49 protein-coding genes and 2 pseudogenes (2 of these 51 running past the window's edge) are annotated in these 56686 nt (G+C 72.1%); 24 read left to right on the top strand and 27 right to left on the bottom strand.

Annotation, left to right across the window (positions count from 1 at the left end):
• The 3 genes from purB to ACFPA8_RS23650 form a co-directional block, all read left to right on the top strand.
• Positions 1–617, top strand: partial view of an adenylosuccinate lyase gene (gene purB, locus ACFPA8_RS23640; RefSeq protein ID WP_386451623.1) — the 3' portion only. 814 nt of this gene lie to the left of the window's left edge; only the last 617 of its 1431 coding nucleotides appear in the window; its start codon lies off the left edge, out of view; the stop codon is at positions 615–617.
• Complete coding sequence (gene mug / locus ACFPA8_RS23645; protein ID WP_386451757.1) at positions 614–1210, top strand: G/U mismatch-specific DNA glycosylase; 597 nt, start codon at positions 614–616, stop codon at positions 1208–1210. Before purB ends, mug begins: the two co-directional genes overlap by 4 nt.
• 108 nt (positions 1211–1318) lie before the next feature.
• Positions 1319–1720, top strand: a complete 402-nt coding sequence (locus ACFPA8_RS23650) for a YybH family protein (protein WP_386451624.1) — start codon at positions 1319–1321, stop codon at positions 1718–1720.
• On the opposite strand, the gene ACFPA8_RS23655 is transcribed toward ACFPA8_RS23650, so the two are convergent.
• On the bottom strand, positions 1704–2150 hold the full coding sequence (locus ACFPA8_RS23655; protein ID WP_386451625.1) for a hypothetical protein: 447 nt from the start codon (positions 2148–2150) through the stop codon (positions 1704–1706). The two genes, ACFPA8_RS23650 and ACFPA8_RS23655, sit on opposite strands and share 17 nt — an antisense overlap.
• Before the next feature lie 69 nt (positions 2151–2219).
• On the opposite strand from ACFPA8_RS23655, the pseudogene ACFPA8_RS23660 reads away from it, so the two are divergent.
• Positions 2220–2357 (top strand): annotated as a pseudogene (locus ACFPA8_RS23660) (response regulator transcription factor); the annotation flags it as partial.
• 74 nt (positions 2358–2431) lie between these two features.
• Positions 2432–3592: an ROK family protein gene (locus tag ACFPA8_RS23665; RefSeq protein WP_386451627.1), complete on the top strand. Its 1161-nt coding sequence runs from the start codon at positions 2432–2434 to the stop codon at positions 3590–3592.
• Positions 3593–3691: 99 nt separating this feature from the next.
• On the opposite strand, the gene ACFPA8_RS23670 is transcribed toward ACFPA8_RS23665, so the two are convergent.
• Complete coding sequence (locus ACFPA8_RS23670; protein WP_386451629.1) at positions 3692–4435, bottom strand: GntR family transcriptional regulator; 744 nt, start codon at positions 4433–4435, stop codon at positions 3692–3694.
• A gap of 206 nt (positions 4436–4641) precedes the next feature.
• Between ACFPA8_RS23670 and ACFPA8_RS23675 the strand changes: the two genes are divergently transcribed.
• The gene (locus tag ACFPA8_RS23675; RefSeq protein ID WP_386451630.1) at positions 4642–5397 is read left to right on the top strand and encodes an SDR family oxidoreductase; all 756 of its coding nucleotides are present in this window, start codon (positions 4642–4644) and stop codon (positions 5395–5397) included.
• Between the two features lie 69 nt (positions 5398–5466).
• On the opposite strand, the gene ACFPA8_RS23680 is transcribed toward ACFPA8_RS23675, so the two are convergent.
• A complete protein-coding gene (locus ACFPA8_RS23680) occupies positions 5467–6357 on the bottom strand; it encodes an RNA polymerase sigma-70 factor (protein ID WP_386451759.1) in 891 nt (296 codons plus the stop codon).
• Positions 6358–6598: 241 nt separating this feature from the next.
• On the opposite strand from ACFPA8_RS23680, the gene ACFPA8_RS23685 reads away from it, so the two are divergent.
• Positions 6599–7471, top strand: coding sequence for an alpha/beta fold hydrolase (locus ACFPA8_RS23685; RefSeq protein WP_386451631.1), 873 nt, complete (start codon positions 6599–6601; stop codon positions 7469–7471).
• A 45-nt stretch (positions 7472–7516) separates the two neighbouring features.
• Here ACFPA8_RS23685 and ACFPA8_RS23690 read toward each other — a convergent pair whose 3' ends face one another.
• The 4 genes and pseudogenes from ACFPA8_RS23690 to ACFPA8_RS23705 form a co-directional block, all read right to left on the bottom strand.
• Positions 7517–8548, bottom strand: coding sequence for a glutathione S-transferase family protein (locus ACFPA8_RS23690; protein ID WP_386451633.1), 1032 nt, complete (start codon positions 8546–8548; stop codon positions 7517–7519).
• A gap of 119 nt (positions 8549–8667) precedes the next feature.
• Positions 8668–9075: pseudogene (locus ACFPA8_RS23695) on the bottom strand (VOC family protein); the annotation flags it as partial.
• A 158-nt stretch (positions 9076–9233) separates the two neighbouring features.
• Positions 9234–10760: an amino acid permease gene (locus ACFPA8_RS23700; protein WP_386451635.1), complete on the bottom strand. Its 1527-nt coding sequence runs from the start codon at positions 10758–10760 to the stop codon at positions 9234–9236.
• 61 nt (positions 10761–10821) lie between these two features.
• A complete protein-coding gene (locus tag ACFPA8_RS23705; RefSeq protein WP_386451637.1) occupies positions 10822–11853 on the bottom strand; it encodes a hypothetical protein in 1032 nt (343 codons plus the stop codon).
• 786 nt (positions 11854–12639) lie between these two features.
• On the opposite strand from ACFPA8_RS23705, the gene ACFPA8_RS23710 reads away from it, so the two are divergent.
• The 3 genes from ACFPA8_RS23710 (at position 12640) to ACFPA8_RS23720 (ending at position 16268) form a co-directional block, all read left to right on the top strand.
• Entirely contained in the window at positions 12640–14229 is a 1590-nt protein-coding gene (locus tag ACFPA8_RS23710; RefSeq protein WP_386451639.1) for an alkaline phosphatase D family protein, read from the top strand.
• 4 nt (positions 14230–14233) lie between these two features.
• Positions 14234–14800 (top strand): DUF1990 family protein, encoded by a 567-nt coding sequence (locus tag ACFPA8_RS23715; protein WP_386451641.1) that lies wholly within the window; start codon positions 14234–14236, stop codon positions 14798–14800.
• A gap of 100 nt (positions 14801–14900) precedes the next feature.
• Positions 14901–16268 (top strand): GNAT family N-acetyltransferase, encoded by a 1368-nt coding sequence (locus tag ACFPA8_RS23720; protein ID WP_386451643.1) that lies wholly within the window; start codon positions 14901–14903, stop codon positions 16266–16268.
• On the opposite strand, the gene ACFPA8_RS23725 is transcribed toward ACFPA8_RS23720, so the two are convergent.
• Positions 16198–17433: a trans-sulfuration enzyme family protein gene (locus ACFPA8_RS23725; RefSeq protein ID WP_386451761.1), complete on the bottom strand. Its 1236-nt coding sequence runs from the start codon at positions 17431–17433 to the stop codon at positions 16198–16200. The two genes, ACFPA8_RS23720 and ACFPA8_RS23725, sit on opposite strands and share 71 nt — an antisense overlap.
• Before the next feature lie 68 nt (positions 17434–17501).
• On the opposite strand from ACFPA8_RS23725, the gene ACFPA8_RS23730 reads away from it, so the two are divergent.
• Complete coding sequence (locus tag ACFPA8_RS23730; protein ID WP_386451644.1) at positions 17502–17975, top strand: Lrp/AsnC family transcriptional regulator; 474 nt, start codon at positions 17502–17504, stop codon at positions 17973–17975.
• 41 nt (positions 17976–18016) lie between these two features.
• Positions 18017–19720, top strand: a complete 1704-nt coding sequence (locus tag ACFPA8_RS23735) for a DUF885 domain-containing protein (RefSeq protein ID WP_386451646.1) — start codon at positions 18017–18019, stop codon at positions 19718–19720.
• Between the two features lie 161 nt (positions 19721–19881).
• On the opposite strand, the gene ACFPA8_RS23740 is transcribed toward ACFPA8_RS23735, so the two are convergent.
• The 6 genes from ACFPA8_RS23740 to ACFPA8_RS23765 all read right to left on the bottom strand — a co-directional run bounded on the left by ACFPA8_RS23740 (position 19882) and on the right by ACFPA8_RS23765 (position 28912).
• Positions 19882–20751: an SDR family oxidoreductase gene (locus ACFPA8_RS23740; RefSeq protein ID WP_386451648.1), complete on the bottom strand. Its 870-nt coding sequence runs from the start codon at positions 20749–20751 to the stop codon at positions 19882–19884.
• A gap of 95 nt (positions 20752–20846) precedes the next feature.
• Positions 20847–23990 (bottom strand): AAA family ATPase, encoded by a 3144-nt coding sequence (locus tag ACFPA8_RS23745; protein WP_386451650.1) that lies wholly within the window; start codon positions 23988–23990, stop codon positions 20847–20849.
• The gene (locus tag ACFPA8_RS23750; protein WP_386451652.1) at positions 23987–25222 is read right to left on the bottom strand and encodes an exonuclease SbcCD subunit D; all 1236 of its coding nucleotides are present in this window, start codon (positions 25220–25222) and stop codon (positions 23987–23989) included. The genes ACFPA8_RS23745 and ACFPA8_RS23750 overlap by 4 nt, the downstream gene beginning before the upstream one ends.
• Positions 25223–25564: 342 nt before the next feature.
• On the bottom strand, positions 25565–26371 hold the full coding sequence (locus ACFPA8_RS23755) for an SDR family NAD(P)-dependent oxidoreductase (RefSeq protein ID WP_386451653.1): 807 nt from the start codon (positions 26369–26371) through the stop codon (positions 25565–25567).
• 226 nt (positions 26372–26597) lie between these two features.
• Positions 26598–28118 (bottom strand): MFS transporter, encoded by a 1521-nt coding sequence (locus ACFPA8_RS23760; protein ID WP_386451655.1) that lies wholly within the window; start codon positions 28116–28118, stop codon positions 26598–26600.
• Positions 28119–28285: 167 nt separating this feature from the next.
• Positions 28286–28912 carry a YigZ family protein gene (locus ACFPA8_RS23765; RefSeq protein WP_386451657.1) on the bottom strand — a complete coding sequence of 209 codons (627 nt, stop codon included), beginning with the start codon at positions 28910–28912 and terminating at the stop codon, positions 28286–28288.
• Between the two features lie 77 nt (positions 28913–28989).
• Between ACFPA8_RS23765 and ACFPA8_RS23770 the strand changes: the two genes are divergently transcribed.
• The gene (locus tag ACFPA8_RS23770) at positions 28990–29397 is read left to right on the top strand and encodes a CoA-binding protein (protein ID WP_386451659.1); all 408 of its coding nucleotides are present in this window, start codon (positions 28990–28992) and stop codon (positions 29395–29397) included.
• A gap of 143 nt (positions 29398–29540) precedes the next feature.
• On the opposite strand, the gene ACFPA8_RS23775 is transcribed toward ACFPA8_RS23770, so the two are convergent.
• Both ACFPA8_RS23775 and ACFPA8_RS23780 read right to left on the bottom strand, forming a co-directional pair.
• Positions 29541–30113: a YbaK/EbsC family protein gene (locus tag ACFPA8_RS23775; RefSeq protein ID WP_386451660.1), complete on the bottom strand. Its 573-nt coding sequence runs from the start codon at positions 30111–30113 to the stop codon at positions 29541–29543.
• Positions 30114–30208: 95 nt separating this feature from the next.
• Complete coding sequence (locus tag ACFPA8_RS23780; protein ID WP_386451662.1) at positions 30209–30781, bottom strand: helix-turn-helix domain-containing protein; 573 nt, start codon at positions 30779–30781, stop codon at positions 30209–30211.
• A gap of 103 nt (positions 30782–30884) precedes the next feature.
• On the opposite strand from ACFPA8_RS23780, the gene ACFPA8_RS23785 reads away from it, so the two are divergent.
• Positions 30885–31760, top strand: coding sequence for an EamA family transporter (locus ACFPA8_RS23785; protein ID WP_386451763.1), 876 nt, complete (start codon positions 30885–30887; stop codon positions 31758–31760).
• An 89-nt stretch (positions 31761–31849) separates the two neighbouring features.
• On the opposite strand, the gene ACFPA8_RS23790 is transcribed toward ACFPA8_RS23785, so the two are convergent.
• A complete protein-coding gene (locus tag ACFPA8_RS23790; protein ID WP_386451664.1) occupies positions 31850–32578 on the bottom strand; it encodes an acyltransferase in 729 nt (242 codons plus the stop codon).
• A gap of 130 nt (positions 32579–32708) precedes the next feature.
• On the opposite strand from ACFPA8_RS23790, the gene ACFPA8_RS23795 reads away from it, so the two are divergent.
• Entirely contained in the window at positions 32709–33254 is a 546-nt protein-coding gene (locus tag ACFPA8_RS23795) for a gamma carbonic anhydrase family protein (RefSeq protein ID WP_386451665.1), read from the top strand.
• A 3-nt stretch (positions 33255–33257) separates the two neighbouring features.
• Here ACFPA8_RS23795 and ACFPA8_RS23800 read toward each other — a convergent pair whose 3' ends face one another.
• The 4 genes from ACFPA8_RS23800 to tuf all read right to left on the bottom strand — a co-directional run bounded on the left by ACFPA8_RS23800 (position 33258) and on the right by tuf (position 37030).
• Entirely contained in the window at positions 33258–34043 is a 786-nt protein-coding gene (locus tag ACFPA8_RS23800; protein ID WP_386451666.1) for a DedA family protein, read from the bottom strand.
• 176 nt (positions 34044–34219) lie between these two features.
• Positions 34220–34678, bottom strand: a complete 459-nt coding sequence (locus tag ACFPA8_RS23805; RefSeq protein WP_386451668.1) for a DUF4442 domain-containing protein — start codon at positions 34676–34678, stop codon at positions 34220–34222.
• Between the two features lie 98 nt (positions 34679–34776).
• Positions 34777–35601 (bottom strand): spermidine synthase, encoded by an 825-nt coding sequence (locus ACFPA8_RS23810; protein WP_386451670.1) that lies wholly within the window; start codon positions 35599–35601, stop codon positions 34777–34779.
• 253 nt (positions 35602–35854) lie between these two features.
• The gene (gene tuf, locus ACFPA8_RS23815) at positions 35855–37030 is read right to left on the bottom strand and encodes an elongation factor Tu (protein ID WP_386451672.1); all 1176 of its coding nucleotides are present in this window, start codon (positions 37028–37030) and stop codon (positions 35855–35857) included.
• Between the two features lie 539 nt (positions 37031–37569).
• On the opposite strand from tuf, the gene ACFPA8_RS23820 reads away from it, so the two are divergent.
• The 3 genes from ACFPA8_RS23820 to ACFPA8_RS23830 all read left to right on the top strand — a co-directional run bounded on the left by ACFPA8_RS23820 (position 37570) and on the right by ACFPA8_RS23830 (position 40490).
• On the top strand, positions 37570–38283 hold the full coding sequence (locus ACFPA8_RS23820) for a TVP38/TMEM64 family protein (protein ID WP_386451673.1): 714 nt from the start codon (positions 37570–37572) through the stop codon (positions 38281–38283).
• A 119-nt stretch (positions 38284–38402) separates the two neighbouring features.
• Positions 38403–39290, top strand: a complete 888-nt coding sequence (locus tag ACFPA8_RS23825) for an undecaprenyl-diphosphate phosphatase (protein ID WP_386451675.1) — start codon at positions 38403–38405, stop codon at positions 39288–39290.
• A 177-nt stretch (positions 39291–39467) separates the two neighbouring features.
• Positions 39468–40490, top strand: coding sequence for a DMT family transporter (locus tag ACFPA8_RS23830; protein ID WP_386451677.1), 1023 nt, complete (start codon positions 39468–39470; stop codon positions 40488–40490).
• 32 nt (positions 40491–40522) lie between these two features.
• Here ACFPA8_RS23830 and ACFPA8_RS23835 read toward each other — a convergent pair whose 3' ends face one another.
• Positions 40523–41134 (bottom strand): flavin reductase family protein, encoded by a 612-nt coding sequence (locus tag ACFPA8_RS23835; RefSeq protein WP_386451679.1) that lies wholly within the window; start codon positions 41132–41134, stop codon positions 40523–40525.
• A 69-nt stretch (positions 41135–41203) separates the two neighbouring features.
• Complete coding sequence (locus tag ACFPA8_RS23840; protein ID WP_386451681.1) at positions 41204–41731, bottom strand: GNAT family N-acetyltransferase; 528 nt, start codon at positions 41729–41731, stop codon at positions 41204–41206.
• A gap of 1079 nt (positions 41732–42810) precedes the next feature.
• Between ACFPA8_RS23840 and ACFPA8_RS23845 the strand changes: the two genes are divergently transcribed.
• From ACFPA8_RS23845 to ACFPA8_RS23860, 4 genes are all read left to right on the top strand, one after another.
• Positions 42811–43113, top strand: a complete 303-nt coding sequence (locus tag ACFPA8_RS23845; protein WP_386451682.1) for a hypothetical protein — start codon at positions 42811–42813, stop codon at positions 43111–43113.
• A complete protein-coding gene (locus ACFPA8_RS23850) occupies positions 43110–45191 on the top strand; it encodes a bifunctional polysaccharide deacetylase/glycosyltransferase family 2 protein (RefSeq protein WP_386451684.1) in 2082 nt (693 codons plus the stop codon). The genes ACFPA8_RS23845 and ACFPA8_RS23850 overlap by 4 nt, the downstream gene beginning before the upstream one ends.
• A 59-nt stretch (positions 45192–45250) precedes the next feature.
• Entirely contained in the window at positions 45251–46750 is a 1500-nt protein-coding gene (locus ACFPA8_RS23855; RefSeq protein ID WP_386451686.1) for an LCP family protein, read from the top strand.
• Between the two features lie 120 nt (positions 46751–46870).
• Positions 46871–48130, top strand: a complete 1260-nt coding sequence (locus tag ACFPA8_RS23860) for a hypothetical protein (RefSeq protein WP_386451688.1) — start codon at positions 46871–46873, stop codon at positions 48128–48130.
• A gap of 50 nt (positions 48131–48180) precedes the next feature.
• On the opposite strand, the gene ACFPA8_RS23865 is transcribed toward ACFPA8_RS23860, so the two are convergent.
• Both ACFPA8_RS23865 and ACFPA8_RS23870 read right to left on the bottom strand, forming a co-directional pair.
• The gene (locus ACFPA8_RS23865; RefSeq protein ID WP_386451690.1) at positions 48181–49926 is read right to left on the bottom strand and encodes an IlvD/Edd family dehydratase; all 1746 of its coding nucleotides are present in this window, start codon (positions 49924–49926) and stop codon (positions 48181–48183) included.
• 100 nt (positions 49927–50026) lie between these two features.
• Positions 50027–52411 (bottom strand): GH92 family glycosyl hydrolase, encoded by a 2385-nt coding sequence (locus ACFPA8_RS23870; protein ID WP_386451692.1) that lies wholly within the window; start codon positions 52409–52411, stop codon positions 50027–50029.
• A gap of 206 nt (positions 52412–52617) precedes the next feature.
• Here ACFPA8_RS23870 and lnt point away from each other — a divergent pair, with 206 nt between their 5' ends.
• Positions 52618–54282: an apolipoprotein N-acyltransferase gene (gene lnt / locus ACFPA8_RS23875; RefSeq protein ID WP_386451693.1), complete on the top strand. Its 1665-nt coding sequence runs from the start codon at positions 52618–52620 to the stop codon at positions 54280–54282.
• Here lnt and ACFPA8_RS23880 read toward each other — a convergent pair.
• The gene (locus ACFPA8_RS23880) at positions 54266–55159 is read right to left on the bottom strand and encodes a Gfo/Idh/MocA family protein (RefSeq protein ID WP_386451695.1); all 894 of its coding nucleotides are present in this window, start codon (positions 55157–55159) and stop codon (positions 54266–54268) included. The genes lnt and ACFPA8_RS23880 overlap by 17 nt on opposite strands.
• 50 nt (positions 55160–55209) lie before the next feature.
• The gene (locus ACFPA8_RS23885; protein WP_386451696.1) at positions 55210–56406 is read right to left on the bottom strand and encodes an FAD-dependent monooxygenase; all 1197 of its coding nucleotides are present in this window, start codon (positions 56404–56406) and stop codon (positions 55210–55212) included.
• A 133-nt stretch (positions 56407–56539) separates the two neighbouring features.
• On the opposite strand from ACFPA8_RS23885, the gene ACFPA8_RS23890 reads away from it, so the two are divergent.
• A protein-coding gene (locus ACFPA8_RS23890) for a TetR/AcrR family transcriptional regulator (protein WP_386451698.1) crosses the window boundary here: on the top strand, positions 56540–56686 show its start. Its footprint extends 489 nt past the window's final position; only the first 147 of its 636 coding nucleotides appear in the window; it begins with the start codon at positions 56540–56542; the stop codon falls past the right edge of the window.

The raw sequence follows: 56686 nt of genomic DNA on the forward strand, positions 1-56686 counted from the left end.
AGGGGTTCAAGGAGGGCCAGGTCGGCTCCTCGGCCATGCCGCACAAGATGAACACCCGCTCGTGCGAGCGTGTGAACGGCCTGATGGTGATCCTCCGCGGCTACGCCTCGATGGCGGGTGAGCTGACGGGCGACCAGTGGAACGAGGGCGACGTGTCGTGTTCGGTGGTGCGGCGTGTGGCGCTGCCCGACGCGTTCTTCGCCTTCGACGGTCTGGTGGAGACGTTCCTGACCGTGCTGGAGGAGTTCGGTGCCTTCCCGGCCGTCGTGGAACGCGAACTCGACCGCTATCTCCCGTTCCTGGCCACCACGAAGGTGCTGATGGCGTCCGTACGTGCCGGAGTCGGCCGGGAGACCGCACACGAGGTGATCAAGGAGCACGCGGTCGCCTCCGCGCTGGCACTGCGCGCGGGAGCCGACCGCAACGAGCTCCTGGAGCGCCTGGCGGCCGACGAGCGGATTCCGCTGGGACGAGCGGAACTCGACGGGCTGATGGCCGACCGGCTGGCGTTCACCGGCGCGGCGGCGGGTCAGGTCGGTGCGGTGGTCGCCCGTATCGAGGAGCTCACCAAGCGGCATCCGGAGGCGGCTGCCTACTCGCCGGGGGCGATCCTCTGACACCGCGTGAGCGTGCACCGCGCTTCACCCGGGAGCAGCTGGAGGCAGCGCGCGACCGGGTCGTTCCGGACGTGGTGGCGGACGGTCTCCGCGTGCTGTTCTGCGGCATCAACCCGGGTCTGATGTCCGCCGCCACCGGGCACCACTTCGCCCGGCCCGGCAACCGCTTCTGGCCGGTGCTGCACACCTCGGGTTTCACGCCGCGGCAGTTGCGGCCGGACGAGGAGCGCGAGCTGCTCACGTACGGGCTGGGCATCACCAACGTCGTCCAGCGTGCCTCGGCGCGGGCCGACGAGCTCGGCGCGGAGGAGTACCGGGCGGGCGGAAGGCTGCTGGCCGGGAAGGTGCGCAAGCTGCGTCCGCGGTGGCTGGCAGTGGTGGGGGTGACCGCCTACCGGGTGGCGTTCGAGGACAAGAAGGCCCAAGTCGGGCCGCAGGAGTGGCGGATAGGGGATACGCGGGTGTGGGTGCTCCCCAACCCCTCCGGCCTCAACGCGCACTGGACTCCGCAGATGATGGCGGAGGAGTTCGGACGGCTGCGGGAAGCTGCCGGGACGGACGCGGGAGAGGCAGGAGCCACCGGCCGCGGGTGAGGCGGTCGCACCCGTGCCTCCGCTGCCGTGTCGGAGGCCGCTGCGAGGATCGGCGGGGCAGGCGGGACGCTCCCCGCACGCGCACCGCAGTCGGCAGAGAGGCGCACCATGAGCACAGCAGGCAGCGGCCAGGACGAGCGGGCCGCCCGGCCGGAGGACCTCGGCCGGCTCGTCGTGGAACGGCTCAACGCCGGGGATGTGGAAGGGCTCGTGTCGCTGTACGAACCCGGGGCCGTCCTCGCGCTGCCGGGCGGAGGCCAGGCCGCCGGACGCGCTGAGATCCGCCGCGCCTACGAGCAACTCCTGGCGGACAGGCCGCAGTTCACGCCCGGAGAGCAGCAGCCCGTGCTGCGCAGCGGAGATCTCGCGCTCACTGCGGTTCTGCTCCCGGACGGCGGTGCCACCGTCGAGGTGGCCCGACGGCAGCCGGACGGTACGTGGCTGTGGGTCATCGACCAGCCGGCCTTTCCCGCACGGCCACCTTCGCCGAAGGTCACGGAGGGTCGTTGACGGTGACGGCCGCCACGAGCTGGAAGGGCAGTTCGGCGTCCTGCTGGCAGACTGCCAGCGCTATCCACCGCCCGTCGGCCCGCCACAGCTCCAAGCAGGGTGCGCTGGCGCTGAGTTCGAGCCAGGGCTGCTGCGTGTGAGCACCCTCGGTGCTGAGCACCAGGGTGCTCCACAGGCTCACCTCCCGGGGTTCGCCCCAGCGCGCGGACAGCACGGCGCTCAACGCCCGGCACTCCGCCTCGTACTGCTCATGTGCTTCGAGTCTGGCCGTACCGTCGTCCTCCCAGAACCCCTCGCTCGTGGCCAGCTCCGCGAGGTGGTACCCGGGGCCGCTGACCACGCAGCCCGACCTGCCGCGCTGCGCCGGGAAGGGGCGAGCACGTAACAGGTCGATCGTCGCGAGGTGTTGCTTCCGGCTGGTGGCGGCCATGGGGCCAGTAAACCGTCCGGCACTGACACCGGGTTTCTGACTCTGCCTCAGCGATTCCCGCGAGGAGGTGCGGAGGTCGCCCGGCAACTGGTGGTCGGCACCGAGACGGTGAAGACTCACGTCAGCTCGCTGCTGGCGAAGCTCGGGGCGCGGGACCGCACGCAGGCGGTGATCGTCGCGTACGAGTCCGGTTTCGTCGCCCCGGGCCGACTGCCCCCTACTCGTGGTAACGGGAGGCCGGACGGTACGATCCGCCTCACGGGACAGGCAGGGAGGCGGACTTGGCGCGGCTCTCCGGCAGGGACCCTTCTCTGCTGCGACGGATCAACTCGACTGCCGTACTGCGCGTGCTGCGCTCCCAGTTCGGCCGGCCCCCGCTGACCCTGACGGACCTGGCCCACGCCACGGAGCTCTCCCGGCCGACCGTCGAAGGTGTCGTCGAGGGCCTCGTCGACGCAGGACTCGCGGCAGAGGCCGAGGAGGAGCCGGACACCGTCGCCCAGGCCGCGCGCCGGGGCCGGCCCGCCCGGCGCTTCCGCTTCCGCGCCGAGGCGGGCTACGCACTCGGGGTGGAGGTCGGGTCGCACCGCGTCGCGGCCGTACTCGCCGATCTGACCGGCCGGTTCACGGGCACGGTCGCGCACGAGGTGGGCGAGGACGTTCCGGAGGACCGGCGCCTGGCCGAGGCCCACGACGCCGTCGACGCACTGCTGGAGAGCAGCGGCGTGCGGCGCGAGTCGCTGCGGGCGGTCGGTGTCGGGACGCCGGGCATCGTGGAGGCGGACGGGACCGTGCGGCTCGGGACCGCCCTGCCCGGCTGGACGGGCCTGCCGCTCGGCGAGCGGCTGAGAGAGCGGTTCCGCTGCCCCGTGCTCGTCGAGAACGACGCCAACGCCGGTGTCGTCGCCGAGCGCTGGAAGGGCGCGGCAGTCGGCGCCGAGGACGTCGTGATGGTGCTGGTGGGCCTCAGCCCCGGTGCCGGGTCGCTGATCGGCGGGCGGCTGCACCGCGGATTCGGCGGTGCGGCAGGAGAGATCGGCGCACTGCACCTGCTGGGGCGCGAGGCGACCCCCGAGCGGCTGCTGTCGACGACGGACGAGCCGCTTCACCCTCTCGACGAGGTGGCCGTCGCGCGGGTCTTCGCCCTGGCACGCGCCGGTGACGTACAGGCGCGGAGGGCGGTGGAGCGCTTCGTGCAGCGGCTCGTCCACGATGTGGCCGCGCTGGTGCTCGCGCTGGACCCGGAGCTGGTCGTGGTCGGTGGCTGGGCGTCGGGGCTGGACGACGTACTGGAGCCGCTGCGCCGCGAGTTGGAGCGCTACTGCCTGCGGCCCCCGCGCGTCGCGCTGTCGGTGCTGGGCGAGGCGGCGGTGGCCACGGGAGCGCTGCGGCTCGCCCTCGACGAGGTCGAGAGCGAGCTGTTCAGCGTGGACGCCGGCTGACCGCGACAGCAGCAAGGACAGCCGTACGGTCATGCGGGGGACACGCGGTGGGCGGAAGGCGCGCAACCGCCCACCGGGGTCCGGGACCCGGGACCGGCCTCAGCCGGCCATCAGGGCGCCGGGCTGGGCGTCGCCGAAGGTGAGCCGGCAGGTGTCGGCCCGGTAGGTGGAGACAGCGACGGCGGCGGTGGTTCCGCGGGCGAGGTAGCGGGTGGTGACGACGAGCACCGGCGCCCCCGGGAGCCTGTCCAGCTGACGGGCGTCGTCGGCGCGGGCCGAGCCGAGCTCCACCGTGCGTTCCTGGCCCTCGAGTTCGAGGCGGTGCAGTTCACGCAGTACCGCGCGCCCTCGCGCGGAACCGCCCGCCGCCTCTATGGCGGGCAGGCCGGGAACGGACGCGTGCGGCACGTAGAGGAGTTCGGTGGCGACGGGCTGTCCGTGCGTCATGCGCGTACGGCGAACCGAGTGCACCGGCGAGCCGGCGTCCTCGCCCAGCAGCCGGGCCACCGGGGCGGGCGGTTCGACGTCTTCGCAGTCGCCGGTCTGCCACGCGTCGTCCGGCGCGCCGGGCCAACTGTCCTCGGCGGGACCGACGTCGACCCCGAAGCGGGGCGGCGCGACCGTGGTGCCCACGCCGCGCCTGCGCTGCAGACGGCCTTCCAGCTCCAGTTGCTCCAGGGCCTGGCGCAGGGTCGCCCGGGCGACGCCGAAGCGGGCGGCGAGTTCGCGCTCGTTGGGCAGGATCTCCCCCACTTCGAACTCGGAGTCCAGCGCGTCGGACAGCACGGTCTTCAAGTGCCAGTACTTCGGCTCCGGCACAGCATCCACCTGTGTGGTCCCCACAGTGGCCTCCGCTTTCCCCGCGTCCAGCCCGGCTTGCAGCGGCCGGACTTTATACGTGCTTGTTTTTTAAAGGTTGTTGCGTATGGCCGACCATAGGGCGGGTCCCCAGCTTGGTCAAGACCAATCCGGTGACCGGAAACTGTTCCCCGATGCCCGCTTCACCTGGGATGATCGATCATCGTTCGCCGCGGCGTGGAGGTATCGGGATGGCAGGACAGCAGCGGGTCACCGTCGTCACGGGCGGCAGCAGAGGCATCGGTGCGGCCGTCGCCGTGCGGCTCGCGCGTGCCGGTCACCACATCGGTATCGGCTACGAGCGCTCCCGCCGGGACGCACAGGAGACGGCGCGCGCCGTTCGGGCCGAGGGGGTGCACGCGGTGCCCGTACAGGTGGACACCAGCGCGGAAGAACAGGTGGAGCGGCTCTTCGACACGGTGCGCGACGAGCTGGGTCCCGTGACAGGGCTGGTCAACAACGCTGCCGTGACCGGCCCGTTGGGCGGCTTCACCCGGACTCCGTCCTCCGTGATCCGCCGGGTCCTCGACGTGAACGTCCTCGGCGCACTGCTGTGTGCACGGCGCGCGTTGCTGGAGATGTCGACGGCCCACGGCGGCGAGGGAGGCAGCATGGTCAACATCTCCTCCTGTGCGGCCACCCTCGGAGCTCCGGGCGAGTACGTGCACTACGCGGCGTCCAAAGCGGCGGTGGACGCGATGACTGTGGGCCTGGCCAAAGAGTTCGGGCCACAGGGCGTCCGCGTCAACTCCGTACAGCCCGGGGCGGTGCTGACCGGGATGCACGCGGCGATGGGCGATCCGGACAGGGCGTGGAGGAAGGCGGAGGCGACACCGCTGCGCCGCCCCGGCGAACCGCGGGAGATCGCGGACGCGGTGGCCTGGCTGATGTCGGACGAGGCGTCGTTCACGACAGGTGCCGTGCTGCGCGTCTCCGGCGGAGTGTGAACGGGCCCCTCCCGACCGGGAGTCGGGAGGGGCAGGGGAAGCGCCGGGACGCGTCGCGGAGCGGACGGGCTACGGCCTGAGACGGGCCAGCTTGTCGGGATTGGCGACGATGTAGACGCTCTGGATGCGGCCGTCGGCCACGTCCAGCTGCAGGACGGCGGAGGGGACGCCCTGTTCCGTCGCGAGCAGGGCGGGAGCGGCGTTGACCTCGATGAGGCTGAAGTCCATGGTGGCGAGGCCCTGTTGGGCGATCGCCCCGAGGAACCGGCCGACCTTGTCCGCGGTGGTGATGGTGCGCAGCGGCGCCTTGGCCTTGCCTCCGCCGTCGCCGAGGAGACGGGCGTCCGGGGCGAGCATCTCCATCAGTGCGGCGAGGTCGCCCCGGGTGGCGGCGGCCAGGAACCTTTCGGTCAGGTCGCGTTGGGCTTCGGGGTCGACGTCGAAGCGGGGGCGGCGCTCGGCCACGTGTGTGCGGGCACGGCCGGCCAGCTGGCGTACGGCCGGCTCGCTGCGGTCGAGGACGGCTGCGATCTCCGCGTACGGAAAGCCGAAGGCCTCGCGCAGCACGAAGACCGCACGTTCCAGGGGCGAGAGGGACTCCATGACGACGAGCACGGCGAGGGAGACGGACTCGGCCGTCAGCACGCTCTCCGCGACGTCCGGTTCGGCGGTGTCCCGCCCGGGCCGGGCGCGCACGTGGGTGACGAGCGGCTCCGGCAGCCACGGGCCGACGTAGGTCTCACGGCGCGTCTGCGCCGCCCGCAGCCTGTCGATGGCGAGCCGGGTGGTGACACGTACGAGGTACGCGCGCGGCTCCCGCACGGCATCCGTGCCGGCGGACGCCCAGCGCAGCCAGGCGTCCTGCACGATGTCCTCGGCGTCGGCGACGCTGCCCAGCATGCGGTACGCGACGCCCATGAGGACCCCGCGGTGCTGCTCGAAGACGGCCGTGGCGTCCAGGGCTGCGTCCGGGCCAGCGCCGTCCGGACCGCCGCCGTCCGGGCGCCCGTTCGCCGGGCGGCCTCCGGCGTCGCGGTCGACTGCGCTCTGTTCGGCGTCCACCCGTCCATCATCTCAGTCCGCCTGCGGGCGCCTGCAGGGGACCTTCCACGCGGGTCGACTTGCTGACATCGTGTCTACGAACTGCCGTGCCCGACCCGCCCGTCCGGCGTCCGTGGCCCGAACCCTGACAGGAGTGCCCATGACCGCTGTCGCCTCCCCTCACGCACCCGTGCCCGAGACCGAGTCGTTCGTGCGCGTCTCCCCGGCCGGGAAGCCCTCCTTCGACCTCGCCTACGAGCGGCGCGGCAGCGGCGAACCGGTCGTGCTGCTGCACGGCATCGGCCACCACTGGCAGGCGTGGGAACCGGTGCTGAGCATCCTGGCCGCGTCGCACGAAGTGACCGCCGTCGACCTGCCGGGGTTCGGCGCCTCGCCGCCACTGCCCGAGGGCGTCTCCTACGAACTGGACAGCGTCATCCCGCTGCTGGCCGAGGGCTTCCGTGCGCTCGGTCTCGAACGGCCCCACGTGGTCGGCAACTCCCTGGGCGGGCTGCTCGCCTTGGAGCTGGCGCGGCACGGCCACGCGCGTTCGGTCACGGCCCTCTCCCCCGCCGGTTTCTGGACGCAGGCGGAGCGCCGCTACGCCTACGCCGTTCTGACGGGCATGCGGGCAGGCGCGAAGGCCATACCGGAAGGGATGCTGCGGCGGCTGGCCCGCAGCGCCGCCGGACGCGCCGCGCTGACCGGCACCATCTACGCCCGGCCCGGCCGCCGTTCGCCCGAAGCCGTCGTCGCCGAGACGCGCTCCATGCGCGAGGCCACCGGCTTCGCCCCGACGCTCGCTGTCGGCAGGCGCCCCGACGTGGTCTTCGACCAGGACCTTCCCCACGTGCCCGTGACCATCGGCTGGGGAGCCAAGGACCGCCTGCTGCTGCCCCGTCAGGGGGTGCGCGCGAAGAAGACCATCCCCGGCGCCCGGCTGGTCCGCCTTCCCGGATGCGGCCATGTGCCGATGAACGACGACCCGGCGCTCGTCGCGCGTCTCGTGCTGGAGACGGCACGGGCCGTGTGACCGCGCCGGGCCGGCGCCGCCCGGGGCCGGGGACGGCGGAGGAGCTCAGGGCCGGTGGCCTGCCGGTACCTCCTCCCCCGCGGGTACCGGTCCGGGCGGAGTGCCGTCGCCGAAGGGACGTCCTCCGAGCTGCTCGCGGTGGTGCGGGGAGGTCCAGGCGGACAGGTCCGGACCGCACGGCACGATGCCCGTCGGGTTCACCCCGGTGTGTACCTCGTAGTAGTGCCGCTTGATGTGGTCGAAGTCGACGGTGTCACCGAAGCCGGGCGTCTGGTAGAGGTCGCGGGCGTAGGCCCACAGGACCGGGTCCTCCACGAGCTTGTGGCGGTTGCACTTGAAGTGGCCGTGGTAGACGGCGTCGAAGCGCACCAGTGTGGTGAAGAGGCGGATGTCGGCCTCGGTGATGCTCTCGCCCACCAGGTAGCGGCGGTCGGCCAGCCGCTCGGAGAGCAGGCCGAGGCGGCGGAAGACGTCGCTGTACGCGGCCTCGTACTCCTTCTGTCCGGTGGCGAAGCCCGCGCGGTAGACGCCGTTGTTGAGGTCCCGGTAGACCCCTTCCATCACCTCGTGCATCTCCTCGCGCAGCGCTTCCGGATACAGGTCGGGGGCGCCCGGCCTGTGCAGGCCGCTCCACTCGGTGGCGAGGTCCAGGGTCATCTGCTGGAAGTCGTTGGTGACCAGCCGGCCGCTCGGCACGTCCACCACCGCCGGGACGCTCACACCGCCCGGATAGTCCTTCTCGCGCGCGTCGTAGGCCTCGTGGAGGTAGCGGATGCCCAGGACCGGGTCCTTGCCGCCCGGGTCGAGCGTGAAGCGCCAGCTGCGTGCGTCCTGCAGGGGGTCGGTGACGGCGAGCGACAGCGCGTCCTCCAGGCCCAGCAGGCGCCTGGAGATCGCTGCCCGGCTCGCCCAGGGGCAGGCTCGGCTGATCACGAGCCGGTAGCGGCCCGCCTCGACGGGCCAGCCGTCCGCGCCGTCCGCCGTGATCCGGTCCGCGAAGTGGCTCTTCGACCTTTTGAAGGGCTTCCTGCCGTATTTCTCGTTGCCGTCCGTGGTGCCGTCGCCCTCGCGGCTCATCGTGCACGTTCCTTTCGCTGTCGGGTCCCCGTGCGGAGACCTGCCCTCGTCGAGGAGCCTGTCACGGGCTCCTCCTCCGGACCGCCGCCGCGGCGGTACTCGGGCACCTCGTCGTCTACCCACTCCCGCGTGCACAGCACCAGCCGGTAACCGTCCGGATCCTGGACGGTCACGCCCCAGGTGTCCCAGTACGGGTTGCGTGCCGGTACGCGAGTCCCGCCGTGCTCCTCCAGCCTCGCCACGAGATCCGCCGGCACGGGACCGTCCAGGTAGATCACGAGCAGGTCCTCCTCCCCCGGTGCCGGCTCCAGGGGACGCTCCTCGTCCCGGGCCAGTTCCAGGTGCCAGCCCGCACCGCGCCGTCCCGCCATCAGCAGGGCGTACTCCTCGCCGCCGCCCCGGGCGGGGCCGGGCTCGCTGCGGTGGAGCACGTCGAGGCCGAGGCCCCGGACCCAGAAGCGTTCGGCGGCTGCCAGATCACGCGAGGGACGGGCGATACGGATGTGGTTGCGGACGCTGATCGTCATGGGCTCCGGCTCCCTGTCTGCGCCCGCGGGCGCGGCCTGCCGACTCGGTGCGCGGCGGCGGACCGCCGCACCGGAACCGTAGACGGGACGCCGTCCGGTCTCCTCGGGCTCAGGACCCGAGCGGCATCCGCCCGGAGACCTGGACCCGGCGGCCGGGGTCAGACGATCTCCTCGCTCATCTCGGCCAGTTCACGGTCGTCGCCGCCGGAGCGGTAGCCGGGCGTGGTGTAGGAACCGCGCCCCGCGACGATCCACCACACGGTGGCCAGGCCGAGGACGCCGATGAGTGCGAGTGGCGCGTAGTTGAAGGACTCCACGTCGACGGGGGTCTTCTGCGGGAGGCAGAAGAGCACGGTCACGAAGACCACCCACGTCACGGCCGTCCAGCCGATCGGCACTCCCCAGCGTCCGAGGTTCCACTTGCCCTGCCGGAAACGGTCCTTGTTGCGCAGCCGCAGGTAGATGGGGATGGCGTAGGCCGGTGTGACGCCGATGACGGCTATCGCGGTGACCGCGCCGTACGCGGCTTCGCTGTAGAGCGCCGGCAGCGTGAGCAGGGCCGCGACGGTGACCGTCAGCACCACCGCGCGTGCCGGCGTACCGGTGCGCGGGTGGACGCGCCGCCAGTGCGCGGAGAGGGGCAGCGCACCGTCGCGGGAGAAGGCGAAGACCATGCGGCTGGCAGCGGCGACCTCCGCGTTGCCGCAGAAGAGCTGCGCGACGATCACGACGAGCAGCAGCAGCTTGGCCCCGGTGAGGCCCAGGGCGTCGAGGAAGATCTGCGCGGGCGGCACTCCGGTCGCGCTGGCCTGTGTTCCGGCGTAGTCCTGGATGGCGAAGGTCAGCCCGACCAGCAGCACGAAGCCCGCCAGCCAGGACCAGCCGACGGCTCGCACGATGCCCCGTGCCGCGCTGACCTCGGCGTTCTTCGTCTCCTCCGAGAGGTGGGCGCTGGCGTCGTAGCCGGTGAAGGTGTACTGGGCCAGCAGCAGCCCGATCATGACGACGTACACCGGACTCGACCAGTTGGTGCCGTTGACGAACTCCCCGAACACGAAGGACGCGGGACGGTGTTCGGACGGTACGAGCGTCAGCGCGGCAACGATCACGGCGACGCCCGCGAAGTGCCACCACACGCTGATCGAGTTGAGCACGCTGACGAGCCGCACACCGAAGAGGTTGAGCGTCGCGTGCAGCACGAGGATGCACAGGAAGATCAGCATCACGTTCTCCGGCGTGGGCTCGATCCCCCACTGGAGGTGGAAGAGCGCTCCGGTGAACATCGCGGCGCCGTAGTCGATCCCGGCCAGGGTTCCCAGCAGTCCCAGCAGGTTGAGCCACCCGGTGTACCAGCCCCAGCGGCGCCCGCCGAGCTGGTCGGCCATGTAGTACAGGGCGCCCGATGTGGGATACGCGCTGGTGACCTCCGCCAGCCCGGCGCCGACGAACATCACCATCAGGCCCACCAGGACCCAGCCCCAGATCATCACCGCGGGCCCGCCCGTGACCAGGCCGAAGCCGTACAGCGTCATGCACCCGGAGAGGACGGAGATGACGGAGAAGCTGATCGCGAAGTTGCCGAACGAGCCCATGCGCCTGATCAGCACCGGGTGGTAGCCGAGATCGCGGAGCTTGGCGTCGTCGTCTATGCGGCCGGGGCGACGCGACCTGCCGGTGGGGAACACGGAACCTCCTGAGGGACTTCGGAGTGCGGAACGGCGAGGGGGGTGGCGGAGCGGGTGGGAGTCAGTCGTCCGCGGCCAGGCAGTGGTCGCGCGCTCGGAGGAACTCCGTCTTCGCCGCCTCGGGCTGTTCGGGATCCTCGGCGACCTGCAGCCAGGGCTGCGGAGTGAAGTACGGGCCGAGGGCGGCGAAGACCCGGGCGGCGTCCGACGTGCGCTGCCCCGCCCACAGGGCGTGGGCCAGGTGGTTCAGGTCCAGTACGGACTGGGTGGTGGGGTCCGTCAGGTCGAACCACCCCTGCAGCGCGGAACGGGCGTCGAGGGCGACCGGGTCGTGCGACCACTGCCGGCTCAGCAGCAGATGACTCCTCGGCTGCTGGGCGCGCTGGCGCCGGTACTGCTCCACGTAGGCGTACAGCGGCAGGGCCAGCAGCTCCGAACCGGCGGGCGCCCACGAGGAGACCCAGCGGACGAAGTCGATCGCCGAGGCACGCGAGCCTGCGTTCCCCGCGTCCTGCTCGGCACGCGCATGCAGGAAGTGGAGCATGCGGTGGTGCGCCTCGCGGTTGTACCGGTCACGCTCGTAGACGCGGTAGAGCAGACCCCAGGGGCCGGGCGGAAGCATCGGCTCGGCAGCGCGTTCGCGGTGCTCGGCACGTTCCTGGCGGTGGTCGAGCCTCGCGAGGGCGAGCAGAGCGACCCACGGCACCGGGTCGGCGGGCTGCAACTCGGCCGCGGCGTAGCACTCCTGACGGGCTTCGTTCTCCAACTCCGCCGCGGTGTGGTGGTGTTCGCGGCGCGCCCGGACGGCGCGCTCCACCGCCACCCGTGCGTGCATCATGCGCGCGTCGGGGTCCTTCGGTGACTCCTGCAGCCAGGTCTCCACCACGTGTGAGCCCGCTGCGACCACGCCGAGCACCTGGGAACGCGTCGTCCGCAGGCCCCACGACGTGCCCGTACGGGCCAGGAGCGTACGCATAGCCATCCAGCGGCCGGCCCTCAACTCCTCGACCGCGCCGCGCAGTTCGAAGTCGAACCCGGCAGGGCTGTAGACGATGCGGACGCCGCGGCCGTGACTGCCGGCCGTCCCCCTCACCGGCGCTTCTCCGCAGCCGCGTGGCCTGCGCACCCCGGCGGCGGGCACGACTCGGGGGCGGGCGGGCTGTGCGGCATCACAAGCGGTCCTCAACAACAGGGGCAGGGACCGCTCCGGCATTCGTGCATCGCTGGTCAGGCGAGCAGGGATGCGCGACGACGGGTCCCGGATTCGCCACCGAACCTAACCTTTCCCCGTCGCCTGTCGGCGGTCGGAAAGTGTGACGGTTCTGCGCCGAAAGCCCGCAAGCGCAGACAGCTTTGGAGTCATTGTCGTTTCAGTCCGTTCTCTGTACGTGCCCTGCCCGTTTCGCGCCCGTTTCCAGTCCGCCGTCCCCGTTCTCCGCCGCCCGCGGGCAGCACCTCCGTGAGTGGGGTGACGTCACTCTTCCCTCCCGGCGAGCCGCGAGGGAAGAGTCCTGCGTCAATCGAGACCCGACCGCGTCATATGAGCCCCGGCCGCCTCGTCCGGCAAAGGTGCAGCGCAGGGCCGCCCCAACGCCCCGGACACCCCGCACGCCCCGGAAGCCCCGGACACCCCGCACGCCCCGGAAGCCCCGGACGCCCCGCACGCCCTGGACGCCCCGGACGCCCCGGACGGCGGGAGATGCACCACGCCGATCATCCGGAACCCTTTCAGCCGTTGCGGCGTCGGTGTTCACTGAGTCCAGTCCCGATGCTGCGCTCCAAGAGGCGCCGCGTGCACCGCTCCCCGCGGTGCCACGTGTCGCCGTGTTCGGCCCGTACCTGCCTGCTCCGTACCGACCGCGATCCAGGAGGCTCGTCCATGGCGCACGAGGAACCCACCACCCCGCTCACCCCCGGCCTGGTCCCGGGACGCCGCACGCTGCTGCGCGGCTCCCTGGCGGCGTCCGCCGCGCTGTCCCTGTCGGGGGCGGCTCCGGCCCAGGCGCTGAAGGGCCGGCCCGCGGCGAAGTGGGGTGTGCAGGCGGGTGACGTGACCTCGTCGTCCGGGCTGATCTGGGTGCGTTCGGACCGCCGCGCCCGGATGATCGTCGAGACCTCGGCGACCGGGTCCTTCCGCAACGCGCGCCGCTGGACGGGACCCGTCGTGGGCCCCGACACCGACTTCACCGGCATGACGCCGGTGCACGGACTGCCCGCCGGGGAGCAGGTGCACTACCGGGTCACCCTGGCCGACGCGGACGATCCGCGGCGCACGGGCAGGCCCGTCCACGGCACGTTCCGCACCGCACCCGACAGGCGCCGCCAGAAGGTGCGTTTCCTGTGGTCGGGGGACCTGGCCGGGCAGGGCTGGGGCATCAACCCGGACCGGGGCGGCTTCCCGATCTTCGAGGAGATGCGCCGTCTCGACCCGGACTTCTTCCTCAACAGCGGCGACACCATCTACGCCGACGGGCCCCTCACCGAGAAGGTCGCCCTGCCGGACGGGGGCGTGTGGCGCAACGTCGTCACCGAGGAGAAGTCCAAGGTCGCCGAGACGCTCGCGGAGTTCCGCGGGAACTTCCGCTACAACCTCCTCGACGAGAAGCTGCGGCGCTTCCAGGCCCAGGTGCCCTCCATCGCCCAGTGGGACGACCACGAGGTCCTCAACAACTGGTACCCGGGCGAGATCCTCGACGACGACCGCTACAAGGTAAAAGACGTCAGCACCCTCGCCGCCCGCTCCCTGCGTGCCTTCAGCGAATACCACCCCCTGACCACGCTGCCGCCCAAGGACGAGGACGGCCGTGTCTACCGGGTGGTGCGCCACGGCCCGCTGCTGGACGTCTTCGTGCTCGACATGCGCACCTACCGCGGCGCCAACTCGCCCGGCGAGCAGGAGCAGGACGCCCGCGGAATCCTCGGACCGGTGCAACTGAAGTGGCTCAAGCGCGAGTTGTCGCGCTCCCGGGCGGTGTGGAAGGTGATCGCCTCCGACATGCCGATCGGCCTGGTCGTCCCCGACGGGAAGACCGACTTCGAAGGCGTGGCACAGGGCGATCCGGGTGCCCCGCTGGGCCGTGAACTCCAGCTGGCCGAACTCCTGCGGCACATCAAGACGGAACGCATCACGGGCACCGTGTGGTTCACCACGGATGTGCACTACACCTGCGCCCAGCACTACGAACCGGAGAACGCCGCCTTCAAGGACTTCGCACCGTTCTGGGAGTTCGTCTCCGGCCCGCTCAACGCCGGAGGCTTCCCCGCCCTGAAACTCGACGGCACTTTCGGCCCCACGCAGTCGTTCGTCAAGGCACCGGAGAAGGCCAACGTGCCGCCGACGGAAGGCGGTCAGTACTTCGGCCAGGTCGACATCGACGGCGAGAGCGGCGAGATGACCGTGCGGCTGCGGGAGGAGGGCGGCGCTGTGCTGTTCACGAAGGTGCTCCAGCCCGGCCGGGTCGGTCAGTGAACCGATGACCGGTGCTCGGTTGAACTACCCGGCTGCGGGGGCGACCCGGCACGGCCCGGAACGCTGGCCGGACGGCTACCGCAGGCTGCGGGTGCGGACGCAACTGGGGCACGGGCGGGCCGACTTCGAGACCGCAGCCGACGCTTTGTCGACATGGCGCCTGCACCGGGAAGCGGGGGTCCGCTTCGACACGGACGCACTCCGCGCGTCCCCCGGCACCGAGGTCGTCGTCGGCCTGGGCTTCGGGGCGCTGCGCCTGCACGCGCCGTGCAGGGTGGTGTGGACCGTCGCAGAGGATCGCCGCGCCGGATGGGCGTACGGGACGCTGCCGGGCCATCCGGTGCGCGGCGAGGAGGCGTTCGTCGTCAGCAGGGACGCCGACGGCACCGTCTGGCTCGAAGTGCTCGCCTTCAGCAGACCCGTGTCGTGGTTCACGGTCGCCGCCGGACCCCTGCTGCCCGTCTTCCAGCGCTGGTACGCACGCCGGTGCGGCGCCGTCCTGCGGCGGCTGGTGACCCGGGCGCGGGACACGGCGCACAGACCCGGGGCCGGGCGGGCGGAACAGGGGTGACGGCGGCGCGGGAGCGGGTGCAGATCCGCCGGAAGCATCCTTAATGCGCCGGTCACAAAACGTTCTTGATCGGGCAATGCCAGTGGGTGAGAGTGGTCGCATGACTGACATGTCGCAGAACGAGCAGCCATCCCGTCACGGCTTCCTGCGTCTGGTCGGGGGAAGCGTGCAGGACAGCTGGGGCCGGCTGCGGCGGCGCTGCGCCTCCGCGGCGGAGCCGCAGCAGAGCGGCGCGGGGGACGTGGAGTCCCCGGTGGGCGCCGGGGCCACGTCACTGTGGCTGATGCGCACCACCGTGCGGGAGGAGCCGGGGGCCCTCGCGGAACTGTGCACCGCACTGGCGCGTGAACGCATCGACATCGTCTCGCTGCAGACCTTCCCGCTGGGCCCCCGGGAAGGAGACCCGGCGGGCGCACCCGCGGGAGCGGGTTCCGATCACCGAGAGGACGAACCGGCCCTCGGCGCGGCGCACTTGCCCGAGCAGTGCATCGACGAGTTCGTGCTGCGCGCGCCCCGTGAGATCGAGGCCGCCGAGCTGCACCGGCTGGTCGCGGCGGCGGGCGGACGCCACACGTGGGCGGAACGCGCGGATGAGGACTCCCTTGTCGACATCCCGACCCGGGTCCTGCAGCTCGCCACCCGCACCGCACTCGACACGGCCGAACTGCCGCTGGTGCTGCGTCAGTTGCTGGGCCGATGCACCATCCGTTCGGTGCCTCCCGTCTCGGCGTCCGGCCGCAGGCCCGACCCCGGAGTGCTGGACGTGCCCCCGGAGGGCCGGTGGGAGGGGACCGTGCTGCGGCTGCCGGACCCGGCAGGCGGCGTCCTCATCATCGAGCGCCCCCAACTGCCTTTCGCGCCGAGTGAGTTCGCCCGCGCCCGCGCGCTCGTCGAACTGGACCGGCAGCTGGGCGCCGGGACGAGGGTCCCGCACTCCCCGGACAGCCTCACTCTTCCCGAGGGCCCGTCCGTCACCGTACGCAGGGCCGACACCAGGGACGCCCGGGCAGCGCTGGCGATGCACGAGCGCTGCTCCAGGGAGACCCTCTCGAAGCGTTACCACGGCCCGGTCTCCGACGCCGACGCCTACCTCGCGCACCTGCTCTCGCCCCGGTTCGGGCGGTCGCTGGCCGTGGAGACCGCCTCGGGGAAGCTCGTCGCACTCGGCCACCTGCTGTGGGACGGCGACGAGACCGAGGTCGCCCTCCTCGTCGAGGACGCCTGGCAGCACCGCGGCATCGGCGGCGAACTGCTGCGCCGCCTCGTCGCGTCGGCCGTCGAGGCCGGTGCCGGCAGCGTGTACGCCGTCACGCAGGCGTCCAACACGGCCATGGTCGCGGCGATGCGCGGCCTCGGCCTGCCGCTGGACTACCAGATCGAGGAGGGCACGCTCGTCGTCACCGCACAGCTGACGGGCGCAGCTCCTGCCGTACTGGCCGCGGCGTGTGCCCCGTCGGTGCGGGACTGACGCCCAGCGCCTGGTCCAGGTCCTGCCACAGGTCTTCGGCGTCCTCCAGGCCGACCGACATGCGCAGCAGGTTCTCGCTGATCCCGGCGCTCCGCCGGTCGTCCTCGGCCACGATGCGGTGGCTGATCGACGCGGGGTGCTGGATGAGGGTGTCGACGGAGCCGAGACTGACCGCCGGGGTGATCAGCCGCACCCCCGCGGTGACCGCGTGGGGATCGCCCTCCACCTCGAAGGCGACCATCGCCCCGCCCAGCCGCGGATAGTGCACGCGGGCGATCCGGGGGTCCGCCGCCAGCCTCCCGGCGAGTTCGGCTGCTGTGCGGGACTGTGCCCGTACGCGCACCGGCAGGGTGGACAGTCCGCGCAGCAGCAGATACCCGGCGAGCGGATGCAGCACACCGCCGGTCGCGAAGCGCACCTGCCGCAGGCGGCGGGCGAACTCCTCGTCGCAGGCGACGATTCCGCCCAGCACGTCCCCGTGTCCCCCCAGGTACTTGGTGGCGCTGTGCAGGACCAGACGCGCACCCGCCTCGCGCGGGCGCTGCAGCACGGGAGTGGCGAAAGTGTTGTCCGCGAGCAGCGGCACCGAACCGCAGGCGCGGGCGAGCGCGGCCAGGTCGACCTCCGCGAGCGTCGGATTCGCGGGACTCTCGACCATGACGAGCCCGGTGTCGGGGCGGACGGCCGCCGCGACGCCGTCCGGATCCGTCCAGGTGACCTCGGTTCCCAGCAGCCCGCTCTCCAGCAGGTGGTCGCTGCACCCGTACAGCGGCCGTACGGCGACGACATGGCGGAGTCCCTCGGCGGCCCGCACCAGCAGCGTGGCGGTGAGCGCGGCCATCCCGCTCGCGAACGCCACCGCGGACTGCGTCCCTTCGAGCCGGGCGAGCGCGTCCTCGAAGCGCGCGACCGTCGGGTTGTCCAGGCGGGCGTAGACCGGCGGACCGTCGAGCCGTGCGCCGCCCGCCGCGAACTCGTCGATACGGGCAGCCTCGGCGCGGGTGTCACGGGCCGGGTAGGTCGTGGACAGGTCCAGCGGAACGGCGTGCAGACCGAGGGCCGCGAGATCGTCCCGTCCCGCGTGCACGGCCTCGGTGGCCTGCGAGCGCGGCGGGGGGCCGGCGGCCGGCGCACTCGGACGTTCCGGCTCGGTGCTGGTCTGCATGTTCTCCATGCCCGCATTCTGAACAACCGCCGGACATCTGGCTGCATCGACCGTGCTACGTTCGCCGAATGACCGATTCTGTCGCACTCGATCCGGTCGACCTGGAGATTCTCCGTCTTCTGCAGAACGACGCCCGGATGACGTACCGCGATCTGTCCGCCGCCGTGGGCGTCGCCCCGTCGACCTGCCTGGACCGGGTGGCACGGCTGCGCCGCAGCGGCGTCATCCTGGGCCAGGAACTGCGCCTGGACGCGGCACAGCTGGGCCGTCCCCTTCAGGCATTGCTCTCCGTGCAGGTGCGGCCGCACCGCCGGGAACTGGTCGGGCCCTTCGTGGAGCGGATCCGGGCCCTACCGGAATCGCGGGCTCTGTTCCATCTGGCGGGCCCCGAGGACTACTTGGTGCACGTCGCGGTCACGGGCACGGCCGATCTGCAGCGCCTCGTACTGGACGAGTTCACCTCGCGCAAGGAAGTCGCCCGGGTGGAGACCAGGTTGATCTTCCAGCGCTGGGAGTGCGGTCCGCTGCTGCCGCCGGGCTGATGATGATGACGGCGGGGGCCTGCACGTACGAGGATGGCCCCATGTCCGATCCCAAGAACTCCACCCCCCTCCCGCGACAGGTCGCCGACGCCTACGTCGACGCTCTCGTCGAACTCGACCCGATCACCGGCAGCTACCTCGGCGTGCCCGAAAGCCACAGCAGGCTGCCCGATTTCTCCCCCGCCGGGCAGGAGGCCCTCGCCGAACTGAGCCGCATCACCCTGCGCAAGCTCGCCGAGGCGGAGGAGCAGCCCGGCGCGGACGACGACGCGGAGCGCCGCTGCGCGCGTCTGCTCCGCGAGAGGCTCACGGCCGAACTGGCCGTGCACGACGCCCGGGAGGGTCTCCGCGCGGTCAGCAACCTCCACTCTCCGGTGCATTCGGTGCGCGGCATCTTCACGGTGATGCCCTCCGAGACCCTCGAGGACTGGACGGCCGTGGCGCAGCGGCTGCGCGCCGTCCCCGAGGCGCTGGAGGGCTACCGCGAGTCGCTGGCCGCCGGCCTGGAGAGCGGACTGCATGCCGGGCCGCGCCAGGTCTCCACCGTCCTGGGGCAGCTGGACGAGTGGGTCGGCGACGGTGAAGGAGGGGACGGACGGGGCTGGTTCTCGGCCTTCGCCGCCGAGGGCCCCGAGTCGCTGCGTGACGTGCTCGACGCGGCGGCGGCGGACGCCACCGGCGGCATCGCCCGGCTGCGCGACTGGCTGCGCGACGTGTACGCACCCGGGATCGAGGGTGCTGCGGAGATCGTCGGACGTGAGCGTTACGCGCTCTGGTCGCGCTACTGGAACGGCACCGACCTCGACCTGGACGAGGCGTACTCCTACGGCTGGTCCGAATTCCACCGGCTGCTGGCCGAGATGCGCACGGAGGCGGAGAAGGTCCTCCCCGGAGCGTCGACCCCGTGGGAGGCGCTGCGCCACCTCGACACCGAGGGCGAGGCCGTCGAGGGCGTCGACGAAGTGCGGGAGTGGCTGCAGGGGTTGATGGACGAGGCCATCGAGAAGCTGGACGGCACGCACTTCGAACTCGCCGAACCCGTCAAGCGCGTCGAGTCGCGGATCGCCCCGCCCGGCAGCGCGGCGGCGCCGTACTACACGCAGCCCTCGCTGGACTTCGCCCGGCCGGGACGCACCTGGCTCCCGACGATGGGCGAGACCCGCTTCCCGGTCTACGACCTCGTCTCGACCTGGTACCACGAGGGCGTTCCCGGACACCACCTGCAGCTGGCCCAGTGGGTGTACGTCGCGGACGAACTCTCCAGGTACCAGACCACGGTGGGCATGGTCAGCGCCAACGCCGAGGGCTGGGCGCTGTATGCCGAGCGGCTGATGGACGAGCTGGGTTTCCTGGTCAACGCGGAGCAGCGGCTGGGCTATCTCGACGCGCAGATGATGCGTGCGACGCGGGTGATCGTCGACATCGGCATGCACCTGGAGCTGGAGATCCCCGACGACTCGCCGTTCCACCCGGGCGAGCGGTGGACGCCGGAGCTCGCGCAGGAGTTCTTCGGCCTGCACAGCGGCCGTCCCGCGGACTTCGTGGAGAGCGAGCTGGTGCGCTACCTGGGCATGCCGGGCCAGGCGATCGGCTACAAGCTGGGCGAACGCGCCTGGCTGAAGGGCCGGGAAGCTGCCCGTAAGGCGCACGGCGACGACTTCGACCCGAAGAAGTGGCACATGGCGGCGCTGTCCCAGGGCTCGCTCGGGCTCGACGACCTCGTCACCGAGCTCTCCGCCCTGTGACGAGGACTCTCTCCGGGCGGTAGACGTGCCGTGCCGGTACGAACGACCCGCAACGGCCGCAGGCCGAGGGGATGTTCGTGACCGCATGTCGACGGGTCGACTTCTTGAGAAATCGGCCCGTCGACTCACCGGTCCGGCCCTCCCGCTTCGGGCGTCCCGGCTCAACGGCAGAAGCCGTTCTCGGAGTTGATCACCTCACCGGTGATCCAGCTCGCCTCGTCCGTGGTGAGCCAGGCGACGAGCCGGGCCGCCACGTCGGGGGTCGCCCACTCCCCGCCGGGGAAGAGCGCGGCGACTGCCGCATGGTCCTCGCCGCTGCGGTAACCGGTGTCCACGGGGCCCGGGTTGACCGCGTTGACGGTGATCCCCGGCGCCAGCGCCGTGGCGAGGGCACGCACGGACGTGGCCAGAGCGCCTTTGGCGAGGGCGTAGCACAGCTCGTCGGGCATGCCTCCCCTCACGTCCTGGCCCGACGTCATCGTCACCACCCGCCCCGTGGGCGCGTCCTCGCCGCGGTGCTGAGCGGCGAACGCCTGCACCAGCAGGATCACCGAGCGCGTGTCGACCGCCCAGTGGGCGTCGAGCATCGCGGCGTCGACCGAGTGGAGCGGTCCGTCGCTGCCGCTGAGCGCGTGGTTGCAGACCAGGATGTCGAGGTGCCGCGCGCCGAGCGCCTCCGTTGCTGCCGCAACAAGCCGGGCCGGGGCGCCGGCCTCGGTCAGATCGCCGGGGCCGTGGGCGACGAGCGCACCGGCGGGCGCCGTCTCCCGGACGTTCCGGGCGAGCTCGTCGGGCCCGTCCGGATCGGCGCCCCAGGGCAGTGCCGCATCATGCGGGCGGTGATGGTGCATGTAGACGGATGCGCCGTAGGCGGCGAGCCGCCGTGCGACGGCGAAACCGATGCCGTTGCGGCGGCTCGCCCCGGTCACCAGGGCGGTGCGGCCGCGGAGGGGCAGGGGATCACGCTGCGGTGCGGCGTCGGGCCGGGGCTGCCGGGACTGCGTGCCGGGCTGTCGGGATGCGAAGGTCATGGCGGCCAGCCTGATGGCTGCCCTGCCTGCCGTCACAGCGTTTTCGGCGCGGGCACTCCGGCCGGCCCCACTGCGTACCGCGGTCGCCCCGCGCGTCAGCCGAGAGCCACTGCCGACCGGTGGCGCAGGGCCGAGCCCTCCCGGGACTTGACGACCTCCAGCTGTGCGGGGATGCGCTGACGCAGGTCGGCGACGTGGCTGACGATGCCGACACAGCGGTCGCGTTCCCGCAGGGAGTCCAGGACGTCGAGGATCTCGTCCAGGGTCTGCTCGTCGAGGCTGCCGAACCCCTCGTCGATGAAGAGCGTCTGCAGCCGCGTGCCGCCCGCCTCGTCCGTGACGACGTCGGCGAGGCCGAGCGCCAGGGCGAGGCTCGCGGAGAAGGTCTCTCCCCCGGAGAGGGTCGCGGTGTCGCGCTCCGCCCCGGTCCAGGCGTCGATGACGTGCAGGCCCAGGCCCGACCGGCCGCGTCCGCCGACGCGTTCGTCGGAGTGGACCAGGGTGTAGCGGCCCGCCGACATCCGGGACAGCCGTGCGCTCGCCGCCGCCGCGACCTGCTCCAGCCTGGCGGCCAGGACGTACGACTCCAGGCGCATCCGGTGCTCGTTCTCCACCGAGGTGCCTGCTGCGAGCCCCGCGAGCCGGGCGACGCGCTCGTAGTCCGCTCGCAGTGGGGCGAGGCCCCGGGCGTCGGCGAGGGCCTGCCGGGTGAGTACGTCCAGTTCGCCGCAGCGGGTACGGGCGGCCTCCAGCGCGGCCGAGGCATGCCGCAGCCGCTGTGTGGCCTCTTCGGTCGCGCGCAGGGCGGCCCCGGGGTCGGCGGCCGGGAGGGCTGCCGCCTCGGTGAGTTCGGGGTCCTGCAGGGCGGCGGCGACAGCGGCCTCGGCTGCCTGCCACTCGTCGAGGCGCTGTTGCAGGGCGTGCTGCTCCGCCTCGCCGAGTACGGCTGCCGCGGCGGCAGCAGCATTCGTGAACCCCGTACGAGTGGCCGCGTCGGCGAGCTGTGCGTCTGCCTCCGCGACCCGCTGGGCCGTCGCCTGCGCACGGCGGGCGGCCTCCGCCGCGTCGGCGAGCAGGCCCGCGCGGCGCTGGAGCAGCGCCGCCCGCTCGGCGACACCGGCCGAGTCACCACGGGCCTTCGCCAAGTCGCCTTCGAGAGCGGCGCGTTCGCGCTGCAGTGCTTCCCGGTGCGAGGTGCGGGCAGCCGCCCTCCGCTCCGCGGCCTGCTGCTGCGCGAGACGTCCCGAGTGTTCCCGCTCCGCCTGGGCGAGGGCTTCGCGGGCGGCGTGTGCACCGGCTGCCTCGGTGTGGGCCTCCGCGTGGTCCTTCTCCAGACCGGCGACGGCGGCCGTCAGGGCCTCGGTGTCCTCGTCCTTCGATTCCGCGCGGGCGGCGGCGAGCGCCTCCCGTACGTCCCGCGCCGCCTGGTCCGCCGCCTCACGGGCGCCCTCGGCCTCGCGGTACGTGCCGAGGGCGGCGTCCTCGGCGGCCTGGTCCACATGGCCGGCGCCCGCGCGGGCCGGGACGGGGTGCGCGGTTGCTCCGCACACCGTGCAGGGCTCGCCGTCCCGCAGGTCCGCCGCGAGTTCCGCGGCGATGCCCCGCAGCCGGAGATCCTTCAGGCGCAGCCACTCCTCGTGGGCGGCGGCTGCGCTCTCGCGCGCCCGCAGGAGCTCGTCCTCGGCCTCCCGCGTCCGGTGGAGGAGTCCGTCGCGGCGCCGGGCGGCCTCCAGGCGCTGCCGGGCGGGCTCGAGCCGGCCGGCGAGGTGTTCGGCACGCGCTGCCGCCTCCTGCGCGGCGTCCACCCGCCGCTGATGGGCGGGGTGCGCCGTCTCCCATCCGGCCAGCCACTCCTCCGCCTCCCGCAGGACCTCCTCGTCCGCTTTCGATTCCCGCTCCAGACCTGCCAGTTCGGCCTCGATACGGGTGCATCGCTGTTCCGCCCGCCGTGCCGCGTCGAGGGTGCCCAGCTCCTGCCGTACCTCGCCGGCAAGGCGGGCGAGGTGCTCAGGCTGTGCGTCCCCCAGCTCCGCAGGCAGCCGGGCGCGGCACCGGGACTCGGCCGACGCCGCTTCGGCGTGCGCCGCCGCCGCCGAGTCACGGAGAGCGAGCGCCGGGGCGACGCCCGCTGCCGCCCGGGCGCGGTCCAGGCGTCCCCGGGCCTGCTCGCGGTCGGCGGCGCGGGCCGCCAGCTCACGGGCACGTTCCTCCGCTTCCGCGAACTGCCTCTGCCGCCGCGCGACTTCACGTGTCGCGGTGAGGTGCTCCATCGCCACGGAGTGCTGCTCCTCGGCCGCGGTCGCGGCGATCGAGGCGATGTCCGCTCGCTCACGGGCGTTCGTACGGGCCAGCGCCGCCCACTCCAGGACGGCCGCCGCGAGCCCCGGGTCCCCGGGTGCCGGGTCGACGCCGCTGTTTCCGGCGCTGCCGTCGGTGGCGCCGCCGTCGCCGCGGCCGCGCTGGTCCGGAACGGCCGTGCGGGCTGCTCTCCCGGCCGCAGGCGCAGGTGCGCGGTCGGCGGGCGAGCCGCCGGACAGCGGCAGTCCGGCCAGTCCCTCCTCGCTGCCGACGGCCTGCCTCATCCGGTGCAGAAGGCGCAGCAGCGCTTCGTCGCCGGCGCGCACCGCCTCCTGGGCGTTCCTGCGCATCCTGGCCAGCTGTTCCTCGGCCGCCGCGAAGCGGCCCGTGTCGAAGAGCCTGCCGAGCAGCTTGGCGCGGTCCTCGGCGCCGGCTCGCAGGAACCGGGCGAAGTCCCCCTGCGGCAGCAGCACGACCTGGCAGAACTGGTCACGGCTCATGCCGGTCAGCTGCGCGATCTCCTCGCCGATCTCCTGGTGGGAGCGGCTCAGCGACCGCCACTCCCCCGGCCCCGCGTCGTACTCGCGCAGCCAGGACTGGGCGCGCTCCCGGGTGGAGCCGGTGCCGCGGCGTTTGGGGCGGCTCTGCTCGGGACGGCGGGTGATCTCCAGGCGCCGTCCCGCGATGGTCAGGTCGAGGATCACCTCGGTGAGGGTGCCCGGTGCCGCGTAGTCGCTGCGCAGGGTGCCTCCCGGCTGCTGGCGGGCGCCGGGCACCCCGCCGTAGAGCGCGAAGCAGACGGCGTCCAGCACGGATGTCTTGCCCGCGCCGGTCGCGCCGTGCATCAGGAAGAGCCCCGCGGCCGAGAGTTCGTCGAAATCGACCCGTGCTTCGCCGGCGAAGGGCCCGAAGGCGGTCAGGGACAGCCGGTGGAGTCTCATCCCGCGGCCTCCGCATCGGCCGGGACGGAGTGCATCCGTGCGGAGCGCGGCGGGGTACCGCCGCGCGGGCGGTGGCTCTCCTCCTGTGCCTCCTCGACGCGGGCCGCTTCCAGGGCCTCCCCCAGCATCTCCCGTTCCAGCGCGTCCGCCGCGCGCCCCGTCCGCACGTGTCCCACGAAGTCCTCGGCGATCTGCTGGTCGCTGCGCCCCCGCAGGCGGCGTGCGTAGGACACCTGTTCACCGGTGTCCCGGATCTCGGGGTCGAAGACGATGCTGACGATGTGCGGGAAGCGGGTCGCCAGCGTGGCCATCGCCCCGTGCGGACGTACGCGGTCGGTCACCGTGGCCTCGACCCACGCCTGCTCGTGCGTCTCCAGTCCGGGCTCCTCCAGCAGCTGCTCCAGAGTGCCGCGGACCCGGGCCAGGGGACGCGGCACCGGGCAGTCCAGGCGCTGCGCCGCGACGGCCCCCTCGGCGTCGAGATCGACGAGCCACACGGACTTGCGGTGGGTGCTCTCGGAGAAGGAGTAGGCGAGAGGCGAACCGGAGTAGCGCACCCGGCCGTTGATGGTCTGACAGCCGTGGAGATGTCCGAGCGCCGCGTAGTCGACGCCCTCGAAGACCGATGCGGGCACGGCGGACACCCCGCCGACGGTGATGTCCCGTTCGCTGTCGGAGCTTTCACCTCCGTGCACGAAGGCGTGGGCGAGCACGACGGAGCGCGTGGTGCCGGGACGGGCGGCGAGGTCCACGCGCACCCGCTCCATGGCCGCGCCGAGCACCGCGGTGTGACCGCCCTCCTCGGCGCCCAACGCGGCCCGCGCGAGCGTGGGTTCGAGGTAGGGGAGCCCGTAGCAGGCGACGTCGCCGTGCTCGTCGGAGAGGACGACGGGCGTGCCGCAGCCCTCCGGGTCGGTACGCAGATGGACCCCGGCGTGCCGCATCAGCCCGGAGCCGACGCCCAGCCGCCGTGCGGAGTCGTGATTGCCGGAGATCATGACGGTGGGCACGCGCAGCTCCGCGAGCCGGTGCAGAGCCTGGTCGAACAGCTCGACGGCGGCCAGCGGCGGCACCGCCCGGTCGTACACGTCGCCTGCCACGAGCACCGCGTCGACCTTCTCCTCCTCGACGGTGGCGAGGAGATGGTCGAGGAAGTCCCTCTGTGCATCGAGGAGGCTGATGCGGTGAAAGCTCCGCCCCAGATGCCAGTCGGACGTGTGCAGCAATCTCACAGCAGTGCTCCCACCCGCACGTTCAACTCTCCCCGCCCTGGTGCTGATCCGGATCACCAATGGTCTACCAGCCGGCACTGACATCGGTCTCTCAGGGCCCGTTCCGGCGTGCCCGGAGGAAGCCGCGCCGGGCGGCCGAGCGGTTCGGCCGGTGCCACCGGAGCGGACGTGCGTGCAGGGATGAGCCCGGACACGGCGCAAAGCAGGGGCAGTTGACGGACGCGCCCAGCTGATGAGCCGTCAACCAAGCTACGCGACCACGGGCGTGGCCGAGGGGGAACCGCCCCGCCCGGCGCCTGCTCACCGCCCGCGGCGCCGGGACGGACCTCGGCGGACTGCCCGTCACCGTCCGGCGGGCGGCTCCGGCGGGCGTATGCGCAGCCCCTGCATGCCGCCGTCGACCGCGAGGGCCGTACCGGTCGTCGCACCGGCGAGGGGGCCCGCCAGGTAGCACACTGCCGCCGCGACCTCTTCCGCCGAGACCAGCCGTCCGGAGGGCTGCCGGGCCTCCAGTGCGGCACGTTCGGCGCCCGGGTCGGGCGCGGTGTCCAGCAGCCGCCCGATCCAGGGGGTGTCCACGGTGCCGGGGTTCACGCAGTTGACGCGGATGCCCTCACGGACATGGTCTGCGGCCATGGCCCTGGTCAGCGCGAGCACGGCGCCCTTGCTGGCGGAGTAGAGCGCACGCCGGGGCAGCCCCGCCGTGGCGGCCACCGAGCAGGTGTTGACGATCGCGGCGCCGTCCCCCGCTGCTGCGGCGCCCCTGCGCAGCAGCGGCAGGGCGGCGGCGGAGACGCGCGCCATGCCGGTGACGTTGACGTCCAGCACGCGGCTCCACTCGTCGTCGCCGTTGTCCTCGACAGTGCCCTGTGCGCCGATCCCCGCGTTGTTGACCAGGACGTCGAGGCGGCCGAAGCGTTCCCCGATGCGGCCGAAGGCCCGCTCCACCGAGGTGCGGTCGGTGACGTCGCAGGCCAGCCCGTGCAGGCCCTCGGGCACCGCGTCGGCGGCCAGGTCCAGCACGCAGACCTCGGCTCCCCGGCGGGTCAGCTCCCGGGCGACGGCCAGACCGATACCGGAGGCGCCCCCGGTCACGGCGGCTGTGCGTCCGCTGAACTCGCCTTTCGCGGCTGCCACTTGCTGCGTCATCGCTGCTTCGCCGTCCTTCCCACCTGCGCGGGCCGGTCCCTGGTGCACGGTGAGGACGGCCGGGGCCGCCTTTCCTCACCTGTTCCGGCTGTTCGGGAAAGCGTACGGGCGGGGCACGCGCGTCGGACCGGTGGGCCGGGCGACGGCCGCCCCGGCTCGTGCCGGTGCCCGGATGGGATTCGCGTACCGCAGGCGCGTCGAAGGCCGCGCGGCCGGGCTCGGGGGGTCAGCCGCCGGTCTCGGGCGGGCCTCCCGTCGTCCTCCCCACCGCCAGGTCCCTCGGACGGCCCCGCTGGTAGAGGGCGAGGGTGACGGCCAGACCGACGGCGAAGAACCCCGTCGCCCACCAGTAGGCGACCGTGAAGCTGTGCACCTGGGCCCGCGCGGCCACGTCCGGTGCACGCGGGTGGCTGCGCGCGTACTCCGTCGCGGCAGCGGCGGCCATGGTGTTGAACAGCGCTGTGCCGACCGAACCGCCCACCTGCTGCATGGTGTTGACGGTGGCCGAGGCGACGCCCTGGTCCCGCTGCGCGACACCCAGGGTGGCGAGAGAGATCGCCGACGGCATCACCAGCCCCAGTCCCACCCCCAGGATCACCAGCGGAGGCAGTACGTGCGCCGCGTACCCGCTGTGCAGACCGAGCGGGGTGAGCCAGATCAGCCCGGCGACGGCCAGGCCCATCCCCGTGGGCACCACGGGCTTCGGCCCGAGGCGCGGGATCAGCACGTTCGTGGAGAGCTGCGCCGTCAGCATCAGCGAACCCACCAGCGGGAGAAAGGCGAGCCCCGTGGTCACGGGTGAGTATCCGAGCGTCCGCTGCAGGTAGTAGGTCAGGAAGAGGAAGACCCCGAACATCCCCGCGCCGGCGATGAAGACGCTCAGGAAGGAGGCCGCCCGGTTGCGGTCGCGCAGCACACGCGGCGGCAGCAGCGGACGTTCGGCACGTACCTCGTGCACGGCGAAACCGGCGATCAGTACGGCGCTGACCGTCAGCGCCCCCCAGCAGCGCCAGTCGCTCCAGGCCTCGGTGTCGGCGGCGGAGAACCCGTAGACCAGGCAGAACAGTCCGCCCGCGACCAGCACGGCACCCGTCAGATCCAGCCTGGGACGCTCCGACGGCCTGTGCGGGGGCAGCAGCAGCATCCCGAGAAGCACCGCGACAGCGGCGATGACCACGTTGACGTAGAGCGTCCAGCGCCAGGTGAGATGCTCGGTGAGCAGCCCGCCCAGCAGCAGCCCGATGGCCGCACCCGACCCCGCGATGGCGCCGAAGACGCCGAACGCCCGTGACCGCTCACGCGGTTCGGTGAACGTGGTCGTCAGCAGCGACAGGGCGGAAGGGGCGAGCAACGCCCCGAACATGCCCTGCACGGCGCGTGCGCCGATCAGCCCGGAGAAGCTGCCGGCGGCGCCGCCCAGCACCGAGGCGACGCCGAAGCCGATGAGGCCCGTCACGAACGTCCGGCGGCGGCCGAAGTAGTCGGCCAGCCGTCCGCCCAGCAGCAGCAGGCTGCCGAAGGCGAGGGTGTAGGAGGTCACGACCCACTGCCGGCCGTCGTTGTCGAAGCCCAGAGCGCGCTGCGCGGACGGAAGGGCGATGTTCACGATCGTCGCGTCCAGCACCACCATCAGCTGGGCCAGACTGATCACCGCCAGGGCCGGCCAGCGGTGCGGGGTGTGCGGCGGGGCCGTGTCCCGGGACGCCGGGCCGGCGGCGCCTCCGGGACCGTCCGGTGGTGCGGGCATCGGCGGACCTTTCGGCTCCACGGCGCCATGGCTGTACGGCGGCAGGCGTCACGACGACTGGACAGCGGAATCTCCGCATGCGTCACGCTATGTCCGCCGCACCCGCCCTGCAAGAGATCCACCCGCCCGGCCCCGGGCGGCGCAGCGCCCCCGCGGCGCGCAGGGGATCAGACGCTGCCGTACGTCTCGCCGCCGAGCGCGAGGCGCGCCGTGCCCGCCGTGCTGTCCGCGAGCCACCGCCGGAAATCGCCGATGTCGGCTTCGGGCAGGCCGAGTTCGAAGGTCACCTCCGCGCCGTACGTCACCTCCCGCACCGAGCGGCCACTGCTGCGCAGGTCGTTCTCCAGCCTGCCCGCGCGCTGGTGGTCGGCGGTGACGGTGACGAGGCGGTAGCGCTGCCGCACGCTGGAGCCGACGGCGTCCAGTGCCTCCCCCACGGCGCCGCCGTACGCCCGGATCAGCCCGCCCGCACCGAGCTTGGTACCCCCGAAGTAGCGGGTGACGACGGCGACGGCACAGCGGATCCCGCGACGGTTGAGCATCTGCAGCATGGGGAGACCGGCCGTACCGCCCGGCTCGCCGTCGTCGCTCGCCTTCTGCACGCCGCCGTCCGTGCCGATGACGTACGCCCAGCAGTGGTGCGACGCCCCCGGGTGCCGGGCGCGGACGCGTTCGATGAAGGCGCGCGCCTCCTCCTCTGTCGCCGCGGGGGCCACCGCACACAGGAAACGTGAACGGCTGACCTCCGTCTCGTGCACACCCTCGCCGGCGACCGTCACGTACTGCTCCTGCATACCGGCACCCTACGCAGCGCCCGCGGACGGCGGGGCAGCGCGGGAATGCGCAGGGGGGTCCGCCCGTTGCACGGGACATGTACGCAGACACGGAGACGGTGCGCAGGATCCTGACGGAGACGGGGGACACCTGGGCCGTGGTGGGCCTGTCGACCAACCGGCGGCGCGCTGCCTACGGCGTCGCGGAGGTCCTGCAGCGCTTCGGCAAGCGCGTGGTGCCGGTGCATCCCAGCGCGGAGAGCGTGCACGGCGAGACGGGTTACGCGAGCCTGGCCGAGATCCCCTTCCCGGTGGACGTCGTGGACGTCTTCGTCAACTCGCAGCTGGCGGGAGATGTCGCCGACAGTGCCGTGGAGATCGGCGCCCGGGCGGTCTGGTTCCAGCTGGGCGTGATCGACGAGAGTGCGTACGAGCGTACGCGCGCCGCCGGCCTGGACATGGTGATGGACCGCTGCCCCGCGATCGAGATTCCCCAGCTGACCTGAGGGGCGTCACCCGTCCCGGCCGGCGCGCTGGGCGGAACGGCGAACACCTCTGCCGGGCACCGGAATTCACCGAGCACGCGACCGCGCCGCTTCCCGCACTTCCGCGGTCCCGTCGGCACGTCCGGCACGTCCGCCCGGGCGGGTCAGCCGGAGACCGGGACGCCCAGCTTCTCCAGCACCACGGCACCGGGCAGTTCGGTCAGCGCCCTGCCCGGCACGATGAGCTTCCCCCGACGCCGGCCACTGCCGATGAGCGTCCACGGCAGCTCCGCGACGGACCGGTCGATCAGCACCGGCCATCCACCGGGGAGACCGAAGGGTGTGATGCCGCCGTACTCCATGCCCGTCTCGGTGACGGCGGTCTCCGCCGGCGCGAACGATGCCTTTCTGGCGCCGAGTTGACGTCTCACCACACCGTTGACATCCACGCGGGTGCGGGAGAGCACCACGCATGCGGCGAGAGTTCGCTCACCTCCGCGCTTCGCGGCGACCACTACGCAGTTGGCCGAGGTCTCGTACAGGTCGGCACCGTAGTTCTCGATGAAGACGGCGGTGTCGGCCTTCTCCGGGTCGGTGTCCACGTACAGCAACTGCCCGCCCGGAACGGTGCCTTCCCACTCCCGTACGGCGTCGGCTGCGGGGCCGGCGAACGCGGCGGCTTCCGCAGCTTCGGCGGCCGGAGTGGCCGAGGGGAAGTCTCCGATGGGTGCGCGCATGCGGCGCACGCTAACACCGCACCCCTGGAGTAGCGGCCCCGCACGGTGCCGTACGGGGCCGGTTCGGACGCGGAGGCCCGGACGGGCGGCGGACGTCAGCGGGGTGCGGGCACGGACACGGCCATGGTCATCTCGACGGGCTCGGCACCGTCGTTCCGGTAGCCGTGCGGCACGTTCGACTCGAAGCTCGCCGAGGTTCCCGCCGGTACGCGGTGCTCACCGCCCTCGACGCACAGGGTGAGTTCGCCGGCCGTCACATGAACCAGTTCGGCGGTGCCCGCCGGGTGGGGGTCGGAGTCGCTGCCCTCCCCCGGCATCAGCCGCCACGACCACAGCTCCAGCGGCCCCGGCGCCTCCGCACCGGCCAGCAGGGTGCTGTGGCTGCCCGCCTCCGTCGACCACAGCCGGACCGCCTGGTCCGCGGGCACGAGCCGCACCTGGGGTTCCTGGTCGAAGTCGAGCAGCGTGGTGATGCTGACGCCCAGCGCGTCGGCCACCTTGACGACGGTGCCCACGCTGGGATTCGTACGGGCCTGTTCGATCTGGATGAGCATCCCCCGGCTGACGCCCGCGCGGGCCGCCAGGCCCTCCAGCGTGAAGCCGCGCTCCTGACGCCAGCGCTTCAGATTGCGGGCGAGGGACTGCGTGAGGTGGTCGAGGTCCGTCACGGTCTTCGAATACCGTCCATTATTGTGAATGACAGAGTTCAGCGTGCTGTACTACGGTGAGCTGTACTTCCGCGTTCACACCACTGTACTTGGGGGCGTTCCCATGACCGCTGTCCTGGCCCTGACGACCAGCCTGATGTGGGGGCTGGCCGACTTCGGGGGCGGACTGCTGACCCGCCGCATGTCCGCGCTGACGGTCGTGGTCGTCTCGCAGGCGCTCGCAGCCGTCGCCCTGGGCGCGCTCGTCGTCGCCACCGGAGGCTGGAGCGAGTGGGGAGAGCACCTGTGGTTCGCGGCGGCAGCCGGCGTCGTCGGGCCCGTCGCCATGCTCGCCTTCTACAAGGCGCTCTCCAAGGGGCCGATGGGCGTGGTCTCCCCGCTCGCCTCGCTGGCCGTGGTGGTACCGGTCGCGGCGGGACTGGCGCTGGGCGAGCGGCCCGGCTGGCTGCAGGCCGTGGGCATCACCGTCGCGGTGGCGGGCGTGGTGCTCGCCGGCGGGCCGGAGCTGCGCGGTGCGCCGGTGCAGCGGCAGACCATCGCACTGACACTGCTGTCCGCGGTGGGCTTCGGCGCGGTCATGGCGCTGATCGAGCACGCCTTCACCGCCACCGTGGCGGGACTCTTCCTGGCGCTGTTCGTCCAGCGGGTGTGCAACGTGGTCGTCGGCGGAGCGGCCCTGTACGTGCAGGTGCGGCGCGGCGTGCCGGCGCTCCCCTCCGACGCGGACGGCGGCGCCCGCGCCGTCACAGCCGCCCTGCCCGCGCTCGCCTTCGTCGGCCTGGCCGATGTCGCCGCCAACGGCACCTACATGATCGCGACCGTGTACGGCCCGGTGACCACTGCCGCCGTACTCGCCTCGCTCTATCCCGTCGTCACGGCACTCGCGGCGCGCGGCCTGCTGAAGGAGAGGCTGCGCGGCATCCAGGCCGCGGGTGCCGGCCTGGCCCTGTGCGGCACGGTGCTCCTGGCCTCGGTCTGACGGCGGCGCGTCCCCTCACCCCCGCGGCCGCCCCGCCGCTTCGCGTCCCTGCTCAGGGCCCGCTACTCCGCGTCCCTTTTCAGGGCCCGCTACTCCGCGTCCGCAGCGAACTCGGCCGCTGCGAGCAGCTCTTCGGACGAGACACCGGCGGGCACCGGCACGGGGGCCGGGGTGCGCAGTGGCGGCTGCCAGCCCCGCTCCGCCTCCCAGCGCCGTACGATCCGGGCCGGCGCTCCGGCGACCACGGCGTGGTCGGGGACCTCTCCCCGTACGACCGCGCCCGCCGCGACGACCACGTTGCGGCCCAGCCGGGCGCCCGGCAGGATCACCGCTCCCGCGCCCAGCCAGCTCCCGGCCCCGATCTCGACCCGGGCGGTGCGGGGCCACTGCTTGCCGACGGGCTCGTGCGGGTCGTCGTAGGAGTGGTTGGTGGACGTGACGTAGACGTACGGCCCGCAGTAGACGTCGTCCCCGATCGTGACCGAGCGCCGCGTGTCCCCGATGACGTGGCTGCCGCGGCCGAGGACGACGCCGTCGCCGAGGCTCAGCACGGGGTCGGGTCCCAGGTCCAGGCCGGGCAGCATCCCGGCGCTGAGGGTGACCTCCCGCCCGATGACGCAGTGGGCGCCGAGTTCGATCCAGGGCGTGCCGAAGACCGTCCCCTGCGGGAAGGCCAGCCTCGTCCCTTCGCCGATGCGGCGGAAGGCGTACGGACCCTGGCGCTCGGCGGTCACCGCGCCCGCGTTCTGCACCAGGCGCCAGACGCCGTGCACCGCTCGGGAGGCCAGTGCTGCGGGGAGGTTCCGGATCGATGGCACGCCGTCACGGTAGTGCGAGCGGGGCCCGGTGGGAGGGGACGGTCCCCTGTGATCTTCGACCCATCCATCACATACGGTTCAGCGGGAAACCGGTGAACGGCCGGGCGGGAAGCGAACGGAGACGATGACGATGACGGAGCAGCGACCGGTGATCGCGGCCGTGAGCGGCAGGGTGCCCAAGATCGACGAGGACGCCTTCACCGCGCCGACCTCGGTGGTGGTGGGCGACGTGACCATGGGAGCGGCTTCAAGTCTCTGGTACGGGGCGGTACTTCGCGCCGACTGCGACGCCGTGACGCTCGGCGCCGGCTCCAACATCCAGGACAACTGCACGGTGCACGCCGATCCCGGCTACCCCACTCACGTCGGCGAGGGCGTCTCGGTGGGACACAACGCGGTGCTGCACGGCTGCGTCGTGGAGGACGGCGTCCTGGTCGGGATGAGTGCGACGGTTCTCAACGGCGCGCACATCGGGGAGGGTTCCCTGATCGCCGCGCACGCGCTCGTGCCTCAGGGCATGCGGGTGCCGCCGGGTTCGCTGGTGGCGGGCGTGCCCGCGAAGATCAAGCGCGAGCTGACGCCCGAGGAGCGCGAAGGCATCAGGGCCAACGCGGAGATGTACCAGCACCTGGCGCGCGCTCACCGCGACGAGGTCTCGCCTGCCGCAGGCGGGTGACCGTCAGTCCGTCCGTTCGGCAGCCGGGACCGTCTCCCGGCCGCTGCCGCTGTCGCCGCCCGGCGCCCCCTCGGCTCCACCCGGCGCACGGGGAGTGCCGTCGTCCGCCGCTGCCGGCTCCCGGGAGCCGTCCGGGGTCTGGGCGCTGGAGGCCAGGGGCTCGCCCTGCACGGCCGTCTGCCGCGCCTCGGCCTTACGGGAGCGCCGGCGCAGGACGATCATCGAAGTGAGCCCGAAGAGGACGGCGACGACCAGGCCCAGCCAGGAGAAGCGCTTGAGCCACGCCTCCGCGACGATGCCCACGTAGTAGATGACGGCCGTGGTGCCGCCCGCCCACAGGATCCCGCCGAGCACGTTGGCGATGACGAACTTCCAGTACGGCATCCTCAGCACACCGGCGAGCGGTCCCGCGAAGATCCGCAGCAGGGCCACGAAGCGGCCGAAGAAGACCGCCCACATCCCCCACCGCTCGAAGGAGCGTTCCGCGGTCGCGACGTGGTGCGGGCCGAAGTGCCGTGGGAACTTCCGCCCGAGCCAGGCCAGCAGTGGCTTGCCGCCCCTGCGCCCGATCGCGTAGCCGATGGAGTCGCCGACGATGGCTCCCGTGGTGGCGCACGCTCCGAGGATGAGCGGGTCGATCTCACCGTGCTGGGAGGCGAGAAGCGCGGAACTGACCAGGACGATCTCGCCGGGAAGCGGGATGCCCAGGCTCTCGAGCCCGATCACCACCCCCACGAGGAGGTAGATGCTCACCGCGGGCACGTTCTCGAGCCACTCCTGGACGTGCAACTGGGCATCCTCCCGCCGGTGATGAACGCGGGAGGCAGTCGGTCCGGTGGTCAACCCGCGCACGCCGCCCGCACACCGCGGGCACACGTTCCGGCAGCCTAACCGATGCACGGAAACAGCGGTCCACGCCGCCGCAGACGCCCCGGCACGGCGGCTCGGAGAGAGCGGGGAAGTGGTCAGGCGGCGTGCGGGCGGAGCGTCCAGATGATCTTCATCTCGCCGGTGACGGCGCCGTCCTCGCGGGTGATCGAGACGCGCACCGGGAACTCCGGCCGCTCCCCCGCGTCGAGTTCGGCGAGCACCTCCGCCACGGGCCGGCCGAGTTCCGCGGTGGCGGTGACGGCCCCCATGGCGAGCTTCTTGTAGTCGATCTCCGCACGTACGGCCAGCGGCACCGCCCGCTTGAGCTGATCCCCGAAGGCCGCGAGCACGATGGCGCCGCTGGCCGACTCGGCGAGTGTGAACATCGCACCCGCGTGCGGGCCGCCCACGTGGTTGTGGAAGGCGCTCTGGTCGGGCAGGACCACGACGGCCCGCTCGGGGGTCGTCTCGGAGAACTCCAGGTTGAGCGTGCCTGCCATCGGGACGGTGGCCGCCATCATCTCGCCGACGGACGGAAGGGATTCTGTGGGCATGACGGGAGGTTACCACTCGGTAACCATGATCCGTAAGCCCTCTCGGGCAACGGTTCCCGCTGACCGGCCGCAGGTCCGGCGGCGGGCGGCGCGACCGGTCAGCCGATGGTGAAGGCGCCCCGGGGAGGCACCGGCGAGGGCGTGGCGTCGCCGTCCTGTACCGGGGTCCTCCCCTCGCTGAACCGTGCGAGCGCCGGACCGGATTCCACCCGGGCCGGGAAGACGTCCGAAGCGGCGCGGCGGGAGAGTTCGGCGAGCGGGAGCGGCTCGTGCGCGGCCACCAGGACGGTGTTGCCGAACCGACGGCCACGGAGCACGGACGGCTCCGCCATGAGGCACAGGTGCGTGAACACCTCGCCGAGTGTGGCCAGTTGGGCCCCGACGAAGGGGAAGGGCGCCGAGTCGGCGAGGTTGGCGACGTAGAGGCCGTGCGGGCGGAGGACCCGGCAGGCCGCACGGGCGTAGCCGAGGGTGGTCAGGTGCGCCGGCACGTGCACACCGCCGTAGACGTCGGCGATCACGATGTCCGCCGACTCCGCGGGTGACGCGTCGAGGAAGCTGCGGGCGTCCAGGGCCTCGACGCCGACACCTGAGCCTTCCGGCAGGGGGAGGTGCTCCCCGACGAGTGCGGACAGGGCCTCGTCCGTCTCGGCCACGCGCTGCCGGGAGCCGGGCCGGGTGGCGGCGACGTAGCGGGGCAGGGTCAGGGCGCCGCCGCCCAGGTGCAGCACGTCGAGGGGCTGCCCTGCGGGCGCGGCGAGGTCGAGGACGTGGGCGACACGGCGGGTGTACTCGAACTCGAGGTGCGTGGGGTCGCGCAGGTCCACGTACGACTGGGGGGTGCCGTCGACGGTCAGCAGCCAGGCGTCCGGCTGGTCGACGTCCGGCATGAGCTTGGCGGACCCTGAGTCGACGGTCCGCATCACGGGTATCGCCTCGGCCGCGGACGGCGCTTGCGGGGACGGCGCTTGCGGGGACGGCGCTTGCGGGGACGGGGCTTGCGGGGACGGCGCCGCCGGTGGCGCGGACGCACCGGCGGTTTTCTGCTGTTCGGGCTGTTGCTTCTCCACCGTCCCATTGTGCGGGCGACGGAGTGCGGCCCGTACGCGCGGCTGTGTGCGCTGTGCCGCTGCCGCACGTACGGGCCGTTCCGCTCACTCCGCGCTCACCCCGCGCTCACTCCGCGCCGACCTCCGTCACGGTGCCGGCGCCGACGGTGCGCCCGCCCTCGCGGACGGCGAAGCCGAGACCGGGTTCCAGCGGCACCTCGTGACCGAGCTCGACCCGCAGTCTCACAGTGTCGCCGGGCAGGGCGATCCCGTCCTCGCCGAGACTGATGTCACCGACCACGTCGGCGGTGCGCAGGTAGAACTGCGGCCGGTATCCGCTGTGCACGGGGGTGCGGCGCCCGCCGTCGGCTGTCGGCAGCAGGTGCACCTCCGCCTCGAACCGCCGGCGGGGGGTGAGGCTGCCTGGCTGCGCGACGACGTGCCCGCGCCTGACCGTCTCCCGTGGCACGCCGCGCAGCAGCAGCGCGACGTTGTCACCGGCCTGTGCTTCGTCCATGGGCTTGCCGAACGTCTCCACACCAGTCACCACGGTCTCCACGCCGGCGCCGACCACTTCCACCCGGTCCCCGACGCGCACCCGGCCCCGTTCGACGGCACCGGTGACGACGGTTCCGCGTCCGGTGATGGTCAGCACGTTCTCCACCGGGAGCAGGAAGGGCGCGTCCACGTAGCGCTCCGGCACCGGGACGTGGGTGTCGACGGCGTCCAGCAGCGCCTCGACGGCAGCGGTCCAGCGTGCGTCGCCCTCCAGGGCCCGCAGCCCGGAGACCCGCACGACGGGGAGGGCGTCACCGGCGTAGCCGTGGGCGGTCAGCAGCTCGCGGACCTCCAGTTCGACCAGTTCGGTCAGCTCCTCCTCACCCGCGTCCGCCTTGTTCAGCGCGACCACGACGTGCTCGACGCCCACCTGCCGGGCCAGCAGCACGTGTTCGGCGGTCTGCGGCATCACACCGTCGACGGCCGAGACGACGAGGATCGCCCCGTCGAGCTGGGCGGCGCCGGTGACCATGTTCTTGACGAAGTCGGCGTGGCCGGGCATGTCCACGTGGGCGTAGTGCCTCGTGTCCGTCTCGTACTCGACGTGCGCGATGGTGATCGTGATGCCGCGGGCCGCCTCCTCGGGGGCCTTGTCGATGCGGTCGAAGGGCACGAAGGCGCCGGCGCCGCGGTCGCTGAGGACCTTCGTGATGGCGGCGGTCAGCGTCGTCTTGCCGTGGTCCACGTGGCCCATCGTGCCGATGTTCAGGTGGGGCTTGGTACGCACGTATGCCTGCTTGGGCATGGGTTCTCTTCCTCGTCTGCAGCGCGTGCCCGCCTCGCTCCGGAGGCGGTTTCGCGCGGTGGGAACGGGGACCCCGGGGACCCGCCGACCCTCCCCCTGCGGGGTCCTCGGTGCGTTCCGGGAAGGGTCAGCCTCGGGCGCCGTCGGCGGCTGCGCCCGCAGTGGCGGCTGCGTCGGCAGCGGCGTCTGCGGTCTCAGTGACTGCGGTGACTGCGGTGGAGGCAGCGACAGCAGCGACGGGCTTGCAGAACGGGGAAACGGCAGCCCTCTGCGCGTCCGCTGCTGCGGACGTCGCTGCGAGAAGGGCCTGCCGGAACATGTGCACGATCCTGACGCCCCAACAGCCCTGCGTCGACTGATTTTTCCCGTCGCCGGCCGTCTCCCGGCAGTCGCCCGAGCCGCCGGACGACAGCCCCGTCCGGCGGGGCTTCCGCCGCGAGCGGCGGCGTGCGGCGCGACGTCCGGTCCGGGTGTGGGACGCCTTACTCCCGGCGTTCTCGCCCCGCGGAGGGCTGTGCACGTCCGATACGCTCACCGACGTGCCGGACACCGCCACGCAGCCCGCCGACTCGACCAGCCGGCTGGCGCGGACTCTGCTCTCGCCCAGGTACCGCCTGGCCCTGCTGCTGGTGCTCCTGTGCGCCGCAGGCATATCGGTGCTGGTGTACGAGCCGCAGCGGTTCGTCATCCACGGTCTGCCTCCGCACCTCTCGGGCAGTGTGGCGGGAATCGTCTTCACTCTGGCGTACGGCCTGTGCACGGCCGCCTTCGTGCCCCGACCCGTTCTCAACGTCGCCGCCGGCGCCCTCTTCGGCATCGAGGCCGGCACACTCTCGGCCGTCCTCGGCACGGTCATCGGCTCCGGAATGGCCTTCGGCCTCGGCCGGATGCTCGGCCAGGACGCCCTGCGCCCCATGCTGCGGGCCCGCTGGCTCACCGCAGCAGACCGCCAGCTGAGCAGACACGGTTTCCGTTCGATGCTGGTGATCCGGCTGCTGCCCGGCATCCCGTTCGCGGCCTCCAACTACGGAGCGGCCGTCTCCCGCATGACCTGGCCGGCCTTCCTCGCCGCCACGGCACTGGGCGTGATCCCCAACACCGCCGCATACGTGGTCGCCGGCAGCCACGCCGCCGCCCCGACGTCGCCCGTCTTCCTCGCCGCCTTCGGCTTCATCGCGCTGTCGGGACTGGGCGGCGCCGTCCTCGCCTGGCGCAAGCGCGAGGTGCTGCGCGGAGCGGAACCGGGCTCGTAGGACCCTCTCCACGCCCCCCTGAGGGCGCGTCATTCTGCCGCTGTAGTCTGCTCCGCGTGATCGCGCTGCGTACTCGCGCGGGTCACCGGCATGTCTGATGACAGGACGGGTCTTAGTAGATGTCTTGGTTCGAATCGTTCATCCTCGGGCTCGTCCAGGGGCTGACCGAGTTCCTCCCGATCTCCTCCAGCGCTCACCTCAGGCTCACCGCGGCCTTCGCGGGCTGGGAGGATCCGGGAGCCGCCTTCACCGCCGTCACGCAGATCGGGACGGAGGCAGCGGTCATCATCTTCTTCCGCAAGGACATCGCCCGCATCGTCTCCGCCTGGTTCCGGTCGCTGACCGACCGCGGGATGCGACGCGACCACGACGCCCAGATGGGCTGGCTGGTGATCGTCGGTTCGATCCCCATCGGCGTGCTGGGCCTGACGCTCAAGGACCAGATCGAGGGTCCGTTCCGGGACCTGCGCCTGATCGCCACCACCCTGATCGTGCTGGGCATCGTCCTCGGCATCGCCGACCGGCTCGCGGCCCGCGACGCACGCGGCGGCGAGCACCGGCAGCGGCGGGAGCGCAAGACGCTGGAGCAGCTGACGGTCAGGGACGGGCTCCTCTACGGATGCGCCCAGGCGCTGGCCCTGGTCCCGGGCGTCTCCCGGTCGGGCGCCACCATCAGCGGCGGACTGTTCATGGGCTACACCCGTGAGGCAGCGGCGCGGTACTCGTTCCTGCTCGCGATCCCGGCGGTGATGGCCTCCGGCGTCTTCGAGCTGACGGAGATCGGCGAGGGACACGTCTCGTGGGGACCGACGATCTTCGCGACCCTCCTCGCCTTCTTCGTGGCGTACGCCGTGATCGCCTGGTTCATGAAGTTCATCTCCACCCGCAGCTTCATGCCCTTCGTGATCTACCGCATCCTGCTGGGCGTGCTGCTGTTCACCCTGGTCGCCACGGGTGTGCTGAGCCCGAACGAAGGCGCGTCGTCCGGCGGCGTCTCCTCGGACTGACCGCCCGCGGGTCCCCGGGGCCCCGGGGATCATGTGGGCCTCAGGGTGCACCCCGGCGCGGGGGTGCGGTCCTGAGGCCGTACGGCAGTACCCACCTGAGGTACGAGGACACCCGGCCTCCGTAAGAGGCACAGTTGACGGTATGAACCGGATGCACCTATTCCGACTGGTTCGGCCGTGAACGCGCTCATCGCCGCGGTGCTGCTGGCACTGCTCTCGGCCGTCTGCTACGCCACTGCGGCCATCGTCCAGGAACGCATCGCCGCGACGACGCCGCCCAGCCGGTTCGGGCTGCTGCGTTCGGCCCGGTGGTGGGGGGCCGTCGCCCTGAACGGCCTGGGGGCGCTGCTGCACGTGGGCGCTCTGGGCCTGGGGCCTCTCTCCTTGGTGCAGCCGCTGGGCGTACTGACTCTCGTCCTCGCGCCACCGCTGGCAGCCGTCATGGTCCACCGGCCCGTGAGCCGCGTCGCGTGGCGCGGCATCGCCCTCGTATCGGCGGGGCTCGCCGTGCTCCTCGTACTCACCAGTTCGACGCCGTCCCGTGCGCTCGCCGGGGGCGAGCAGCTGACGCTCACGGTCGCCGTGGCCTGCGCGCTCGCACTGCTCGTGGCAAGCGCCGCGACCGTCGGGCGCCGTGCCCGGCTGATGCGTACCGTCTCGCTCGCGACGGCGGCGGGCGTCGCCTACGGAGCAGCCTCGGTCTTCATCAAGACCGTGGCGGACAGCTGGAGCGCCTCGTCCCTGCTGGTCCTCGCGCCGCTGATGGGCCTGATCGCCGTGCTCGCCGCAACCGGGCTCGCGTCCTCGCAGGCCTCCTACCGGGGCGGCGGGCTGGCCACGCCACTGGCGACGACCACGGTCGTCAATCCGGCCTTCGCTGCCGCTGTGGGCATCGTGCTGCTCGGCGAGGGATTCCGGTTCGGCGCTCTGGGAGCTGCGGGCGCCGTCCTCGCGGCCTGCGTCGCCGCCTGGGGGCTCGTCGTACTGTCCGCCGACCACGCGGCGCGCACCCGTGGGCGGCGCACTCCCGCTCCGTCCGCACCCGTGCGGGGGCCCGGCCCGGTGGTGATCCACCCGCCCGGCAGGCTCTCCCGCGTCCTCCACACGGCGGCCGCGCACGGACATCTGGGCCTCCATCCGCGGCGTGCGCGGATCGGCGCGCACCCGCCCGGACCGCGGGTGCCCGGCTCGCGGCGCTGACCCCGGCACTGCTGCGGAGCCGGCACGAGCGTCTATCCGTGCCGCTCCTGCCATTCGCCGAACGGGACGCGGGCGATCTCGCGGATCTCCCCGACGGAGGCCCACTCGTTCCTGCCCATGCGGGTCAGGGGGCGCATCCTGCCGGCCTCGGGGTGGCCGTCGACGAGGACGTCGTCGGAGACGCAGGCGTGTACGACGCGGCCGAAGACGACAGTGGAGTCACCCAGCCGGACCGTGCTGTGCAGTACGCATTCCAGGGCCGCCGGCGAGGCGGCCACTCTCGGAGGCTTCACCCGCAGGCTGGCCTCCCGCTCCACGCCGACCGCGTCGAACTCGCCCGTCCCGCGGGGGAAGTCGGTGGCCGTGGCGTTGATCTGCCCGAACAGCTGCTCGGGTGCGAGGTTCACCACGAACTCACCGGTGTCCTCGATGTTGCGCAGGGAGTCCTTGCGGCCGACCGAGGAGAACTGCACGACGGGCGGTGACACGCACGCGACGTTGAAGAAGGAGTGCGGTGCGAGGTTGTCGGTGCCGTCCGGTGTGGTGCTGGAGATCCAGGCGATCGGGCGGGGTACGACCAGTGCGGTCAGCAGCCTGTAGAAGTCGTCCCGGGGAAGGCTCCCGGGGTCGAAGTCGGTGCGCATACGGACAAGTATCCACGCCCGCAGGCCGGCTTCCGCCAAGCGCCCCGGCAGCGGGGTGAAGTGCCGTGCTCAGGCGCGGAGTTCGCCCTCCAGCAGCCCCATGGTGAACATGTCGTACCACTCGCCGTCGCGCCGGAAGACCTGCCGCAGGCGCCCCTCCTCGACGAACCCGACCTTCCTGTAGACGTGATGGGCCGAGTGGTTCTCGGTGACGACAGTCAGCGAGATCTTGTGCAGACGCATCTTGCCGAACCCGTAGCGGCAGACCGTGCGCACCGCGTCGGTGGCGTGGCCGCGCCCCCAGTACTCCTTCTCGCCGAGGTAGATGTCGAGTTCGGCGCATCCCCGCTCGGGCTCGGCGTCGCGCAGCCGTACGAGACCGATCAGCTCGGCGTCGTCGAGGACCTCGATGCCGAAGAGGACGTCCCCGTAGGCGTTGGGCGGACGTCCCTCCAGGCGTGTACGGACCTGCGCCAGGGACTGCGGATGGCCGTCCTTCATCCAGCGCATGACGTCCGGGTCCTGATTCCAGCGCCACAGCCGCTCCGCCTCGGAAGGCTCCAGGGCCCGCAGACCGATGCGTTCTCCGGGAACCATGCCGGGGTGCCTCCCCTATGTCTGACGAAACCTCGCGAACCACCGAGAAGTAGCACCGGCCGATTGCACGCTCAACTGAATAAAAACGGGGGGTGGTTGGCGTGACACTCGGGGCCTCGGGCCGCGCGGGCGCCGCCGGGGGACGTCCGCCGCTCCCGGTGCCCACCGGACTCCGGCCGTGCGCCCGGCACTTGGAACCGGGGTTTCCTCTTCACCACTCGATCTTCACTTCTTCTTCACGCAGGTCTGTGACGTGCGATCTCTCACTGCCCGCCGGGCCGAATGTCGCAATTCAGCGGAACACGAGGAACAGGCAGCAGATCCTTCCCGTCGTGATTGGCGGGGAAGACAGGAAACAAGTGGAAAACCCCTGACAACAAGTTCTTTGCCTGCCAGGGCTGTTAGTTCGCCATTCTCTGCGCGTAAGCGAACGCCGCACCTATACACGAGAGAGACGACCGACAACCGCGGACCGATCGGATCCGGCCAATGTTCCCGTCACAAGGAGGCCCGGCCTGTGAAGACGCAGTGAGCAGTGGATCCATGACAAATGGTTCAGAACGGCGGTGCGGTGACGGGGGCGTCCGGAAAGGCCGACGTGATTCCCCGCCACATCGCCCCCGGCCGCCGACCCCGCCACGACCGGGTGTTTCCCCATGCCCGGACGCCCGGAAACCAAGCCCCGGGGTACCCCGGTGAAACTCCCCCGGCCCGTCAGGAGCACTGCCGCTGCGGCAAATTCCCGCCACGTGACCGCAACGCGCACCGGCGTCAACGACAAGCCCCTCCGGGCATTCGGCAGGGTTTCGTGCGCAGTTGAGCGGCATCATGCGCAGTGGGGGACCGGGGGGCCGGACTGTCAACCAAGAGTGGTGACGCATGCGAATACGGCTACTGCCCAGCGGACCTGAGAAAAAGGCGACACAGTTCACAGGGGGATTACTGAATCTTTCCGGCTCACTCGCGTTCCGGGCTGGCTACACTCACGCCCCATGCGATCCATGAACGACAGCCGTCGGAGGCGTGAAGACCAGAATCACCCGATATTCATTGCCAGTTCAGGTAGGCGTAGGAGACTCGTGCGCTACGCGGCAGTGACCATCGGGTGTGCCTGCACCGGGTATCTCGCCATCTTCGCAGTTGTGTTCGGAGGTCTGCAGGAATCCACCGGCGAGAACCCGCCGCGCATGGACGAGCCGCTGCCCAGCAGTTCCTCCCAGGACGACTCGGACGTGCCCGCGGGAGCCCAGTTCCCCGCGCGCTCGGAGTCGCCCGGAGCGAACCCCTCGCCCAAGTCCTCGACGGACCAGGGCCGTAACCCCTCACAGCCCCCGACCGCACCCGCCACCTCCCCGGCCCGTCCCGGCGGCGCGAGCAGGTGAGCCGTCACGCGCTGCGCCGGGACCCACGGGGGCACTGGCTGCTGCTGCTGCTCTTTCTCCCCGTGGTCATCGCCGCGCTCGTCTTCGAGGGCTGGACGAACCACGAGGTCGACTCCGCGCGCAACAAGCGCCCGTGCACGACGCCCATGCCCAGGGCGGCGGACACCGGCGACCCGATACTCCGCCTGAACGACGGCACCGTACAGACCGCCTCCATGCCGCCCCGCACGGCCGCACTCACCTTCAACGGCGGCCCCGACCCCGTATGGACGCCGCGGGTACTGGATCTGCTGCGCAAGCACCGCGCGCAGGCCACCTTCTTCATCTACGGCTCCCAGGCGACACGCCACCCCGAACTGGTGCGCCGCATCCGCGCCGAGGGCCATGAGATCGGTTCGTACACCTACACCGGCGGCGACCTGGGCTCGGCCTCGCCTGTGCGCTCGAGCGTGGAGCTGTCGCTGACGCAGACGGCGCTGGCCGGCTCGGCGGGAGTCAACACGGGGCTGCTGAGGCTGCCGCACACCACCGCGGCGGACACGCTCTGCGGTGAATCCTGGGACGCCGCTGTGCGCAGCGCGGAGCAGGGTTATCTGATCGTCGCGGCGGACCGCAAGTCCCGGAAACCGTCGCAGGGCGTGGTGCGCCAGTACAGCAATTCGGATCTCGGTTATCACGAGGCTGAGCAATTGCTGCGGAACCGGAACGTGGAGAGGTTCACGACCGTCACAGACGGGCTGGGACGGCCCTCCCCCACCACGACCGTCTCCGCCGCCGAGCGGCTCCGGGGCGAGGGCCTGATCTGGGCGAGGATGCTCGGCGCCTTCTTCACCAGCGCGATGGCGTGGGCCCTCGTGGCCGCGGGAGGACTGAGCCTGCTGAGGCTCATCCTGCTGCTGATGTTCGCGCGGATGCACCTGCGGCGTCTGCAGAGGTTCCGGCCGGGTTCGCCCTGGCTGAGGGAGGTGAACGAACCGGTGACGGTGCTGGTACCCGCCCACAACGAGGAGGCGGGCATCGAGTCGACGGTGCGTTCACTGCTCGCGTCCACGCATCCCTACATCCAGGTCATCGTCATCGACGACGGCTCGACCGACGCCACCGCCGAGATCGCCGAACGCATCCGGGACCCCCGTGTCCTCGTCGTACGGCAGGGCAACACCGGCAAGCCCGGTGCTCTCAACACCGGTCTGGCGCACGCGAGAACCAACATCGTGGTGATGGTCGACGCGGACACCGTCTTCGAGCCGGAGGCACTGCACCAGCTCGTCCAGCCGCTCGCCCACCCCGCGATCGGCGCGGTCAGCGGGAACACGAAGGTCGGCAACCGGCAGAAGCTGCTGGGCAAGTGGCAGCACCTGGAGTACGTCTTCGGCTTCAACCTCGACCGGCGCATGTTCGAGGTGCTGGAGTGCATGCCGACGGTCCCGGGAGCGATCGGTGCCTTCCGCCGCGACGCCCTGCTGGGCATCGGCGGCGTCAGCGACGACACCCTGGCCGAGGACACCGACCTGACGATGGCCCTGTGGCGTGCGGGATGGCGCGTCGTCTACGAGGAGACGGCCATCGCGTGGACCGAAGTGCCCGAAAGTCTCAGCCAGTTGTGGCGGCAGCGCTACCGCTGGTGCTACGGCACGCTGCAGTCCATGTGGAAGCACCGGCGCGCAGCGCTCGAGGTGGGACCGGCAGGGCGCTTCGGACGCCGTGGCCTGAGCTACCTCACGCTCTTCCAGATCGCCCTGCCCTTCGCCGCGCCCGTCGTCGACGTGTTCTTCCTGTACGGGCTCTTCTTCCGGCACCCCCTGGAGGCGCTGGGCGTCTGGCTGGGCTTCCTGCTCATGCAGATGGTGACGGCCGCGTATGCGCTGCGGCTCGACCGGGAGCCCATGCGTGAGCTGTGGGCGTTGCCACTGCAGCTGTTCGTCTACCGTCAGCTGCTCTATTTCGTGATCATCCAGTCCGTGGTGACCGCGCTGCTGGGCAACCGGCTGAAGTGGCAGCGCATGCGCCGCTCGGGCACCGCCGACCAGCATCTGCTGAGCGAACCCGTCAAGCAGCGGAGTCTGTCGTCGAAGTGACCGAGAGCGCGAGAGAAGCGAAGTGACCGGAACGAAGTGAGCGAGGGGAGAGTCGGGCCATGAAGGACCCACACGACCAGTGGGCCGAAGGTGGCCGCGGCGGTGCGCGGGCCGGATCGCGGAAGGGTCGTACCGCCCCGCGTTCCGGGGGCCGGCGCAGGCGCGACGCCTTCGACACGGGGGAGTACGCGGTGGGCGACCCCGTGAACGTGGTGAGCCCCACCCGGCCCGGAGGACCCGTCACCTATCCGCCGAGGCCAGGAGAGGACCGGCAGGGTCCGAAGCCGCCCACCGGCGAGGTCATCCAGGGCGAGGCGGTCGCACGGCGCACCACGCCCCTGCCCGCCCAGGAGTCTCCGGCCGCCGCGGGCCGGCCGGGAGGGGTTCCGCACGGTGTCCAGGGTCCCGGAGCGGTCCAGCCCCACCAGCCGGGCGCCGTCCAGCCCGGTTTCCAGCCCGGCGCCGTCCAGCCCGGCGGCCCCGGCAGCCCGGCCTTCCCGCCCGGAGGGGGCGGCCCCGTGGGTCCGGGCGGCTTCTCCTCGCGCTTCGGTCCGGAGGCGCCCCGCGCCGGCCGTCCGCGGCGCCGGCGCCCGCTGCGGCGTGCCGCGGTCGTCCTGCTCGTGACGGTCCTGGCCGGCTCCGTGGGGACGTACGCATGGGCGGAGACGAAGCTCCAGCGCAACGTCGACCTCGACAAGTTCGACTCCCGCCCCCCGGCCGGCAAGGGCACCAACTACCTCATCGTCGGCTCCGACAGCCGTGAGGGGCTCTCCGAGGAGGACAGGAAGAGGCTCAACACCGGCGTCTTCGGCGGCCGCCGCACCGACTCGATGATCCTGCTGCACAAGGGCGCGAACGGCACGACGATGGTCAGCTTCCCGCGCGACTCGTGGGTGACCCTCCCCGGGTACACCCACCCCTCGACGGGCAAGACCTCCGGGCCTGTGGAGAACAAGCTCAACGCGGCGTTCTCACAAGGCGGTCCGGAGCTGCTGATCAGCACCATCGAGCAGAACACGGGTCTGCGGATCGACCACTACGCGGAGATCGGGTTCGCCGGCTTCGTGAACATCGTCGATGCCGTGGGCGGTGTCCCGATGTGCGTCGACCGGAACATCAAGGACAAGGACTCGGGCGCCAATCTGCGGAAGGGCTGCCAGAACCTCGACGGCGCCGAGGCGCTCGCCTTCGTACGCCAGCGCAAGCAGGAGGCGCAGGGAGACCTCGGCCGGACGCAGAATCAGCAGAAGTTCCTCTCGGCACTCGCCAAGAAGGCTGCCGACCCGGACACGGCCCTCGACCCGGGCGCCGTGTATCCCGCGGTGAGCGCCGGGCTCGACACGCTGGTCGTCGACCAGGGCATGAGCCTGAAGGAACTGACCACCATGCTGCGGTCGGTGCAGGGCATCTCGGGCGGCGGCGGCAAGCGGATCAACGTCCCGACCACCGGACCGATCCGCACGTCCAAGGGCGACGCGGTGGCATGGAACACGGCACAGGCCGAGAAGCTCTTCGGTCAGCTGAAGCGGGATCAGAAGGTGACGATCAACCAGCGGTAGGCCCGGCCCGGCGCCTCTCGGGCAACACACGTCACACTCGTCCCGGCCCAGGCCGAACCGGCGGTCCCCAAGTCCGCCCTGGTGAAGCCGCCGGGGCGGGGTGCCGGATACGGTGCTGCCATGCGGAACGGGGCGTCGAACGGGCACAGCGGGCAGGACCGAGTGGCGGAACGCGGCTACGGGTTGCTCGTGGCCGCCACCCCGCCGGGCAGGTATCCCGCGATCGACGCGACCGAGGCGCTTCCCGCGCTGGCGGCGACACCGCCCGCCGTACTGCTCGGCACGGCGACGGGCAGCGTCGTCCAGCTCGCCGACCCCGGAGACCCGCACACCGTTCTCTCGCACCTGCGTACGGCAGCGGCCCATGACGGCCCGCTGCTGGTCTACCTCGCCGGGCAGCTCATGCTCGACTCCCGTCAGAAGCTGCCGCATCTGGCATTGACCAAGTCGACGCCGCGGTCGGTGCGTTACACAGGTCTGCCCTGGCACTGGCTGGCTGCCGAATTCGCCCACCGCGCCCCCGGGCTCACCACCGTCGTGGCGGATCTCGTCTCCGACGACGCAATGTGGCAGCGCGGCGCACACCATCACCTGGGCAACGGCCTTGCTCTCTACGGGACGTTGACCCCGCCGCCGGCCAAACGGCGGACGGCCGCGCCGGAGTACAGCCGTGCGCTCGCGGCGATCCTGCGCGGGAGCACGGCCCGTCCGCCTCTGGAGACGCTGCATCAGCACGTCGTGCAGAGCGGGCAACTCACGGGGCTCACCCGGGTGTTGCTCGGCGGCGGGCTGCCGGTCCAGCGGCCCTCCCGTCACGTCTCTCCCCCGGCTCCGGTGCCGGTCGCTGCCGTGCACACCACATCGGTGCCCGCCGCCTCGGCGCCCGTCGAACCCGTATCCGCCCCGTCCGTGCCCGCCGCACCCGCCGCACCTCCGGTGCAGGCCCCCACGAGGCCCGCGGACCCGCACGGCGCCGTCTACCAGGCGGTCCGGGAGGGGCGGCACCGGGAGGCGGCGACGATCGCGGCGGCGTGGGAGACCGCCGCCCTTCGCGAGGGCGGGCCCCATTCGCCGAAGGCGATCCACTGGGTCGAAGTACGTGCCGACCTCGCCCACCAGGCAGGCGACGCGTCCCGCGCCTGCACGCTGTGGCTGCAGGCCGCCTCCGTCCGGCTGCAGAGCGGCCAGGACCCCGACGCCGAGGACGTCTTCGGCGCGGTCGACCGTGCGCACCACTGCTGGCACCAGGTCGGCGACCCCGGGCAGGCCCGCCAGCTCGGTCTCCAGCTGGCGCAGCTGAGGGAGCGTGCACCGGGGCGCAGGCCGGGAGCGCTGCGCGACGTACGGAACCGGCTGACCTCCCTGGGTGACGGGCGGTAGTGCCCGGCCGACGGGTGAGGGGCACGGTAAGCGGACACGGCGGCCGCGGTTCAGTGCGAGTGCCGCGGCACCTGGTCGCCGCTGCCGCCCGTCAGGAAGTCCAGGTCCGCCCCGCGGTCGGCCTGCATGACGTGTTCCGTGTAGAGCTTCTCCCAGCCCCGCCGGCGGCCCTCGGTACCGGCGCTGTCCCCGGCGGCTCGCAACTCCTCGGCGCGTGCCGCGAGTTCGCCTTCGTCCACACAGAGGTCGAGCCGCCGCGCGGGCACGTCCAGTTCGATGACGTCCCCGGTGCGTACGAGCGCCAGCGGTCCGCCGACCGCCGACTCGGGCGCGACGTGCAGCACGCACGTGCCGTACCCGGTGCCGCTCATGCGGGCGTCGCTGATGCGCACGACGTCCTCGACTCCCGCCTCCAGCAGGGACTTCGGCACAGGTACGTTGCCCACCTCGGGGAAGCCCGGGTACCCCTTGGGCCCGGCGTTGCGCACGACGATGACGGTGGAGGGGTCGACGGGCAGACCCGGGTCGTCCACGACCGCGTTGTAGTCCTCGATGCGGTCGAAGACGAGTGCTTTCCCGCGGTGCCGCAGCAGGTTCTCGTCCGCTGCCGAGACCTTGATGACGGCTCCGTCGGGGCAGAGCGTGCCGTGCAGTACGGCGGTTCCTGCTCCGGGCGGCATGAAGGGTTCGGACATCGTCCCGATGACCTCGCGGTTGTAGCACTCCGCGTCCGCGATCTCCGCGCCGATGGACCGCCCCGTGACGGTGATCGCCTCGCCGTGGATGAGTTCGCCCAGTTCGCGCATGACGACGGGAAGACCGCCCGCGTAGTAGAAGTCCTCCATGAGGAAGCGGCCGGAGGGCATCATGTCGGCCAGCACCGGCACCTCGGCCGTCAGCCGGTCGAAGTCGGCCAGCTGCAGCGGCACGTCCACCCGTCCGGCCAGCGCCAGCAGATGCACGACCGCGTTGGTGGAGCCGCCGAGAGCGGCGTTGACGCGGATCGCGTTCTCGAAGGCCTCGCGGGTGAGGACACGGGAGGGCCGCAGGTCCTGCTCCACGAGCTGTACGGCCTGCCTGCCGGACGCCTGTGCCAGCGCGTAACGCCGCGCGTCGACAGCGGGGATGGCCGCACCGCCCGACATCTGCATGCCCAGTCCCTCCGCGATGCAGGCCATGGTCGAGGCGGTGCCCATCGTCATGCAGTGGCCCCGGCTCCGGGACATGCAGCCTTCGGCTTCGCGCAGGTCCGCGGCGGTCAGCTTCCCCGCCCGCATCTCCTCGCTGAGCTTCCACACCGCTGTGCCCGAACCGATGTCGCGTCCACGGAACTTGCCGTTGAGCATCGGGCCGCCGGTGACCATCAGCGCGGGGATGTCGACGCTGGCGGCGCCCATGAGCATGGCCGGCGTGGTCTTGTCGCAGCCGGAGAGCAGTACGACGCCGTCGAGGGGGTTGGCCCGCAGGGTCTCCTCCACCTCCATGGCCATCAGGTTGCGGAAGAGCATCGTGGTGGGACGCATCAGCGTCTCGCCCAGCGACATGACGGGGAACTCCAGCGGCAGGCCCCCCGCCTCCCACACCCCCCGCTTGACGGCTTCGGCGACGTCCCTCAAGTGCGCGTTGCACGGAGTGAGTTCGGACCAGCTGTTGCCGATGCCGATGACCGGCCGCCCGTCGAAGACTTCCGGGCCGAACCCCTGGTTGCGCATCCAGGACCGGTGGATGAAGCCGTTGCGTCCCTCTGCTGCGAACCATGCGGCACTGCGCCGGCCGGTGGCCTCGTGGTTGCTCATGCTCACTCCCTGTACGGTCTCGCTGCTTGGCGGCCCGACCTGTCCCCTCCTGACCTGACGTGACCCGGGAAGCGATCTTGCTGGGCGCGCCGCCGCCCGGTCAACGGTCCTGCTGCGTCTGTCTGTGCAGCGAGGGCGGGGCGTCGTCCTCGTCCGTCCCCCAGTCCGACGGCTCGCCGGCCAGCTCGAAGTGCAGGTCGCGTCCGCGCCGTATGTCGTCCGTGCTGATCCACGTACGGGAACTGTCCGAGACGCCGAGCGAGGCGGAGCGTACGTAGCGGCTGCCGTCCTCCATGCCGTCCGCGCTGACGGTGAAGCCGCCCTCCGGGTACCACCGGCGGTCCAGGGTCAGTTCGACACGGTCGAAGGCGGGCGTGTTCAGGCCCCAGGTGTCCGTGCCCGGCGAGACCGGGAAGACGCCCATGGAGGAGAGCACCATCCACGACGACATGGTGCCCAGGTCGTCGTTGCCGGTGACGCCGCCGGGGGTGTCGTCGAAGAGGCAGAGCGCCGCGTCGACGACGTCCGTGGTCTTCCACGGCGAGCCCGTGGAGAGGTAGGTGTACGGGGCGATGAGGTCGTGCTCGTTGTGCGGGTTGTACTTGTCCGAGTCGTAGTAGTCGTACGGGCCGTGCACCCACGTACCGCGGGCCGTACCCTCCGGGTCCCCGGCCAGGTCCTCGTGGGCGAAGAAGGAGTCCAGACGCTTCTCCGTGGCCTCCCGTCCTCCCATCAGCGACATCAGGCCGGGTATGTCGTGCGGCACCGACCACTGGTACTGCCACGACGTGCCCTCCTGGAACCCCTTGCTGCGGGCGGGGTCGCTGGGCCCCGTGAAGTCCCCCTCGGGAGTGCGGGCCCGGGGGAAGCCCGTGTCCGGGTCGAAGGTTCTCCGGTAGTTGCGGGAGCGCTCGGCGTACCGCTCGGCGTCCTCGTCGTGGCCGAGGTCGCGCGCCATGGCGGCGAGGGACGCGTCGGCCGCGGCGTATTCGAGGGTGGCCGAGGCGCTGTGGCGCCAGTCGGGGCTGCCGGGCTTGCGCCGCGGCTTGTCCGGTATATGAGGTATGTAACCGTCCTTGATGTACTCCTTGTTGGCCATCCGGCCGAGATGAGGAGAATCGTCCGGCGGCACCTCGTCGGCGTTCTTCTTCAGCGCGCGGTAGGCCCTCTCCTCTTCCTCCCCCTTCAGCAGTCCCTGCTGGTAGGCGTTGGCCAGGAAGGGGGTGACGGGGTCCCCCGTCATGATGTTCGTCTCCGTGGTGCCGTAGCCCCATCTGGGCAGCCAGCCGCCCTGGTCCTCCACGTCGAGCACGGAGAGCGCCATGTCGCGGGACTCGCGCGGTGCGACAAGGGTGAGCAGCTGTGCCTGCGTGCGGAAGGTGTCCCAGAGTGACCAGTTCTGGTAGTAGGTGTGCCCTTTCGAGCGGTGGATCCTCTGATCCCATCCGCGGTAGCGGCGGTCGGCGTCCTCACCGATGTTGGGGTGGAGCAGCGACCGGTAGAGGGAGGAGTAGAAGACGCGGCGCCTCTCCGGACTGCCTCCCGTGACCTTCACCCGGCCGAGGCGCTCCCGCCAGTCGGACCGGGCCTTCCGGCGCGTCTCGTCGAAGGAACGGCCGCCTTCCGCGGCGAGGTTGCGGGCCGCGCCCTCGGCGTCGACGTACGACAGAGCGGTCACCGCTTCGACGTCCCGGTCGCCGTCCCTGGTGTCGAAGCGCGCGTAGGCACCGCGCCGCCCGCTCCCCTGCGAGGACCGGCTCCCCTCGGTGACCTTCTCCCCGTCCCACGTCCCGTAGGAGTCGAAGGGACGGTCGAAGCGGGTCACCGCCCACACGGTGTACGGCTCGGTTCCCTGGCAGAAGCCGCTGCCGGTCACGGCGGTGGCGACCGTCCGCTCGTCCAGTACGCGCACCGAGCTGTCGGAGACCTCGTGCAGGGCCTGCCCGGAGTTGAGCATCACGTTGGCCTTGCCGGTCTCCGGGAAGGTGTAGCGCTGGTGGCCGGTGTGCCGGGCGGCCGTCAGCTCGGCCTTCGTACCGCCGTAGTCGTCGAGCGTCACCTCGTACGAGCCGGGTGAGGCGCTCTCCTTCCCGTGCCGGAAGGAGGAGGCGTACTCCGCGTTGTCGGTGGTGGTGACGTCGCCGGTCGTCGGCATCACGGGCAGGTCGCCGCCCAGCTTGCAGCCCACGCCGGAGAGGTGGACCGAGGAGAAGCCCCGGATGCGGTCGTGGTCCCAGTCGTAGCCGGTGCTGGAGCCGGTGTCCGGCGAGAGCTGCACCTTGCCGAAGGGGACGGCGGCACCGGGGAAGGTGTTCCCCTCGTTCCGGGTGCCGATGAAGGGATTGACGAGGCTCACAGGGTCCGTGGCGGGCTTTCCGTCCGAACCCGCCCCTACGCTGCACGGAGCGGTGTGCGGTGACACGCCCACCAGTCCCGCGCACAGGGCGGCACCGGCCAGACCCAGCAGGGTCCGGATGCGTTTCACTCGTACCACAGGGCCTCCGAGGCCGGGACATCGTTGTCGGGCGGCCAGGGTTCGCCACGGGACCTGCACCTGTCTATGCCCCAGGTCACAACATGTCCGTACGATTGCCGCGGTGCATGCGCACCCGACCACCGGGGAAACCCTCCGCACAGTCGGCGCTCCTGTGAAGGAGCGAGAGAAGCGGTGACGGGAAACGGAGGCTGCGGATGGCCGCAGGGCGAGTACCGGGGCGGCTTGCGGCACCCGAATCCCGGGGGGTGCGCGCCGTGCTCACCGTCGTGGCGGGGGCGTTGCCCGCGCTCGCCTTCCCCGCACCCGCGCTGTGGTGGCTGGCCTGGGTGGCGCTGGTGCCGTGGGTGCTGCTGGTCCGTTCGGCCGCCTCCGGACGTCAGGCGGCGGTGAGCGGCTGGCTCGGCGGCGTGGGCTTCATGCTGGCGGTGCACCACTGGCTGCTGCCGAGCCTGCACGTCTTCTTTCTCCTCCTGGCCGCTCTGCTGGCCCTGTTCTGGGCGCCCTGGGGGTGGCTGGTACGGCGGCTGCTGCACGGACGTCCGGGACCCGGGCGGCTCGCGGCTGCGGTCGGCCTGGTGCCCAGCGGATGGCTGATGATCGAACTGGTCCGCTCCTGGGAGTACTTGGGGGGACCCTGGGGGCTGCTCGGTGCGAGCCAGTGGCAGGTGGCACCGATGCTGCGGCTCGCGTCCGTGGGTGGCGTGTGGCTGGTCACCTTCGTCCTGGTGGCCGTCAACACCGCGCTGGCCGCGCTCGTGGCCATGACCGCCGGCCGCGGCGTCCCGGGACCCGGTCGCAGATCAACCGGCGTACGCACGGCGGAGGTTCCGGCCGCGGAGACGTCCGGCCCGGCTCCGGGAGGCGGCGCGGTGGCTCCGGCGGCCGTGGGCGCCCTGGCGGCGCTCGCGGTGACCGCCGGCGCCGTCGCCGCAGCATGGGCCTGGGCTCCGGTGCCGCGTCCCGACGGCGAACTGCGCATCGCGGTCGTGCAGCCCGGTGTCGTCGTCGGCCAGCGTGCACGGCTGGAGCGCAGCGCGGAGTTGACGCGCCGGCTCGCCGGCCGGGACGCCGACCTCGTGGTGTGGGGGGAGAGCAGCGTCAGCTACGACCTGAGCGCGCACCGGAAGGTACGCGATCAACTGGCCGCCCTCTCCTCGGAGGTCGGCGCGAAGATCCTCGTCAACGTGGACGCCCGGCGCTCCGACCGTCCGGGCATCTTCAAGAGCTCGGTCCTGATGGGGCCGGACGGACCCGTCGGCGAGCGGTACGACAAGACGCGTCTCGTGCCCTTCGGCGAGTACGTCCCCGCCCGTTCGCTGCTGGGCTGGGCGACCTCGGTGGGCCGCGCCGCCGACGAGGACCGGCTGCGCGGGGACGGTCCGGTGGTGATGGAGGCGGCGGGGGTGAAGTTCGGGCCGCTCGTCTGCTTCGAGACCGCCTTCCCGGACATGAGCCGTCAACTGGTCGGCCAGGATGCCCAGTTGCTCATCGCACAGTCCTCCACCTCGACGTTCCAGCACAGTTGGGCCCCGGCCCAGCACGCTTCCCTCGCCGCGCTCAGAGCGGCGGAGGCGGGACGTCCGATGGTGCACGCCACTCTCACGGGCCGCACCGCGGTGAACGGTCCGCGCGGCGAGCCCGTCGGCGAGTGGCTGGGCACGGAACGCAGCACCGCGGAGATCTACGACGTTCCGCTGGCCACGGGCGAGACCCTTTACGTGCGCCTGGGCGACTGGGCGGTGTACGCGGCCGGGGCCGGGCTGGTCCTCTTCGCCGGTGCCGAGGGCCTCCGGTCGATGCGCGGCCGGCGGCGGAGCCCCCGGGGGCGCGCCGACGGCCCGCTCACAGAGCGGTCTTGACCACTCGTTCGCACAACTCGTGTGTCCGCAGGGCGTCTTGCGCGGACAGCACCTCCCCTTCGCGTACGGCGTCCAGGAAGCGCAGCACGATCTGCTCGACGCCGCGCTGCCGCGCCACAGGCACCCAGTCCCCCCGGCGCCGCAGGCTGGGCTGCCCCTTGTGGTCGACGACTTCGGCGATGTTGCGCACCTCGCGCTTGGTCTCCTGACCGGAGACCTCGAGGATCTCCTCGGCAGATCCGGACAGCCGGTTCATGACTCCGACGGCGGTGAAGCCGTCGCCGGACAGTTGCAGCACCACGTGGTGCATCAGCCCGCCCCGTACCCGCGTCCGCACGTCGATGTGGTCGACGGTGCCCGGCACGAGGAAGCGCAGCGTGTCGACGACGTGGATGAAGTCGTCGTAGACCATGCGGCGCGGCTCTTCCGGCAGTCCCAGACGGTGCTTCTGCAGCAGGATCAGGTCACGCGGGTGTTCGAGGCACTGGGTGTAGGCGGGCGCGTAGCGGCGGTTGAATCCGACGGCGAGGCTGACGCCGCGGTCCTCCGCGAGGCCGACGAGGCGTTCCGCGTCCTCGAGCCGGTACGCGAGCGGCTTGTCGACATAGGTGGCGACCCCGGCCTCCAGCAGCCGCGTGACGATCCCGGGGTGCGCTGCGGTGGCGGCGTGCACGAAGGCGGCGTCGGGCCGGGCCGCGAGCAGATCCTCCACCTCGGTGTGGCGGTGTTCGGCGGGGATGCGGTGGGCCGCACCGAGACGTTCGAGGGTGGCGGTCGTGCGGGTGACCAGATGCGGTTCCAGGCCCGGTTGGGAGGCGAGAAGGGGCAGGTACGCCTTCTGCGCGATGTCGCCGAGACCGATCACGCCGATCTTCACGGTGGGGCTCCTCACTTCGGTGGGGACGGTGCCACCGTACTGTCACGCAGTCACGCGGTGACGCGGGACGCATCGGTGTGGCCGGGCGGGCTCCAGTCGGCGATGCCGTCCAGGGCGCGCAGGGCGAGGTGGGGTGCGAGCCTGTTGACGACGGTCATCGCGGTGTCGCGAAGAACGCACCCCGGCAGGGACGTGACGGTGACGAGACGGCTGACACGGACAGAGCGCCGTACGACCTCGGTGGTGCGGGGCAGGCGGTCGGCGGTGTAGCCCGCGAGCGCCTCGGTGACGCGGCTTCCGGAGTGTCCGGCGACGTGGTGGGCGAGCACGACGCCGTCCTCGATGGCCTGGTTGCCGCCCTGGCCGAGGTTCGGCGGCATGGCGTGCGCCGCGTCCCCGAGCAGGGCCACTCGCCCGCGGTGGTGGGCGGGGAGCGTCGCGGCGGCCCGGTAGACGTCGTTGCGCAGGATCTGTCCGGGGGTGACGGCCTGGAGGATCGCGGGCACCGGTTCGTGCCAGTTGCCGAACAGCCGCCTGAGCTCGGCCAGTTCGCCGTCGGGGGCCTGCTCGCCCGCGGGCACGGTCGCCGCGGCGTAGGCGTAGATGCGCCCGTCGGCGAGCGGCTGGGTTCCCCACAGCGTGCCGCGTCCCCACGTCTCGTGAGGCGGGTGGCCGGTTCCCAGGGCGGGGACGACCATGCGCCATGCGGTGAAGCCGGCGTAGCGGGGCGCCGGGCTGCCGGGGAAGAGCACGCCCCGTGCCGGGGAGTGGATGCCGTCGGCTGCGACCACCACGTCTGCTTCCCACCGCTGCTCACCGCTGCGGACGAGCGCCGGGCGGTCGCGGTCGCCCGGGTCGGCGATCCCGGCCGGAGTGCCGGTGATCACCGTCCCCTCCGGCAGCCGCGAGAGCAGCAGCGAGATGAGCGTGGCCCGGTGCACCGGGACGAGCGGACCGCCGAACCGTTCGGCCGCCGCTTCCGGGTCGGTACGGGAGAGCCAGCGCCCCGAGGGCGTGCGCAGGCCCCCTTCGCGTGTCCAGGTGCGCTTGGCGCGGAGGGTGTCGCCGAGGCCCAGAGTGTCCAGCGCGCGGAGGGAGTTGGGCGTCAGGCCGAGGCCCGCGCCCACCGCCTCGACGCTCGAGGCCCGTTCGAGCACCGTGACGCGGAGGCCGCGCTGGTGGAGGGCGAGGGCGGCGGTGAGCCCGCCGACGCCGGCGCCGATGACGAGTGCACTGGGCTGGGACACGGCGGGGCTCCTCACAGGCGGGGCCACGGCCCCCGAGGCGATGCGGGACCGTGCCGGCTCGACTACAGCCGTAGTCTACTACAGGTGTAGTTCTCTTCCTTGCGCGGCCCTCTCCCCCGCGTACATTGCTGCCATGCGCAGCTCCCCTCCTTCACGACCGGCGGCACGCTCCGAGTTGATCGCCGACACGGCGATCGACCTGCTCGCCCGACGCGGGCTGCGTGGGCTCACGCACCGCGCCGTGGACGAGGCAGCCGGACTGCCGCAGGGGTCGACGTCG

The sequence above is a fragment of the Streptomyces ovatisporus genome, from assembly GCF_042653885.1.
Lineage (GTDB): Bacteria > Actinomycetota > Actinomycetes > Streptomycetales > Streptomycetaceae > Streptomyces > Streptomyces ovatisporus.

Bases quoted from the DNA above. Each gene is read 5' to 3' on its own strand.
- ACFPA8_RS23675 (WP_386451630.1), top strand. From the start codon at position 4,642: ATGGCAGGACAGCAGCGGGTCACCGTCGTCACGGGCGGCAGCAGAGGC.
- ACFPA8_RS23855 (WP_386451686.1), top strand. From the start codon at position 45,251: ATGAAGGACCCACACGACCAGTGGGCCGAAGGTGGCCGCGGCGGTGCG.
- ACFPA8_RS23805 (WP_386451668.1), bottom strand. From the start codon at position 34,678: ATGCCCACAGAATCCCTTCCGTCCGTCGGCGAGATGATGGCGGCCACC.
- ACFPA8_RS23825 (WP_386451675.1), top strand. From the start codon at position 38,403: ATGTCTTGGTTCGAATCGTTCATCCTCGGGCTCGTCCAGGGGCTGACC.
- ACFPA8_RS23760 (WP_386451655.1), bottom strand. From the start codon at position 28,118: ATGCCCGCACCACCGGACGGTCCCGGAGGCGCCGCCGGCCCGGCGTCC.
- ACFPA8_RS23725 (WP_386451761.1), bottom strand. From the start codon at position 17,433: ATGCAGACCAGCACCGAGCCGGAACGTCCGAGTGCGCCGGCCGCCGGC.
- ACFPA8_RS23795 (WP_386451665.1), top strand. From the start codon at position 32,709: ATGACGGAGCAGCGACCGGTGATCGCGGCCGTGAGCGGCAGGGTGCCC.
- ACFPA8_RS23810 (WP_386451670.1), bottom strand. From the start codon at position 35,601: ATGCGGACCGTCGACTCAGGGTCCGCCAAGCTCATGCCGGACGTCGAC.
- ACFPA8_RS23720 (WP_386451643.1), top strand. From the start codon at position 14,901: ATGACTGACATGTCGCAGAACGAGCAGCCATCCCGTCACGGCTTCCTG.
- tuf (WP_386451672.1), bottom strand. From the start codon at position 37,030: ATGCCCAAGCAGGCATACGTGCGTACCAAGCCCCACCTGAACATCGGC.
- ACFPA8_RS23715 (WP_386451641.1), top strand. From the start codon at position 14,234: ATGACCGGTGCTCGGTTGAACTACCCGGCTGCGGGGGCGACCCGGCAC.
- ACFPA8_RS23655 (WP_386451625.1), bottom strand. From the start codon at position 2,150: ATGGCCGCCACCAGCCGGAAGCAACACCTCGCGACGATCGACCTGTTA.
- ACFPA8_RS23860 (WP_386451688.1), top strand. From the start codon at position 46,871: ATGCGGAACGGGGCGTCGAACGGGCACAGCGGGCAGGACCGAGTGGCG.
- ACFPA8_RS23770 (WP_386451659.1), top strand. From the start codon at position 28,990: ATGTACGCAGACACGGAGACGGTGCGCAGGATCCTGACGGAGACGGGG.
- ACFPA8_RS23765 (WP_386451657.1), bottom strand. From the start codon at position 28,912: ATGCAGGAGCAGTACGTGACGGTCGCCGGCGAGGGTGTGCACGAGACG.
- ACFPA8_RS23690 (WP_386451633.1), bottom strand. From the start codon at position 8,548: ATGAGCCGCGAGGGCGACGGCACCACGGACGGCAACGAGAAATACGGC.
- ACFPA8_RS23710 (WP_386451639.1), top strand. From the start codon at position 12,640: ATGGCGCACGAGGAACCCACCACCCCGCTCACCCCCGGCCTGGTCCCG.
- ACFPA8_RS23755 (WP_386451653.1), bottom strand. From the start codon at position 26,371: ATGACGCAGCAAGTGGCAGCCGCGAAAGGCGAGTTCAGCGGACGCACA.
- ACFPA8_RS23865 (WP_386451690.1), bottom strand. From the start codon at position 49,926: ATGAGCAACCACGAGGCCACCGGCCGGCGCAGTGCCGCATGGTTCGCA.
- ACFPA8_RS23685 (WP_386451631.1), top strand. From the start codon at position 6,599: ATGACCGCTGTCGCCTCCCCTCACGCACCCGTGCCCGAGACCGAGTCG.
- ACFPA8_RS23840 (WP_386451681.1), bottom strand. From the start codon at position 41,731: ATGGTTCCCGGAGAACGCATCGGTCTGCGGGCCCTGGAGCCTTCCGAG.
- lnt (WP_386451693.1), top strand. From the start codon at position 52,618: ATGGCCGCAGGGCGAGTACCGGGGCGGCTTGCGGCACCCGAATCCCGG.
- ACFPA8_RS23835 (WP_386451679.1), bottom strand. From the start codon at position 41,134: ATGCGCACCGACTTCGACCCCGGGAGCCTTCCCCGGGACGACTTCTAC.
- ACFPA8_RS23775 (WP_386451660.1), bottom strand. From the start codon at position 30,113: ATGCGCGCACCCATCGGAGACTTCCCCTCGGCCACTCCGGCCGCCGAA.
- ACFPA8_RS23730 (WP_386451644.1), top strand. From the start codon at position 17,502: ATGACCGATTCTGTCGCACTCGATCCGGTCGACCTGGAGATTCTCCGT.
- ACFPA8_RS23740 (WP_386451648.1), bottom strand. From the start codon at position 20,751: ATGACCTTCGCATCCCGACAGCCCGGCACGCAGTCCCGGCAGCCCCGG.
- ACFPA8_RS23735 (WP_386451646.1), top strand. From the start codon at position 18,017: ATGTCCGATCCCAAGAACTCCACCCCCCTCCCGCGACAGGTCGCCGAC.
- ACFPA8_RS23650 (WP_386451624.1), top strand. From the start codon at position 1,319: ATGAGCACAGCAGGCAGCGGCCAGGACGAGCGGGCCGCCCGGCCGGAG.
- ACFPA8_RS23745 (WP_386451650.1), bottom strand. From the start codon at position 23,990: ATGAGACTCCACCGGCTGTCCCTGACCGCCTTCGGGCCCTTCGCCGGC.
- ACFPA8_RS23785 (WP_386451763.1), top strand. From the start codon at position 30,885: ATGACCGCTGTCCTGGCCCTGACGACCAGCCTGATGTGGGGGCTGGCC.